This window comes from Bacteroidota bacterium, assembly GCA_016715425.1.
Taxonomy (GTDB): Bacteria; Bacteroidota; Bacteroidia; order Chitinophagales; family BACL12; genus JADKAC01.
Genome location: JADKAC010000002.1, coordinates 593,529 through 651,199, shown reverse-complemented (window position 1 = coordinate 651,199; position 57,671 = coordinate 593,529). Strand labels below are relative to the sequence as shown.

Sequence of the window (57,671 nt, the reverse complement as noted above, 5' to 3'; positions counted from 1 at the left end):
TTGCTTTAAATTTTCTTCTAAGTTTCCCGGCAGCCAATATTTTAAAAGTACACGATCAAGTGTTTCATTTATCATTCCTGCAAAACCAATTATTATTAAAGGCAAACCATAACGCATCATTTTTTTCCAGACTTCTGTACTGAAATGTAATTTAAAGAAGGTAGGAATAAATATCAAAAAAGTAACTGCACTTGCAACCAGATTTGCATAAAATACATAACTGATTCCCATGCTCGGATTATAGGTATAACCAAAGTCACTGAACATAGTGTAATTACCTTTTAATGCAGGCCACAGAAAAAAGAAATTGAGGGTGATGTTTATTAATACATTGGTGAGTTTAATAGTAAAATATTTCCAAGGTCTGTTCTCCAAACGCAATTTTGCAAATGGAATATTTACTAAAGAATCAAAACCGATTATTAATGCAAAGTAAAAAATGTATGCACTGTGGTTGGGATACTCCAACATAGCTGCAATAGATTTTGAAGAAAATAATAATATCAATACAAATAAAACGGTAGAAATAAATATCGAAAGCTGAGCTGTTCCAAATATTTTATTTCTTGCTTCATTCGTAAGTTCTTTAGTGGCATAGCGGAAGAAAGAAGTTTCCATTCCATACATAAACAGCACATTCAGAAAAGTAACGTAAGCATACATTTCGGAAATGATACCATAATCCGCCTGATCAGTAAACACCCGTGTATGCAATGGCGCCAATGCATAATTCAACATGCGCACCATGATAGTACTCAATCCATAAATAGCAGTTTGGGAAGCAAGACGTTTCAGCGACACAGGGTAAAATTAAATGGAATTAGTTTCAGTGCAATTAAACATTTCAATATGCATCTCTAAACGAATATTATTACATTTACTATGTGAAAATTTTTAAAACCTTTTTAATCCTGTTTCTGCTAACTGCATTTGGAAAATCATATTGCCAGTTACCCGGTGATTGGCATGTAAAATTTGCTTTTGAAAAAATCGGATTCTCCGTACAGTTCATCAATTTATCAGGTGCAACCGGAGATATACTCTGGGACTTTGAGGATGGCAGTACAAGCAATGAAGATAGTCCTCTCCATACATTTGCAACTGCCGGTGAATATCATGTTGTACTGACAATTGCAACTACTGAAAATTGCAGCGGCACTTTTACTGACACTGTTTTTATTTATCCTTCAGATAATATTGCAGATGATGTATTTGAAAATACTATTGCGGTTTATCCTAATCCATTTACGGATGCATTTCAAATTACTTCCGAAGTATTTATACCAGTTTCCATGCAAGATATACTTGGGAATAAAATCCCAATAACTATTCAACAAATTTCTTCCGATAAATTTTTGCTATCGCCGGCACTTTCAACACATGGATTTTATCTTGTAGAATTGCATGATGGAAATATTGTAAAATATCTTTTAGTATTGAGTATATCTCAGTAATACTATTGTGATGAAGTTGCTTAATTTACAATAAAAATCACTGCACGAATTTTATTATACTTGGCTGATTTATTACATTATTTGTAATTTGGTATCAAACACTTGCTTATGCGAAATATTTACCTGATCTGTATATGTCTTTTTGTTTTTTCAAATAGGTTACACGCACAAACCTTTCAATTATTTTCCGAAGACTTTGATATTGATTATTCGGGTAGTTTTATTCTAAACTCTGCCGGTCCGGGAGATTCTGTTGGAAGTAATCAATGGATAATAAATGATAGTTATACCGGCGGCTTTGGTTATCCGAATACAACCTCAGAAAGTTTAACGGAAAGCGGTACAATCGGTGGCGCACCTTACAGTACTTATATGCACATTTATGATATTGAAGGCGCTCCTTCTATTACCTGTGCGAGTTATGATGCCTCAGATGCCAGTGATTATTTTGCTGAGATGGCTGCAGGTTTTTGTACATTGGGTTTAATAGATATTGAGTTTACTTTTTTCTATTTATGTGAAGGAAGTCCGGGTGCGTATGGTCAGGTTTATTATAGTGCGGATGGTGGTCCATGGACTGCAACCGGAGCAGCATTATATAATGATCAAACGCTTTGGAAATATGAAGTACTTACCGACGATGCTTTTGAAGATGTTACAGATTTGCGATTTGGATTTCGCTGGATAAATGATAATTCCGATGGCGATAATAAAATCTCTTTTGCTATTGATGATATTATTGCTGTGGGTACTTATGATGCAGTTGCAAGTCCTGTAAATATTACTATAGATTTTATTTCTCCCGATCCTGTTTGCGCACTCAGCACTTTAGTTTTAGGATGGAGTATAGATGGATTATTATGCGATGGCACTTATAAAGTTGAATTATCAAATGCCTCTGGAAGTTTTGCATCTGCTGTGGATTTAGGTGTATTTATTATTCCGGCAGGTGATACCACAGGTGCGGTTGCAGTATTAATTCCCGGCTCCACTCCTGAAGGGGATTGTTATAAAATTCGTGTAAATCGTGTTTCACCAATGCCCGCAATTACAGGTGAAGCAAGTGTTTGTTTTGAAGTAGATAATTGTCCGAATACAATTACAACTCTTCCTGCTGCGGTAACTTTCGATTCAAATGCGGTTTGTATAAACAGTGTTATTGATGTGCCGTTTTATTCAACGGGTGTGTTTGGCGGAACAAATGTTTACACCGCACAACTCAGTGATTCCACAGGAAACTTCGATGACTTTTCTGTTATCGGCAACTTTACTTCAAGTGCTACTTATGATCCTGCATTGGGTTCTTCGCCGGGTACTGTTTCAGGAATTGTTCCTACCGTTCCTCCCGGTTGCGATTATTATATACGCATTGTTTCGAGTAGTCCGGCAACAATTGGTTCGGTCTATGGACCGATTTGTATTCAGGAATGTGATATGGAAACAAATGATATTACAGATGTGTATGTGTGCATCAGCGAATATATCGGTGATACAGTTACTATTAATTATGATGTAAATATGTTCACTGATACAGTGGGCTATTGCGATACAAATACTTTTTTGGTGGAAGTGTTAGATGCCATGTTTTTTATTCAGGCAAATCTTGGTGGCTTAGGTTATACAGTGGATACAGAATCGGGAACAATTAATTTAGAAATTCCCGGATATTGGGATCTTGTTGCAATGGGTTTGGATGCAGGTGTTTGGTATTTGCGTGTGATTGCTACTTGCGCTGATCCGTATGAAAATTCGTTGGGAACATTAATTCATCTTAGCATTGGTGCACCCAAAGATGATCCACCGATATTGACACCGAGTGATACTTTATTTTGTGAAGGTGCAATTGAATTTGCAACTGTTTCTCCTTACAATCCGAAATCACAATATCAATTTCAATTCGGAACAGGTACACCATTTATCTGGCCTTATAATCCTATCTATATAAATTTTGCCGGCTCCACAGGTGATGTAACATTGCGTGTGCGTGAAATTAATTTTGGATGTCCCGGACCATGGAGTGACTATCTTACTTTCCATGTAATTGATGTTCCTGTTGTTTCAATTACCGGTCCTGCAAAAGTGTGTACAGGTGATACAATTACGTATTCTGTTCCGTATTTTATAAGTACTTATTATGATTGGGGAATTAGCGGCGGAAGTATTGTTGATACATCCAATAATGAAATAAGTGTTGTTTGGGATGATGCCGGATTTTATACACTCGACATTTTTGCATTAAATGAATGTGGTAGTGGTGATGGGAATAAAACAATTCAGGTAATTGAAACTATTCCTGTAAATGAAAATGCAGATCAAACAGTTTGTACAGGAACATCTGTTGCATTAAGTGCTAACACTCCGGGTATTTCTACTTACACTTGGTATATAGATACATTAATTGTATGGAATGATTTCTATTATGGTTTTACTGCGGATACAACAACAACTTTATTTTTAATTGCAACGGATGATGAAGGTTGTGCAAGCTCAGATACAGTTACAATTTTTGTAGAATATCCAACAACAGAATCTGATACCACAGAATTTTGTATCGGCACACAAACAACATTAGATGCCGGTTATCCGGGTGCTGTTTATAATTGGAATACAGGTGAAAGTTCTCAGCTTATTACTGTAATTAATCCCGGAATTTATTCTGTTGTTATTAATCCAACGGATATGGTTTGTGATATTACGAAAACAATTATTGCAAATCAATTGATAGATGTTTGTGATCCGATAATAAATATTCCAAATGCATTTTCACCAAATGGCGATGGCGTGAATGATCATCTTGTAATATTCGGCGCTGCTATTCAAGAATTGGATATTTATATTTATAATCGTTGGGGCGAATTGGTGTATGCAAGTGATGATCTTTCGCTTTTAAATAATTCTGATATGGGTTGGGATGGAACATTCAACGGCGAACCACAGGAAATGGGAAGCTATGCGTATGTTTTGATTGTGAAAGGTGGCAGCGGAAAATCTATTCAGTTAAATGGCAGTATAACATTGGTGAGATAATTTTTTTGAAGTGCGATGGATAGGTAAAATACTCTTCTTTTTATTTTTTGCTTTTAGCAATATGCAAGTATTGTTTGCGCAAGATATGCAGGTGAAAAAAAATAACTACTCCAACTTTTATTCGCCGCAAAAAAATATTTCATCCGCATTATTATCTCACACTTCCAAAGCAATGCAACAACATCCTGAATTTGGTGTGTTGCCTTATAATACTCCGTGTAAAGACTGTTATGAATTATTGGATAAGCGCACTTTGAATGAACGCTACTTTATAAAACCCGATGGCAGTTTTGTAAATGAAAAAGCATACGGCGCATATAATTATTCTGATGCAAATGGTTTCATCCGTGCAGTAGATCCGCATTTATATCCAACAGAAAATGCAAATGAGTTTATTGCAAATCAACAATTACTTCCAACCATATTAAATACCGCCGAAGGTTTTTCTGCAATCACTTTAAAAGACAATTTTATTTTTCGGTTTAATGATCATCTGCAATTCTATTTTGTAAAAGACAATGTAGAAACTGCAAGAAAAGATTTTTCATTTATGAAAACTTCTGTTGGAAGTGATGGCGCATGGATTACAAATGCATGGCATGGAATTGATGCTGAAATGGTATTTGCCAAAGGACAGATTAAAACCAATTTTATTTTAAAAGATAAAAACATTGTAGATGTAAATTCAGATTATTTAGTGATTGAAGAATTTTTACAATTGCCATCCGATTATATTTTAGAAAAGGATTTGCAAAACGGATATCCTTTAGAAAATAATTTTTGGAAAGGTGATTTGATTTTAAAAAATAATTGGGGATTAAAATTATTAACCATTCACACACCATTAATTATTGATCAGGCAAGAACAAAATTTCATAATCAAGAACAAGTAAATGCAATTGCGTATGACTTAGAAAAAACAGAAGGCGGATATATTTTACGCATTCAAATAAAAACAGATTGGTTATTACAACCCGAAAGAAAGTATCCTGTAATTATTGACCCATTATTAACCGGAGAAGCTACATATACTACAAGTGATATCGGATTTCAATTTGATAATACTTGTTTTGAAGAAACAGAATATTGCGATTACACAATGGATATTCTTGTTCCGGGAAAAACAACATTAACCGCAGCCTATTTTGACGGCACTTATTACTCACAGAATTACGGATGTTTTTTTACAACGGATTGCTTAATGAAAGAAGCCGCATTTCGCATTTTAGGTATTTGCGATGACTCTCCTTCGCCTTCCAGTTTCTGGACTTGCATACCACCTGCCGGAGATACTGCCGGAACTTGTTATGGTGTTGACTTAGATATCTTTAATACTGTTGCCTGTGTTCCCCCGCAATGTGATGATTACGAATTTACTTTCGAAATGCGCACCTTCCATTGTTCATGTACAAAACCACCTTGCGATATCACTTGTCATTATATGCCGGTGGATAGTTGGGTAATTACTATTGAAGGAAGAACAGTTGAAGAAAATGCAATTGTTTCATCCACACATCCCGACTTTACAATTTGTGCAGGAGAAGATATTGATTTATTTGCAACAGGAATTTATGGTGTGCCTGTTTATACTTATGAATGGTTGCCACCGGGAATAACAACGGATACATTAACTGTTTCTCCAACAACAGATACTTGGTACACAAGTATTATTCATGATGCATGCGATATGCAAGATACGGTTACGCAATTAGTAACTGTGTTGCCAGCGCCCACACTTGCTCCCGGACCTTATGAAGGTTGTTATCAAATTACTGCAAATGCAGGTGCAGGATATGTAAGTTATGTGTGGAGTACAGGTGAAACAGGAAGTACAATTACAATTGATTCAGCAGGAATTTATTTTGTAACTGTTACCGATGCAAATGGATGTACCGGAACCTCTGATCCTATTTCTGTAATTATAAATACCTATCCTGAAATTGATGCGCAACCCGATACTGTTTTTGTAAGTGATGGTGAATTTGCACAATTAAATGTGAGTAGCTCAAGTACAGGTGATGTAACATTCAGTTGGTGGCCGGAAGAAAATGTTACTTGTATTATTTGTCCTGATCCTTTGGGAATAATTTATAATGCGCAGGAAATATTTTATGTAACAGGCGAAGAGTTTGGTTGTATTTCTCCACCCGATACTGTTGTTGTAATTAATACAAGCAGTGGATTAATTGTGCCCAATGCATTTACACCAAATGCAGATGGATTGAATGATGTATTTAAACCCTATAGCGAATTAATTTTTCCGAATTATGCAATGCAGATTTATAATCGCTGGGGTGAATTATTATTTAGCACAACAGATATTACAGAAGCATGGGATGGAAATTATTTAGGTAAACCACAAGAAGTAGGAACATACATCTGGGTAATTCAATACGAAAAATTTAATGACAAGTACGGGGAAACTCAATTGAAAGGAACAGTGACGCTTTTGAGATGATGTGCGAATTTGCAAATGTGCAAATGTGTTTAATGTGCAAATGTGAGAATGTGTTGAATTTGCGAATTAAAATGATTAGCTGATGTGAATAATTAGCTGATGAGTTGATTAGCCGATTAGCCGATGAGTGTAATGTGCCCACGATAGCTATCGGGGTGCAAATGTGATTAATGTGCGAATTAATAAGCAGATGGATTAATTAAAAAAAATAATTATGACAAATAAATTTAAAACTGTTTCGCTTGACACAATGATTGATAAACATATTGGTAAGCTTGGTACTAAAAGACGAGATACCTTCGAAAACGAATTACGAATTGACTTATTAGGACAAGCAATTAAGCAAGCAAGACAAGAACGTAACTTGACACAAGAGCAATTAGGCGAGTTAGTGGGTGTGAAGAAAGCGCAAATTTCAAAAATTGAAAACAGCGTTAAGAATGCGAGATTTGAAACCATCCTAAAGGTGTTTAACGCATTAGGAGCCAAAGTAAATTTTAATGTTGAACTCAATAATTAATGATACTCAGTACCCGATACCCTTTAAATCAGTAACCAGAAATGAAATGATTAAACTGACAATATTTTTTTTAACTCGAAACCCGAAACTTGAAACTTTTTTAGTCAATGTAAAAGTCAATGGTCTAAGTTTTTTCGCAAACTGCCAATCGCCAACAGCCAATAATCAACAGTCAAATGTCAAAAGCACTTACCTGCTATCCGATACTTTTCTGTCTCAGCCGAGTCACTTGAAAAGGACTTGGCGTTAGTCTTATATAAATCTCTCACAAGCTTACCTAAAGTTAACTCCATGAGTATTTTTTTTGTCAATGTTCTATGTCAAATTTCAATGTCAAAAGAACAAACATTAACTTTCCATTCAAATGAAAATAATATACTTTCTCCTCCTTGTTTTTTTTGGTGCAAATACAATCTTATTTGCGCAATATAATCTTGTTCCTAACCCAAGTTTTGAAGATTATAATACTTGCCCTTCCAGTATTTCCGGTTTTGCTTATAGCAGCGATCTTACTGTGGATTTGTGGTATTCAGGGAGTGGTGGCTCATCCGATTATTTTAATGCATGTGCTGGTGCAGGTTCATGGGTAGGTGTGCCTGAAAATTTATTTGCAACAGATCAACCTGCGCATACCGGTGATGCTTATGGTGGGTTTTGGACAGACCTTTACGACGATGGCAGCTATGACTATCGTGAATATGTACAGGTACAATTATTAGAGCCGCTTGTTGCAGGTGAATGTTATTATGTGGAATTCTGGAGTGCGCCTGCAACACAATCAGATTTTTTCGGTGTATCACATGCAACTACAGATGCAATAGGTGCTTATTTAGATGCGGATAAAATTGGCTCTGAAGGAATTTCCGGTGTGCTGAGTGAAACACCACAGATTGATAATAATGCCTCAGGAAATTATATTGATCCACCCGGTGAGTGGACAAGAATTTGTGGATTTTTTGAAGCAGAAGGTGGTGAAGAATGGATTTGTATCGGCAACTTTCATGAGGATGATGAAACAGATGTAGTTGCTTATGAAGGTGGTTCATTAGATGCAACACCACTAGTATATTTATTTGTAGATGATGTGCTTGTTACTCCTGCGGATTCGCTTGCCGCCGCCTTTTTAAATGATACTATTGTTTGCGCTCCACTTACATTAAATGCACTCACTTGTGGTGATACATATTTATGGAGTACCGGCGAGACAACACCCAGTATTATTGTATATGAAACAGGTGATTATTGGGTGCAAATAGAAAGTAGTTGCGGTACTTTAAGTGATACTGCTGAAATTATTTTTGTGGTGGATACAGTGAATACAACCAACACGGATATTCATATTTGTTTTACTGAATTGCCTTATACAATTGAAGCATTTGGTGGTTATGATATTTATAATTGGAACACAGGTGAAACTACTTCCGAAATTGAAATTGATGAAGCCGGTACCTATTATCTTTCTGCTTATACTGAGTGTTCGCATTTTATAGATTCTTTTGTTGTGGATGTTACTGAGCCAATTAATATTGGTCTTGACCTCGGGCCTGATACATTAATTTGCGCAGCTACATGGTCGCTTACTTTAACTGCGCCTGCGGGTTATGATAGTTATGATTGGAACACAGGTGAAACCACAAATAGTATTGTTGTTTCTACTCCCGGAAATTATTCTGTTATTGTATATACTGAATGTGAAGTTTTCAATGATGCAATTACAATTACCACAGATCCGAATTTTGGAGAGACATTAAATCTCGGTGAAGATTTAGAATTATGTCCGCCGGCAGGTATCAGTAATTTTATTTTAGTTGCTACCGAAGACTTACCAAATTATAATTGGAATACCGGAGAAACAACACAAACAATTACTGTAAATCAAGCAGGTAATTATACAGTTACAAGTACATTACCATGCAGCATAATTTCAGATGATGTAACAGTTACATTATGCAACGAAATTTATGTACCTAATGCATTCACTCCGAATGGTGATGGCATAAATGATTTGTTTGAAATAATAATTGTTGATCCTTCAAGAATTTTATCCTTTACCATTTATAATCGATGGGGTGAATTAGTATTTGATGGAGGCGCAGGTGCATATCAATGGAATGGAAAGTATAATAATGAAGAAGCGGAAATGGGAATGTATGCTTATATTATTGTGTACTCCGATGCCAATGGTGAGAATGCAATTTTGCAGGGGGATGTAACGCTGGTGAGATAGGGGAATTTAGCTCTATCGGTTTGGTGTCCTCACCAACCGAAAAGAATGATATAATCATTAAAAGATTTTGCAAAAAAAATGCAGCATTAAATATCTTAATAATTTTAGATGATAGCCTAAGAAGATTTCGGTTGGTGAGGACACCAAACCGATAGGGAATTTCTACTTTCTTTTTATATCTTCATTCAATCGAAAAGAAAAAATGCAATAAGAGTTTCAAATAATAATTATTCTTTTTATACTTTTATAATGAATTATATAATTAAGATAAAATATGCGACTAATTAAAAATCACCCCATTATTTTAGGCTTGTTGTTAGTATTAAATCTTACAACAAATGCATTCGCTAATTCTGATTCAATAATTAAGAATTCCAATAATGATTCACAACATTATGAAATAATCATTGCATTAAATTGCAATGAATGTATCAACTGTTATTACGGCTCTCAGGATATATTTTCAGAATTGGATAAAACCACTACACTATTTATTGTATCAGGTTTACCCAAACGTGAAGTGCCTTATTTTTTTGAGGAAAAATTAAATCTGCAAAGCGAGAATTTACATTGGATTAAGAATGATTCCTTATTCAAATATTATTCAGATAAATACAATGGATTATCAGCTATATATTTATTGAAGAATGATGAAATAGTTTTTTCTTCAGATTTAAAGAATATAGACCGAATAAAATTGAATGAAGTTCTGCATTCCGGTTCATCACCAAAACTCATGGAAGCAGAAGAATGGGATATTTCTCATTTTGGTGGGGACGCAAATTCCTCAATTAATTTTCTAAATGCAGATACTCTTTTAATATATAATCCGGTAAGAAATAAAATATATCTGTATTCACTTAGCCTTAAAAAAATGATAAAGGTTTTTGATATTGGTGTGTATCCGGAAAATATAGAAGAATGGTTATTGTTAACCGAGTTGGAAGAGAATGATTTGGATTTTGCAAAGAATGATAAGGAAGCAAGTGAGTATATTAATTCGCTGAATCGCATAATTCCCGGGTCACCTTCTGTTACGGATAATTATGTGTTCATTCCCATCCAGATTCTGGCGTATGATATCATATTGAAAGAAGATAATGATACTATTGTTCAATTAAAATGGTATAGCTTTTTTTTGCAGTACGATAAGGAGTTACAGTTTATTGATCGCTATTCTTTCCCGTATCAATTCCCGGATTATCCGAATCATTTTAATCATTTAGGCAATGGTGATTTTTTAAACGACAGTATTTTATATATGAAAGCAAGTACACGGGTGAAGGATAGTATTATTGCAATTTATAAAATATTGCCTGGCAGCAAACCCGAATTAATTGGATTCCCTCCAATAGGTTACCCCGATCGTTTTCCTATGAAAGTTGGTGCTTATGGCAAAGTGTATTATTCCCAATTTTTTTCTGAAACAGAATATTTTTTTAAGGAGGAACCCATTTTATATAATAGCAATACAGAATCTTCGAAAGAATTTAGTGATTGGAAATATACACATATTGGTGATTCTACCAGAACCGGTTTTTGGGTAGAAAATATTTTTAAAATACATGATTTGTATTATGTGTTTGGTATAGAAAATAAATCTACAGCAATAAAAATTTATGACAGCAATTTCAATCTTATGCATTCTGAAGCCGTGATAGATAAACCCTATTTCTCAATCAGGTTAAATGGAAATACGTTTTACGGATTGGTTAGTGATGATGAATCAATTAGAATAAAGTCTTATACTTTAATTGATGAATGAAATTTGGTAAATAATCCATTTCATTTTATTCTGCATTTGCTAAAAAATACTTTCATCATCAAACCGGATATGTTTTCAGCCTATTATTTTTTCGTATCATAATCATATCTAATCGTATCAAATCGTATCATTTTTTGTTTGCAGGTACAGATGGTAATCGTATTTTTACGTATCAAATCGTATCAAAATGCATAACGAAGTATATAATTTTAAACTGAATATTGACTGGAAACTCATCAATGTAATCAGTGAAATAGACCGTTTTGATGCAAATTGGACAACCATTGAACGCAAAGAAGGTAAAAGCCTGAAGGAGTTAAAAAGTATTGCTACTGTGCGAAGCGTTGGTGCTTCAAACCGAATTGAAGGCAATACAATGAGTGATGAAGAGGTGGATGTGTTGATTAAGAAAATTGATATTACAAATCTTAGCGACAGAGATTCGCAGGAAGTTGTCGGCTACTTTGAAGTATTGGATTTGATATCAGAATCTTACAAAAGCATCAGGGTAACTGAAAGCTATATTAAAAGTTTACATAATAATTTGATGAAATACAGTGCTAAAGATGAATGGCATAAAGGTAATTTCAAGGTGCATAGCAATGCGGTAGAAGCTTCTTTTCCCGACGGTACAAAACAAGTTATTTTTAAAACCACCGAAGCAGGATTTGCTACCGAAGATGCGATAAGTAATTTACTCAATTGGTACAATTCCGAATCAGAAATACATCAGCTAATTAAAGTAGCAACTTTTGTTTATGAATTCTTAAGCATTCACCCTTTTCAAGATGGAAACGGTCGCTTGAGTCGTTTGATTACAACGCTTTTGTTGCTTCAAAACGGATATAAATGGATTCGATACGTGAGTTTTGAACACGAAATTGAAAACCGAAAAACCGAATATTATCAGGTGCTTAGAAGTTGTCAGGCGCAACGCCCTAATGAAGATGTAACCGTATGGGTACAGTTTTTTTTGAATTGCATGGCAAATATCCAAATGCAATTGATGTCGAAATTGGAAAAAAGTGGTATTGAAACACAGTTATCGCCTAAAGAAAAATTAATCTTTACGATTATTCAAAACCGACCATACATTCAGTCGGGGGAAATTGCTGAAAAATTGGCAATACCTGCACCAACCGTTAAACGTATTTTATCGGAGTTGTTCAATAAAGAATTGATTGAAAAACATGGAAGCGGACGCAATGTGAGTTATACAATAAAATAAAGAAAAGAAGATTTCTGTTGGTGGGACACCAACCGATAGGATTAAACACAATTATTTCCTCCCACTCATTTTTTTATACTGCTCCAGCATCACTAAAAAATCTGCACGATAACCATTTCTTTCATTACCGATTGCGCTTTCTGCTAATTGTGTTACCTGCGATAAATCAGCATTACTTTTAAATTTTGAATTTCGAATTATCAATCCAAATTCTGCAACTGCTGCTGACCATTTAAAATTTTCGCTTGCATTTGTATAAGCTTGATTGTTGTAATTTATTGAAGAGATAATTTCTTTATTCACTGATTGCTTTGCTGACTTTGGTTCTTTGTATTTAATATGCAGTTGTAACAATTCTTTATTGTCCGAATTTATTATTTCATCCGCAGGTATTACTTCATACAAAGCAGTAACAGTATGTCCTGCACCAATATCCCCGGCATCAGTTTTATTTTTATCAAATTCTGTATCTGTCAACATGCGATTTTCATAACCAATTAAACGATATGCTTTTGCAAACTGCTTATTAAATGTGGCTTCAATTTTTACATCTTTTGCTATTGAATATAATGTCGCTCCCATTTCTGTCACCAATACTTTTTCAGCATCATTCGCTGAACTTACATACGCATAATTGCCGTTGCCTTTGTCTGCTAAAATTTCCAATTTCCCATCTTGCAAATTATCCATACCATATCCGAGAGCAGTTAAATAAATTCCTGTTTTCTTTTTGCCTTCAATAAAATTTAATAAATCAGCATCCGAAGAAAAGCCCACATTAAAATCTCCATCGGTTGCCATAATCACTCTGTTGTTACCATCTTTAATAAAATATTTTTTTGCAACATCATAAGCCATTTTTAATCCTGCTCCTCCTGCTGTAGTTCCATCTGCTTGCAACTTGCCAATTGCTTTCATAATTGTTACACCATCATCACCCGAAATATTTTCTAACAACACACTTGCAGTATCACGATAAATAACAATAGATACTTTGTCTTTAGGTCTCAATTGTTTTACAAGTGTGCGAAAACTTTGTTTTACCAAAGGCAATTTATCACTGCTGCCCATACTGCCACTTACATCAATTAAAAAAACAAGATTAGAAGGCGGTAAACTTTCATTAATTATTTCTCTGCCTTGCAAACCAATATGCACTAATAAATGATTTGTATTCCAGGGACATTTTGCTGTTTCACTATAAACAGAAAACGCATCATCATTCGTCGGCATCGGATAATCGTAATCAAAATAATTCAGCATTTCTTCAATGCGCACTGCACCGGCAGGTGGTGTAATGCCATGCATAATCATACGACGAACAATTGTATAAAATGCCTGATCTACATCCGCAGAAAAAGTAGAATTTGGTTTATCATTTACCAATACAAAATCCTGTTCAGGAATAAACGGATAATACTGTCCTTTAAATTCTTCCTTTGGTTCATCGCTGTTTTTTGGTACATCAATAATGATTGCATACGCATACGGATTGGTAACAGGATCTGCCCAAATATGAATTGGTTCTGCAATCACTTCACCATCACTGATTGTAATATTTAATTGCGTAATCATGCCGGCTTCTATCTGCACATTTTTAATTTCATTATTCGCCAGACTGCCACCCTTCTTAGAAAACATTACATCGAATGTTGTCGGGTTCATATTATCATACATATACTTGCCACTTGCGTTTGTGCTTTGCACGGTTTTAATATTTCCGTTTTGCATCAGTATCACATTCACGCCACCGATTGCTTCACCCGTGTATGCATCTGTTATTTTTCCTTGTAAAATTCCGGTGGTGGGTTGTGCAAATAAAGTATTGTTTGAAAGAAATGTGCAACAGAAAAAAAGAATGTGTAATGCGGAAATTATTCTTTGAAAATATGGATGTGTTATTTGAATCATAGGTGAGCAGGATGTGATGAATTAATACATTGTGTGTTCCGTAAAACTTTATTATTGCCTGTTTTATTGTTTGAACATCTATTTTAGCAACATGAATTCTAACGCAGAAATATTTGATACAATCGTTCATCGTCGCAGATCCATGCGCATATTTGAAGCAGAAACATTTTTCGATCGTGATGCAGTTTTAAGAAGTATTCAAAGAGCAGTGCTTGCACCCAATAGCAGCAATATGCAAGTGTGGGAATTCTACCGCATCAGCAAACCGGAAATGATTCAACGCATTGCAAAATATGCTATGCATCAGCGGGCTGCATTAACTGCAAGAGAGTTAGTAGTAATTGTTGTGCGCAGAGATAAATGGAAGACTCGTGCAAAATATGTATTGGATCACAACGAAACCTATTATGCTGATAAACCTGAGCTTGCACATCGCATGCATCGCATTCGCAATTATTATGGCAAACTGATGCCGATGTATTATTTCCAGGATTGGTTTGGCTTGTGGGGATATTTAAAAAAATTAATTGTTTTTGTTGCATCTTTTTTTCGTCCGGTTGTGTGGCAGGTAAGTAAAAGTGATTTGAGAGTGGTGTGTCATAAAAGTGCTGCACTCGCTGCGCAAACTTTTATGCTGAGTATGACTGCAGAAGGTTATGATACTTGCCCGATGGAAGGATTTGATTCAGTGAAAGTGAAACGCTATTTAAAATTGCCGCATCATTGTGAAATCAATATGATTATTGGATGTGGTAAAGGCACGCAAAAAGGATTGTATAACGAACGTATTCGAGTACCGGAAAGCGATGTGATTTTTGATTTGTAATTGATTGTTGTACTTTAGAAAATAATTCATGCTCTCCTTCACAGCAATACTCCAAAAATTTGATAAGCAAGGTGAAAAAACCGGCTGGACATATATTGCTATTTCACAATTGGATGCGGAAAAATTATTACCCGGAAATAAAAAAAGTTTTCGTGTGAAAGGAAGTTTAGATAATTATACAATACAATATGTCGCATTACTTCCCATGGGTGACGGCAGTTTTATAATGGCAATAAATACAGAAATGCGAAAAGCAGTTGGCAAAAAGAAAGGTGCATCTATTGAAGTAACATTAGAATTAGACATGGCAGAAAAAAAACTCAGTAAAGATTTAATCACTTGCTTGCAGGAAGAACCAAAAGCATTGAAACAATTTCAATCGTTACAACCTTCACATCAAAAATATTTTTCTAATTGGATTGAATCTGCAAAAACAAATATCACACGAGATAAACGCATTGCAATGTCCGTAAATGCCATGTTAAATAAAATGGATTACGGCACAATGATTAGAGAGGAAAAATCTAAGAAGGATTTGTTGCGTTGATATAATTCTATAAAATAGATTGCAAAAAAAAATCCATCCCAATATTTATCGGGATGGATTTTTTAATTACAAATGAAAAATTAATCAAACACAACTACCATCTCAACACGTCTGTTTTTCTGACGTCCTTCCGGTGTTTTGTTGTCTGCAATTGGTTTTGTTTCTCCAAACCATTCATTGACAAATCTGTCGGCAGGAACTCCTTTATTTTCTAAATATTTAGCAGTTGCTAAAGTTCTGTTTTTAGAAAGCGTCATGTTCGATGCATCATTACCTACATCATCAGTATGTCCTGATATTTTCAACTTCCATGTCGGTCTTCTGATTAATAGATTTGCAAGACTATCTAAAGATTCATAAGAGGATTTGCGAATGATGGATTTACCAGTTTCAAATTCGAGATTGTCGAAAGCGAAATTTAAAATCTCCTGCTCTTCTTCTTTCAATACAGGACAACCATTATTAGAAATCTCACCGGGAGTTAACGGACATTTATCATCTCTGTCAATCACACCATCACCATCAGTATCTGAATATGGGCAACCATTATTTTCAGGAGGACCGGCAACTGTTGGACAAGCATCTGCTTCATCTTTTATTCCATCACCATCCGTATCTAAGAAGGGACATCCACCGTATTCTGCCTTTCCAAATTCATCTGGACAATTGTCTCTTATATCCGGCACGCCATCATTGTCTCTGTCGGGACAACCATTCAATGCAACTAATCCTGGTGTATCCGGACATTCATCCTGACTATCCATTACACCATCATTATCTCTGTCGGGGCAACCTCCTGTTTCAGCAGGGCCTGCAACGTCAGGGCATTTATCATCTATATCTGCAATGCCATCGCCATCTGTATCAGGGCAACCTTTAAATACTGCAGAACCCGCCACATCAGGACACCTGTCTTCTGTATCTGTAATGCCATCATTATCTCTGTCAGGACATCCCATTAAACTCCAAGGTCCGGGTTGATCAATACATTTATCCATATCATCAGAAACACCATCCATATCTCTGTCAGCAGGGGGGCCATCTTGCCATATTGGAAGCTTAATTCCGAAATAAATATTGGTGCCATAAGGATCATTAAATAAACCGGTAAATAAATTATTTACACCTGCATATATAAATGCGGCTCTTACACCTAAGCCCATATTAAAATCCTGAAATTGGTTGTATTGTATTGGCAACATAACGGAAAACCATTGATGCTCATAACGGGGCGTAATGCTATAGTTAGATAAATAATGTGCATTACCGGTTTCAGTGAAACTCTGATGTAAAGCAGTAAAAGTTGTAAGGTTCACATACAAACCCGCAATTACATTTACATCTGCCTGAAAGCTGAATGCCGTTGGTAATTTAATTATGAATTCAGTTTCATTATTTTCTCCTGCCGTCATTCCCTTGTCTGTTTCAATTCTGTTATTGATTGTATCTGCAAGGTTTACATAAGGTGGAAATCCTAAAGCAACATCTTCAATATTCATCCAGAAAGTATTCACCGGATACGTATTATCACCGAGATTAAATCTATCTAAATAATCAGGAGTGAATTCAGAAGTAAAATCGGTGCTATTATATGCTTTCTCATATTTCAATCTGCCTATATCTAAAATAGATGCACCCACACGCAATCTGTATTTGTTTTTATCTGCACGGTCAATATTAGTTTCACCATTCATATCATAGCGATATTTTTCATAGTCTGGCCTCCATTCATAAACCAATCCCAAATCAAGACCAAAGGAAGGCTTCGCAGTGAATTGATAATTCACATCGCTTGGGTATGCACTATTTGGTGCAGTACCCCAATTAAAATTATCAGACACACCCATGAAAGCATAAGGGGTATTCCAACTCATAGAATCCGCTTCTGTAGGATTGTTTCCCGGCGCACTGAAGTAATAATAAAAATCATCTGCCTGCATAGCAGCACCACCTAAACCCTGCACTAATTTCAAGGTAATACCTGTTTTTAAATAATGAGCACCGGTATTCATTATCTCTCTTGCATAGGTTAATCCGTAATCAGCAAAAATGTTATTTACCGCACGTATATCTTCATCATGATACCATGTATTCCAATAATCCGGATTTTTAAAATCATCATAGATGGAAACAGCAAGAGCTTCGCTCACATCATCCACATTTGCCATGTGACGAAATTTAGTTGTAAGACCTATTGCATTTTTAGAATTAATAGTTATCATAACAGATGGGCCTAATATAGTTTGATTGATAATGGCATTTTTATCCGAGCCATCTAATTCATCAATATATACATTGTTGTCAAACCAATTGTCTTCAGTAAATAAAGCAAAGGGATTTGTAATACCACTTGTTTTAAACCGCAACATATCATTATAGATATCGCTGTTAAGTCCAAACAGATTGATATCAATTTTCAAACGGCTGTCCACAATGGCAGCGGGTTGAAGCCCTGCCTGATTAATGCCCATGTAATTGTCATTCAGTGCAGGTAAAAAATCCTGTGCGAATGCGCCACCACTTAATTTCAGTAGAATACAAGTGGTGATATAATAATAGAGTAGAAGTTTTTTCATTGGTTATTGGGTTTAAAAGTGAAAGTTTAAGAAGGAAAGAACAGAATACTAAAGGATATATTGAGATGAATAAATCAAGGGTTACTTAATTATTCTATAAAAGTAATCTCTATATAAACACAAAGCAATAGCTGTCTTTAAAATTTAATATTTCCCATCTCAGCAGAACTCTTCCTTCCATATTAAATATATATTTCCTCCAAAACCTTGTGTACTTATATCTGAAGATTATTAACATGCCTCAGCAAAATATTATTCCACAAGTAATCAAGAAACCTATCCGGCTATTCCATTCCTAAAATATTATATTGCATCACTTACAAAATAGAGGGTAGTCAGCACATTCAAAAAATCATCTTTGCACTCTGGTATCAAGATAATTATAACTATTATTCATATGCCTTTAAAAACTCTGATAATACAGTTTTATTAAGGCAACAACTCATTAATAATTAAAGCCGTCTTATCCTTGCCTTTTATAACAATAAAATAATTTTTACAATAAAAAAAATGATTATGAAAAATTACATTACACTACTTTTTTGCTTAACCAGTCTGTCGCTTTTAGCACAACCTGTTATCACCAATGGTGATAATTTTCCCACAGATGGATTTACTTCACCTGTCAGTTTAGGAGCCCTTCCCGGTGGTGTTGGGGGACCCGGTGAAAACCTTACTTGGGATTTTTCCAGCTTATCACTTACTGAGATGGGTACACAATATTATGTAGATGCCTCAACCACACCTTTTATTGATTCATGGCCGGATGCAAATGCTTGTTTCAAGATTGTAACGCCACTTGGGTCTGCATTTTTTTATTGGGTAAACTCTGCCACTAAATTCGAACAGTTAGCCACTGGAATTACTTCCGGTCCCGGTTCAGGAAGTGATTATTCACCCAATATGACAACCATACTTGTCTTTCCATTTACATACGGGACATCTGTTGCTGATACGTATAAAAAAGTGGGTTATTCGGTAGATAATGTATTGGTTACTTATGATGCGTATGGTACTTTAATAATGCCTTATGCCACTTATGAAAATGTAGTGCGAGTTAAATATGAATATGATGATGGTTCGGATTATGCTTTCTGGTCCGTTAACCCACTGTTGCCTTTAATGACTTACAATTACGAAGAAAATTCCGTAACAGCTTTTGGCGTTGAAATCGTAACAGGAATTAATGAAACTATTACAGATGATGTGGCAGTATATCCCAACCCTGCAAGCGATATATTGAATATTACACTTAATTCCGGAACAGCAATGTTCAGTTTATATAATGCGTCAGGTGCAATGGTTGGCAATCAACAATTAGTGAACGGAGTCAATGCAATAAATACATCAACCTATCCGCAAGGAATTTATTTCTTTAATATACAAGGTGAAAATACATTTAAGTATGGCAGCATAGCAATTGAATAATAAATTTTGAAATGATTTTTAAAACCGCATTGTAAGATGCGGTTTTTTTATTTCTCAGCAGAATTCTTGCATCCATATTAAAAATAAATACCCCTGCGATAATAAATACTATTTTCTATAGAAATAACAAACTTTGAATAATTATAATTATCAGTTTAAGGTATAGATATTTGTAGCCTCCGAAAAATATTGAAAACAAAAATCTGGTTATATATCCTAACTTTCCGCTATGAATAATTCTAAAATGTATTTTCAACAAGCTACCTATGCTTTATTGTTTACGGCTCTGATTCTCGCTTTCCTTATTTTGGCAAAATCAGTGTTGGTACCGTTAATGATTTCCATATTACTTGCGCTGCTCTTTATACCTGTTTGTTCATGGATGGAAAATAAATTGCGATTCCCAAGAGCTACTTCAGCGGCACTTGTCGTTGTTGGTTCTTTGATATTAATAGTATCTATTCTAATGGGTTTTGTAAAACAAATTGTTTCTTTTAAACAAGATATGGAAGATTTTGATAGTAAATTCAGCAAAATGTTGCTACAGTTTAAAACATTTATTCAGGGATTAACCGGTACTGAATCTATGGCAGAAATTTCCAGTATGAGTGATGCTGTTGAAATGGTAATACAACAAAATACAGATCAGTTAGCCAGCAGTGTCTTTACTATTTTGGGTTCTGTTATCTGGTTTATTATTGTTCCCATTTTTATTTTTTTAATGTTGATTTACAGAGGGCACTTCAAACAGTTTTTGGTAATGTCGTTAAGTGTACAGCATCCGGAAGATGAAAAAAAGTTTGATGATGTGATTTCTAAAATTAAAAAGCTCGTGCAGTCTTATATATCAGGAATGTTTATAGTCATGCTGATCTTAGCAATTATTAATACAGGCATATTGTATTTATGCGGAATTGAGCATGCTATATTTTTCGGAATATTTGCTGCTTTATTAAATATAGTTCCTTATATAGGTCCCCAAGTAGGCGCTCTCACTGCGGCATTATATACGTTTATTACAAAAGATAATGCACTTCTTCCTCTCATTGTATATGGTGCATTTCAACTTGTACAGTTAATAGAAAGTAATATTCTAACCCCACGTATTGTTGGTCATAAGGTAAGTATCAATCCATTAATCACCATGCTTGCAATTATTATTGGTGGACTTATTTGGGATGTGGCCGGTATGATTCTTATTATTCCCGTACTCGCTATTCTCAAAGAAGTATTTATGTATATACCCAATATGCAACCATTTGCATTTTTAATTGGTAATGTTTCCACTGGCGACGATCGTGAAATGAAATTCGTAAGTAAGCAGTTTGAAAAGGTTGTCAATAAATTGCCCAAGAAAAACTAGTAATTAAAATACTTCAACAGGAAGTTCAGAGCAATTTTAATACATTAATTGTAGAATAATTACACTGATTGGTGTGTAATTATTTATACTTTAATACACTCATTTATTCTTATAACGATATAATTATTTATTTAAAACCTATTAGTATTTGAATTCATTATGTGTATTTGATTAGATATAATACAATTGGTTGTTTTTAGTGTAGAGATATTCCTTTGGCATGATATCTGAAAAATTGTCCCATCAAACAAATCATTAATTTATGAAAAGAATATTATTACAATTTGCAATTACATTTTTTGCTATTAGTGTTTTTGCGCAGCAAGGAACAACTGAGATCTCAACTAAAAATTCATGGTTAAAAGCAGGTGTATCTGCTGGTATTCCAATTGGAGATTTAAGTGATTACAACAATTTTATTTTGGGTTTAGATTTAAAAGGTCAAGTAATGGAAACACCGCATTTTGGTGTGGGATTAACCACCGGTTATAATCATTATTTTGCGAAAGATCAATTTGAAGATTTTGGTATTATACCTCTCGGACTTTTTATTAGAGTATATCCGAAATCAGAAGGTTTTTTTGCCGGGGCTGATGTAGGTTATAGTGTATTAACCGGAATCGAAAATGGTGAAGGTGGATATTTTGTAAAACCTCAAATTGGATTTCATAATTATTCGTGGAATTTCTTCGGATATTACAATGGAATATATCGCAGTGCAGATGTAGGTGGTAATATCAATAGTGTCGGAATTGGAGCAACCTATAATATCCGATTTAAATAATTGCAATTGTAAAACCAAAAACTTTTATTTTACTTAAAGTGAGGTAAATGATATTTTAAAATATTATTTACCTCACTTTTTTTTACTAAACTGTAATTTAATATTGAATTCAATTCGTCTATTACAGTCAGATTTATCTGACTGCATTAAAAAAAATAATCATCAGTGAATTAAGAAAATTCACTTGCTTGAACATTTTTCCCCATTTAATTATTTATCTCTACAACAATGCAACAGGAATTATTTCAAATGACAGACAAAGGAATTTATATTCCTGATGCTGATATATATATTGATCCATGGAAACCAGTAGAAAAAAGTATTATCACACACGGCCATAGTGATCATGCCCGCTTTGGAAATAATAGTTATCTGTGTCATCATCTTTCTAAACCGGTTTTAAAATATCGCCTTGGTGAAATGATTAATTGCTGTAGTGTAGAATACAATGAATCATTTACAATTAACGGAATAAAATTTTCTTTACATCCTGCCGGTCATATTCCTGGCTCTGCACAAATCAGAATAGAAAAAAACGGGAATGTTCTTGTAGTAAGTGGTGATTATAAACTGGAAAATGATTTTCTGAGCACGCCTTTCGAACCTGTGAAATGCAATACATTTATTACCGAATCCACATTTGGACTTCCAATTTTCAGATGGAAAAAACAAAGCGAAATTTTTAAAGATATAAATGCTTGGTGGCAACAAAATGCTGCACAAAACAGAGCAAGTGTTCTTGTAGCTTATTCACTTGGTAAAGCACAGCGATTGTTGAAAGGATTGGATCTGCACAATGGAAAAATATTTGCGCATGGTGCAGTATTTAATATGAATGAAGTTTTGCGTCAAGCGGGTCTTGATCTTCCCTATATAGAAAGAATTACTGCCGACACCAATAAGTCTGAATTTAAAAATGCAATGATCATTGCGCCGCCAAGTGCGGTGGGAAATCCTTGGTTAAAGAAATTCGATCCCTATTCACTTGCTTTTTGCAGCGGTTGGATGCAGGTGCGTGGAAATAAAAGACGACAAGCAATTGACAGAGGCTTTGTGGTGAGTGATCATGTGGATTGGCCCGCATTAAATGAAGCTGTGAAATTAACAGAGGCTGAAAAAATTTATGTAACACATGGATATACAGCAGTGTTTGTAAAATGGCTTCGTGAAAATAATTTGGATGCTCACGAATTGAAAACAGAATTTACAGGTGAATCTATAATAGCAACGGATGATATTAACGATGAAAAAAATATTGCATGAAATTATTTGCGCAATTATTATCTGATCTTGATGAAACAAATAAAACAAATCAGCGGCTGCATGCCCTTGTAAATTACTTTGAAAAAGCAACGGATAAGGACAAGGTGTGGGTGATTTATATATTAAGTGGAAAAAAAATAAAACGACAAGTTAATCACACACAACTGCGCACATGGGCAATGGAAATTTCCGCAATTCCACAATGGCTGTTTGAAGAAAGTTATCATTCTGTTGGCGATCTTTCTGAACTGATTGCATTGCTGTTACCACCTCCGGAAAATGCATCAGATTTTACCTTACACCAATGGATAAAACAAATTGAAGCGGCAAGTAAAACTGATGAGCAGGAAAGAAGAAAATTTCTTTTAAATGCATGGAATAGTTTACAATCAACGGAGCGTTTTGCATTTAATAAATTAATTACAGGAGGATTTCGAATTGGTGTTTCGCAGAAAATGATAATCAATGCGTTGAGTCAACTCACAGGAATTTCTTCTGCAATAATTGCACATCGCATTTCCGGGAACTGGCATCCGGATGATATAGATTTTCAACAATTAATTTTTGAGGATAGAATACATACAGATATTTCTCAACCCTATCCTTTTTATCTTGCCTATGCAATTGAAGGTGAACCTGCGCAACTCGGTGATGCATCCGATTGGCAGTCAGAATGGAAATGGGATGGTATCCGAGGTCAGCTTATTTTTAGAAACAACGAAATATTTCTATGGAGCCGAGGAGAAGAATTAGTAACCGATAAATTTCCTGAGTATCAAATATTAAAAAATCAATTGAAAGAAGATATCGTTTTGGATGGTGAAATAATTTGTTTTAACGATGGTCATCCACTTCCATTTCAACTTTTGCAAACTCGTATCGGAAGAAAAAATATTAATGCAAAAATTTTAAGAGAAGCACCTGTTGTTTTTATTTGTTATGATGTTTTGGAATTGAATAGAGAAGATATCAGAAAAAAACCATTACAAGAAAGAAGAAAAATATTAGATGATTTGCAACAGCAATTCAGCAATCATTCTGTATTAAAATTTTCACCTGTAATTCAATTCGATAATTGGAATGCACTAACTGAAATAAGAAAATTATCGAGAGAAAATTTCAGTGAAGGTATTATGCTGAAACAAAAAAATTCAGAATATAAAGTAGGCAGAAAAAAAGGGGATTGGTGGAAATGGAAAGTAGATCCTTATAGTGTGGATGCCGTTTTGGTATATGCGCAAAAAGGACATGGCAGAAGAGCTGACCTCTACACCGATTATACATTTGCTGCATGGGATATGGAAAATAAATTAGTTGTATTTGCGAAAGCATATTCAGGACTAACAGATAAAGAAATTCGGGAGGTGGATAATTTTGTAAAGCGCAATACATTGGAAAAATTTGGACCAGTGCGCACTGTTACACCGCAATTAGTTTTTGAAATTGGATTCGAGGGCATTGCTTTATCTGCACGACATAAATCAGGAATTGCATTGCGCTTTCCCAGAATTTTGCGATGGAGAAAAGATAAAAAAATTGAGGAGGCGAATACAATTGAAGATTTAAAAACATTATTACCGAAGTAGAAAATTAATTTTTGGAATCATCCTAAACAGAATTTTCAATCTAAATAAATGTCAGAACTTTTTACTCAAAACGCAAACCATCCTACTCCATTTTCAATGCCCTATCTTTGCAACAAATTAACAGCAGATGAATACAGTCCTTTTGCTTAGTATGCCAAGCGGTATGGAATGGGTTATTATCCTTTTTGCAATACTTCTTTTGTTCGGTGGTCGTAAAATCCCCGAATTAATGAAGGGATTAGGCAAGGGCATTCGTGATTTCAACGATGCCAAAAACAATGTCTCCAAAGAAATTCAGGACGGCATGAAAGAAGAACCCAAAAAAACAGAAGAGAAGTAACTCGCTTCCCTATGCTGCAATATCAGAATCTACAACAAGTGCAAAATGCCTTGCGTGCGGGAGAAACTTCTTGTGTGCAATTGGTGCAGGAATATATTAACCGCTGTGAGAAGAATGTTCATCTCAATGCCTTTCTGGAAGTATTCGAAACTGATGCACTTGCCAAAGCCGGAGAAACAGATGCTAAACTTAAAAGTAAGCAGCCACTCGGAAAATTATTTGGACTTGTAATAGCGGTAAAGGATGTCTTTTGTATAAAAGATAAAAAGGTAACCGCCTCCTCTCATATCCTCGAAAACTTTACCTCACTATACAACGCAACAGTAATAGAACGACTGTTGCAGGAAGATGCAATCCTCATAGGTCGAACTAATTGCGATGAATTTGCTATGGGCTCCAGCAATGAGAATTCCTTCTTCGGACCTGTTAAGAATTTTTTAGATGAATCCAAAGTGCCTGGCGGTTCTTCCGGCGGCTCGGCTGTGGCCGTTCAGGCAGGTATGTGTATGGCTGCTCTCGGTACTGACACCGGTGGTTCCATCCGTCAGCCCGCATCCTTCACCGGAACTGTTGGTTTTAAACCTACTTATGGCAGAGTTTCCCGCTATGGCATGATTGCCTATGCTTCCTCCTTCGATCAATGCGGCACTTTTACTAACAATCCCTATGATGCGGCAGCTATTTTGGAAGTAATAGCCGGGCAGGATGCACATGACAGTACAACATTCGAAGCTGCTGTGCCGGCATATCCCGCCAAATTAGAATGTACTCGTAAACTTAAAATAGCCTATTACCCTCAGGCATTGCAGAACGAAAAAGTGGATGCTGAAATTCGTAAGAATATCCTCTCCCTCATAAAAAAGTTACAAGCCGACGGACACATAGTAGAGCCTGTGGATTTTAATTATCTCAATTATTTAGTGCCTACTTATTATGTACTCACAACGGCAGAAGCCAGTAGTAATCTTTCCCGTTTCAGTGGAATAAATTATGGCTATCGCACTGAAGATGCAGGTACTTTGGAAGAGGTACTGCGCAAATCCAGATCAGAAGGCTTTGGCAAAGAAGTGAAACGAAGAATTATGTTAGGCACATTTATTTTAAGCGCCGGCTATTACGATGCCTACTACACACATGCGCAAAAAGTGAGGCGCAAAATAAAAGATGAAACTGATAAAATCCTTAAAACCTACGATTGTATTTTACTCCCTACCACACCCACAACAGCTTTTGGATTAAACGAAATTGCTGATCCGATTGAAATGTATTTAGCTGATATTTTTACTGTTCAAGCGAATATTACGGGATTGCCTGCCGTGTCTGTACCTTTATTTAGACATAGCAACGGATTGCCTTTTGGTGTCCAAATCATGGGTAAACGCTTTGCTGAAGATACTTTGCTTAGCGTGACCGAAATGTTGATGCACGATTATTAAAATTCCGCTGTTGAAAATGTAAAATTGTACCAGCAGTATAATATTGCTATATATTTATAGTTTTAAAAATTCACACATTATACACATTCACTAATAATTGATTTGCATGCCGATAACAAGAAATTTTTTAGCACTATTGACAATGTGTTGTTCTGTTGTAATTACACAGGCAAATGGCTCAATCACCGACACAACATCTCGGAACACATTTACTCTTAATCCACCGGATGCTGGAGTTAATCAAATGGATAGTTTGATAGAGGCTCTGTTTTCTACCAATCCTGCATGGGAATTTAATGCGGCTGATTATGCAGCAGATAATATGAATCCTTTTGATACGGTTCGGTTTAGTCCTGAGATATATAGAGAGCGCATTGCAAATATTTCTACCAGCATTCCTCTTACCTATAATGACCAGGTGCAGGCATTCATAAATCTTTACACCGTAAAAAAGCGTGGCAAGGTATCTCAAATGCTTACACTTAGTCAGCAATATTTTCCAATGTTCGAAGAAGAACTTGATCGCAATGGTATGCCGATGGAATTGAAGTATGTACCCGTAATTGAATCTGCGTTAAATACACATGCGGTTTCAAAAGCAGGTGCAACAGGTTTATGGCAAATGATGTATGGCACCGGAAAATTGATGGGTTTAAAAATTGATACCTATGTGGATGAGCGTCGTGATCCATTGCTTGCAACAAAAGCCGGAATAGCATATTTAAAATACCTCTATGATATTTACGACGATTGGTTAATTGCAATTGGTGCTTATAACTGTGGACCGGGCAATATGAATAAGGCAATTCGCAAAGCGGGTGGTGGTGATGATCTTACTTTTTGGGATCTGTGGAATTATCTGCCGAAAGAAACAAGGAGCTATGTTCCGATTTTTATTGCAGCCACCTACACTTTCGAATATCATAAAGAGCACAATATTGTTCCTGAATCCTTTGGATATACTTATCAATTAGTGGACACTGTTTTTGTTACAAGAAAAATGACTTTGGATCAATTATCAGTTTTCGTAAATATGAGTGTGGATGAAATTCAATTGTATAATCCTGCCTTAAAAACAAAAACAATCCCTGGTTATCCAATTACTTATCCTGTGCGTTTGCCGATGGATGCAATCGCTATGTTTTATGCAAATGAAACTGAATTGTATGCAAGCTTAGATAAACCTATTGAATATAATATTACAGCTAAGACAAGTACAGAAACTGCAACTGCAATAGCAATTGTAACTGATGAAAATGCAACTGCAGATCCGGTGAGAATTTATTATTCCGTGAAGAAAGGAGATAACCTCGGCTATATTTCCGATTGGTTTGATTGTACTATTTCGAATTTGAAGACATGGAATAATTTAAAGAGCACTCAAATTGTTCCCGGTCAAAAATTAAAAATTGAAGTACCCGGCAATAAGCAAAACTATTATGCTGAAATAAACGGCATGACGATGACAGAAAAACAAAAATTGACCGACGTGCAAATAGTGGGAACCGACAAACCAAAGAGTGAGCCGCAGTTTGTTTTTTATACAGTAAAATCCGGTGATACCTTGTGGGGTATTTCAAAAAAATATCCTGAGAATAGTATTGACAAGATTCGTGAAATGAACGACATCAGTAAAAATGAAACGCTGAAAGTGGGAGATAAAATTAAGCTCGTAAAATAATGCGCCTTACCAAAACAGGTATAACTCTTTTTTTTATTACAGTTTTTTTTATTACCTGTAAACCACCTGAAAATTCCATTTTACCCTATTCCGTTGGAGGTGTAGATGAAATAGTGGTGGTGTTAGAAAAAGTAGATTCTACCTCTGCTCTATTCCTTGCATTAGATGAATCTCTTGGTGCTACATTCGGCGGTACTCCGCAAGGCGAACGCAGATTTAATATTTTATATACTGATTTGGATGGATTGAATAAAACCTTTATTCGTCATCGCAATATTGTTTTTATTGGAACGCTTGCTCAACAAACCAATTTCACAAAATTTATTTCCGATTTAATTGGCGAACAGAACAAAGGAAAAGTATTCAGCTCCAACGCTACATTTTTTTTAACACGAAAAGATGTGTGGAGCAAACCGCAGTATATAGAAACTATTGTAGCTGCAAATGATTCGCTTTTAATTGATGGTATTGGCAATACACTTACTTCATTAATTGATAGAACTTCTGAAAGAGAATTATTAAAAATTCGCAGTAATCAATATTTACCCGGCGAGAATAAAGATGTAGAAGCATTGCTGCTGGATAAGCATCAAATTCAAATGCGCATTCCATCGGATTATAAAATGCTGGGATCTTCCAACAACAATTTTATTTTTCTGCGAAAATCAACAATTGATCAAAGTACGGCAATCATGATTTGGTATGAGCCTTATTACAGTGCAGATCAACTTACTCCGGAATACGCTATTAAAAAACGTGATAGCCTGGGTACTTTATATGAGGGCAGTAATGTGCCCGAATCATTTATGACAAGTGAGCATCGCTTTCCTTTTCGTGTTGATACTATCAATTATAATGGAGACTTTGCAATTGAAACAAGAGGTCTTTGGCGATTGGTAAATGACTTTATGGGAGGATCATTTATTAATTATTGGATCTACGATAAAAAAAATAATCGGATAATTTATATGGATGGATATACCTACGCCCCCGATTTAAAAAAGCGCCCTATTATTCGGGAGCTGCAATCTATTCTCACCACAATGAAGCCGATCTAACATTACTAATAAGGCAATCAATTTAGAATCATTTTAAATTATTGGTAAATATAGTTCTTGTTTAATATTAAAGTTTAACTTAGCCACTGAATTAATTTTGGAACTACTAAATGAGAAACTTTTATAATGTTAAGGTTTCTCCGTGGACTACACACACCGCCTTTTTTTGCAATACGGATTTTTTGATTCCCTCAACTCCGGAGATTAAAGCGAAAGGTAAAATATACTTATGGTGTCAAATTGCGATTTATTCTAAATTTTTTGTCAACCCAAATTTTCAACCTGATACACCCAAAGCCTTTGAGAGAAATTTATTTGTGCAGAGATATAAAGTGCCTAGGAGGGGGATTGAATGAAAAGAGGTTTACTTACAACTATTTTATTTTTTTCATCTTATTTCAGTTTCAGTCAATTAATAATTTCTTCTGATACTGTAATATGTTCCTCTGATGCTATTCCATTGGAAGTATATTCTTCACCAAGCGCAGGTACTTCTGCCTATGAATTTGGCACAATACCTTTTGAAAGTGAAACACATTCGGGAACTACAGTATCGCTTACGGATGATACTTACAAGGGTCCATATGACATTGGTTTTGACTTTTGCTTTTTTGATGAGACATTTACAAAGTTTTATGTCGGCTCAAATGGCTGGATCAGCTTCGGTGGTCCTGGGGCCTTAGCTTCTACTTATGAATCTGCCACTATTCCAAGTACCTCTGCTTCTGTTCCGAAAAATTGTATAATGGGACCTTGGCAAGATTGGCATACTGGATTATGTACAGGCTGTGTAAAATATAAAACGTATGGCACTGCTCCGAATCGCAGATTAGTTATAAGCTGGCAAGATGTACCCATGTTTTCCTGTACTGCTACGGAAGGATCATTTCAGATAGTGATTTACGAAACATCCAATATTATTAAAAACCATCTGATTTACAAACCAAATTGTCCTAGTTGGGCTGGCGGAACAGCTACTGAGGGGGTTCACAATTTAACAGGAAGCATTGCATATACTTATCCTGGAAGAAACAGTACTTCATGGGTTACCTCTGATGAATCAGTGCAGTTTACACCAACGGGTATTGTATGGACAAGCGGCGGAACTATTATAGGGGTTGGCGATTCTATCTCTGTTACACCAACTACTACCACAACTTATACTGCTACATTAACCGATTGCGATGGATTTACCTGGACGGAAGATGTTACGGTTACAGTGAATGAAGACCTTTCCGGTTTTTCTTATGCAAGCTCACCCTTTTGTTTATCTGACCCGGATCCTTCTCCGATTCTTGTACCCGGAGGAATATCAGGAAGCTGGACATCTTCGCCAGCAGGCGTTGTTATTAATTCTTCAACCGGTGTTATTGATTTAAGTGCATCTACTGCCGGTAGTTATACTATTACGAATACAATACCTGCAACAGCCACTTGTCCTTCGGTATTCTCTACATTTCCCATTGAAATTTCCACCGGACCAATTGTAATTATTGATCCCTCAACAAGTGAGATTTGTGCTGGCGGTTCTGTAGTTTTATCCGTAGATGCAAGCCCTTCAAGCGGTGACTGCACTGCAACTACTTTTCAAAATCTTACAGATTATACTATTCATGATGGTGGAGGTCCGATTACATATTCACCTATAACAGTAAGCGGAATTGTGCCCTCTACCTTTTCTCCTGCAATGCTCGATAAAGTTTGTTTGAATATTCTGCATACTTATGATGCTGATTTGGATATTTCATTAATAGCGCCTTCCGGAACATCTATTCAATTAAGTACAGATAATGGAGGAGCTGGTGATAATTATACAAATACATGTTTTGTTGTAACAGGCGTCCCTTCCATTACTTCTGGTACACCACCCTTTACGGGGAGCTTTAAACCTGAACAACCCTTTAGTGTTTTAACAGGCTCGGCTGTAAACGGAGACTGGCAATTAAAAGTGGATGATGATGAAGCAGGACTTTCTGGTACTTTAAAGGATTGGTCAATTTCATTTTTATGTACAAATTCAATTGATAGTTATTCTTGGTCGCCGGCAACAGGACTTTCATCCACAACAGATTCCATTGTTACAGCATCACCTACTTCAACAACAACCTATAGTGTAACAGTAACAGAAACTGCAGGATGTTCTACAACTGAAACTGCCACAGTAACTTTTGTACCCGAAGCATTTGCTACATTTACTTATAGCGGTTCACCATTTTGTGCTGATGAAACAGACCCAACTCCGGTTTTAGCTCCGGGTTCTACTTCCGGTGTTTGGAGTGCAACTCCGTCCGGATTAATAATAAATTCAAGTACGGGAGAAATTGATTTAAGCGCATCTACTCCCGGAACATATACCATTACAAATTTTATTGCAGGTACCGTTTCTTGTCCGGATGTAAGTGATACTTATTCCATTACAATTGTTGAATCCGATGACGCATCCTTTAGCTATGCTTCTTCCACATTTTGCGAAACAGCTACTGATCCTATTCCAACAATAACAGGATTATCAGGGGGAATTTTTGGTGGAGTAGGTGTAGATTTTATTTCTACCGCAACAGGAGAAATAGATTTAAGTACAACAGGAATTGGAACCTACACAATTACCTATACAACATTAGGTGTTTGTCCTCAAATTGATACTCAAACAATTACAATAACAGATGCGCCGTTGGCAGATTTTAGTTATGCTTCTACCACATATTGCAGTTATGAAATTGATCCATTACCCATATTTGCAGCGGGTGCTTCTTCCGGATATTTCATTGCAACACCTGCAGGAATAGTTATTAATTCCGCCTCTGGAAAAATTGATTTAGATGGCAGTACACCGGGTACTTATATTATCACAAATTCTATTGCTGCCTCGGGTGGTTGTGCTTCTGCAACTGCAGATTTTGTAGTAACAATAGATGTAGGTTATAGCATTGCAAACGATGTAGAATTATGTGATGGTGATAATTATTTATTACCAGGCGGTTCTATCGTAAATGCAGCCGGAATTTATACTGATGCATTTTTAACTATCAATGGATGCGATAGTATTATTACTACCACTATCACAATTAATCCGGTGTATTCTGCATTAGTGGATATCGAAATTTGTGATGGCGAAGGATTTATATTACCTGATGCAACAACTGTATTTTCTTCCGGCACTTATCCGATAGTGCTTTCTACAATAAATGGTTGTGATAGTATTATTACAACACTTTTAACCGTGAATCCGGTAAGCACAAATTATGTAAATGCAGAAATTTGCGAAGAAGATTATTATGAATTGCCGGATGGTTCTGCTGTAGATGTTTCGGGGATATATAATACCGTCATTCCTTCCATATCAGGTTGCGATTCAATCATTGAAACTACTTTAATAGTTAATCCTAATTACGATTTATCGGAAGATATTACAATGTGCTATGGTGAAATTTATGTTTTACCTGATGGCACAACTGTTTATGCCAATGGTTCATACACCAGTTTTTTAACTGCCATTACCGGATGTGATAGTGTTGTTGTTAGTAATGTAACTTTCAATCCAAGTTATGCTTCTGCTTTGGATGATACAATTTGTGTGGGAGAAAATTATATATTGCCCGATGGAAGCATTGTTACAACTGCCGGAACTTATTCAGTAACATTATCAACTGATTTAGGATGTGATTCAACCATTATTACTAATCTTTCCGTAAACACTTCTTATGCATCATCAATTGATGCAGAGATTTGCGAAGGCGAAACATATACTTTACCTGATGGATCAACCGAAACAACAAGCGGAATTTATGTAAGCAATTTAATTTCAATCAATGGATGCGATTCTATTATCACTACAAATCTTTTAATAAATCCAATTTACTCAGAAACAGTTGATGCAACAATCTGTGAAGGCGAAACATATTTATTACCTGACGGATCAACCGAAACAACAACTGGAATTTATGTAAGCAATTTAATTTCTATCAATGGCTGTGATTCTACTATCACCACAAATCTTTTAGTACATCCGATTTATTCTGAAACTATTGATGCAGAAATCTGTGAAGGTGAAACTTATTTATTACCTGATGGATCAACCGAATCAACAACTGGAATTTATGTAAGCAATTTAATTTCAATCAATGGTTGCGATTCTACTATCACAACAAATCTTTTAGTAAATCCTGTTTATTCAGAAATAGTTGATGCAACAATCTGCGATGGCGAAACTTATTTATTACCTGATGGAACAACCGAATCAACAACTGGAATTTATATAAGCAATTTAATTTCAATCAATGGTTGCGATTCTATTATCACAACTAATCTTTTAATAAATCCAATTTACTCAGAAACAGTTGATGCAACAATCTGCGATGGCGAAACTTATTTATTACCTGATGGAACAACCGAATCAACAACTGGAATTTATATAAGCAATTTAGTTTCTATCAACGGTTGCGATTCTATTATCACAACTAATCTTTTAGTCCATCCGATTTATTCTGAAACAGTTGATGCAGAGATTTGCGAAGGCGAAACATATACTTTACCTGATGGATCAACCGAAACAACAACTGGAATTTATGTAAGCAATTTAATTTCTATCAATGGTTGCGATTCCATTATCACCACAAATCTTTTAGTACATCCAATTTATTCTGAAACTATTGATGCAGAAATCTGTGAAGGCGAAACATATTTATTACCTGATGGAAGTTCGGAAACAACAAGTGGAATTTATATAAGCAATTTAATTTCTATCAACGGTTGCGATTCTATTATCACAACTAATCTTTTAGTAAATCCGATTTATTCTGAAACAGTTGATGCAGAGATTTGCGATGGCGAAACATATACTTTGCCTGATGGATCAACCGAAACAACAACTGGAATTTATATAAGCAATTTAGTTTCTATCAACGGTTGCGATTCCATTATCACCACAAATCTTTTAGTACATCCAATTTATTCTGAAACAGTTGATGCAGAAATCTGTGAAGGCGAAACATATTTATTACCTGACGGAACAACCGAATCAACAACTGGAATTTATGTAAGCAATTTAATTTCAATCAATGGATGCGATTCAATTATCACTACAAATCTTTTAATAAATCCAATTTTCAAACAATTTAAATTGCGATGGCGAAACATATGTATTACCCGACGGAAGTTCGGAATCAACAACTGGAATATATGTAAGCAATTTAATTTCTATCAACGGTTGTGATTCCATTATCACAACTAATCTTTTAGTACATCCAATTTATTCAGAAACAGTTGATGCAACAATCTGCGATGGCGAAACATATGTATTACCCGACGGAAGTTCGGAATCAACAACTGGAATATATGTAAGCAATTTAATTTCTATCAACGGTTGCGATTCGATCATTACAACCAACTTAATTGTAAATCCAATTTATTCAGAAACAGTTGATGCAGAAATCTGTGAAGGCGAAACTTATTTATTACCTGATGGATCAACCGAATCAACAACTGGAATTTATGTAAGCAATTTAATTTCTATCAATGGCTGTGATTCTACTATCACCACAAATCTTTTAGTACATCCGATTTATTCTGAAACAGTTGATGCAGAAATCTGTGAAGGCGAAACTTATTTATTACCTGATGGATCAACAGAAACAACATCCGGAGTTTATGTAAGCAATTTAATTTCTATCAACGGTTGCGATTCGATTATCACAACTAATCTTTTAATAAATCCAATTTACTCAGAAGCAGTTGATGCAACAATCTGCGATGGCGAAACTTATTTATTACCTGATGGAAGTTCGGAAACAACAAGTGGGATTTATGTTTCAAATCTTGTAAGTATTTCCGGATGCGATTCCATTATCACCTCAAATCTTTTAGTACATCCGATTTATTCTGAAACAGTTGATGCAGAAATGGGGAACATACTTTACCTGAGGACCACAAAGCAACTCCAACTAATTTAAGCAATTTAATTTCTATCAACGGTTGCGATTCCATTATCACAACTAATCTTTTAATAAATCCAATTTACTCAGAAACAGTTGATGCAACAATCTGCGATGGCGAAACTTATTTATTACCTGATGGAACAACCGAATCAACAACTGGAATTTATGTAAGCAATTTAATTTCAATCAATGGATGCGATTCTATTATCACCACAAATCTTTTAGTACATCCAATTTATTCAGAAACAGTTGATGCAACAATCTGCGATGGCGAAACATATTTATTACCCGATGGAAGTTCGGAAACAACAAGCGGAATTTATGTAAGCAATTTAATTTCTATCAACGGTTGCGATTCTATAATCACAACAAATCTTTTAGTAAATCCTGTTTATTCAGAAACAGTTGATGCGGAGATATGCGATGGTGCAGATTATATTTTACCTGATGGAACTTCTGTTTCAACAAGCGGCACTTATTCAACGACATTAACAAGTGCATTTGGATGTGATTCAATCATCACCACCAACTTAAATATTATTTCAAGTTATACCACAACAGTTGATGCGGAAATATGTGATGATGCAGAATATATTTTACCTGATGGATCAACAACATCAATTGCGGGAACATACACTACGACATTGACAAGTGCATTTGGATGTGATTCAATCATCACCACCAACTTAAATATTATTTCAAGTTATACCACAACAGTTGATGCGGAGATTTGTGATGGCGCAGATTATATTTTACCTGATGGAACAACAACATCAACTGCGGGAGTTTATACCACCACATTAACAAGTGCATTCGGATGTGATTCAATTATCACAACTAACTTAAATATTATTTCAAGTTATTCCACAACTATTGATGCGGAAATATGTGATGGTGCAGATTATATTTTACCTGATGGAACAACAACATCAATTGCGGGAACATACACAACAACATTAACAAGTGCATTCGGATGTGATTCAATCATCACAACTAACTTAAATATTATTTCAAGTTATTCTACAACCGTTGATGCAGAAATTTGCGATGGTGCAGAATTTTTTACCGAGGGTACCCCCCCATCAAGTTACACAACAACTATTGATGCAGAAATTTGCGATGGTGCAGAATATATTTTACCTGATGGAAGTTCGGTTTCGACAAGTGGTGTTTATTCAACTACATTAACAAGTGCATTCGGATGTGATTCAATCATCACCACCAACTTAAATATAATTTCAAGTTATACTACAACTATTGATGCGAGATATGTGTAGAATTTTGAATTATTCCGTGGACTCAACAGGATTTATTCTACAACACTCTCTTCAATATTCGGATGTGATTCAATCATCACAACCAACTTAAATATTATTTCAAGTTATACCACGACAGTTGATGCGGAGATTTGTGATGGTGCAGATTATATTTTACCTGACGGAAGTTCTGTTTCAACTTCTGGAATTTACACAACAACTTTATCAAGTGCATTTGGATGTGATTCAATTATAACCACCAACTTAAATATTATTGCAGCATACACAACAACAGTTGATGCAGAAATTTGCGATGGTGCAGATTATATTTTACCGGATGGAAGTTCTGTTTCGACAAGTGGAGTTTACACAACAACACTTACTTCAATTTCCGGATGTGATTCCATTATCACCACTAACTTAAATATCATTTCAAGTTATACCACAACTATTGATGCGGAGATTTGCGATGGTGCAGAATATATTTTGCCTGATGGAAGTTCTGTTTCAACAAGTGGAGTTTACACAACAACACTTACTTCAATTTCCGGATGTGATTCAATTATCACAACTAACTTAAATATCATTTCAAGTTATACCACAACAATTGATGCGGAGATATGCGATGGCGCAGATTATATTTTACCTGATGGAACAACAACATCAATTGCGGGAACATACACTACGACATTAACAAGTGCATTTGGATGTGATTCAATTATCACCACCAACTTAAATATTATTTCAAGTTATTCCACAACCGTTGATGCAGAAATTTGCGATGGTGCAGAATATATTTTACCTGATGGATCAACAACATCAATTGCGGGAACATACACTACGACATTAACAAGTGCATTCGGATGTGATTCAATAATCACCACCAACTTAAATATAATTTCAAGTTACACTACAACCGTTGATGCGGAGATATGTGATGGCGCAGAATATATTTTACCTGATGGAAGTTTGGTTTCTATAAGCGGTACTTATTCAACAACGCTTACTTCAATATCAGGATGTGATTCAATCATCACCACCAACTTAAATATTATTTCAAGTTACACCACAACTGTTGATGCAGAGATTTGCGATGGTGCGGAATATATTTTACCGGATGGAACAACAACATCAATCGCAGGAATTTATTCAACAACATTAATAAGTGTATTCGGATGTGATTCAATCATCACCACCAACTTAAATATTATTTCAAGTTATACCACAACAGTTGATGCGGAAATATGTGATGATGCAGAATATATTTTACCTGATGGATCAACAACATCAATTGCGGGAACATACACTACGACATTGACAAGTGCATTTGGATGTGATTCAATCATCACCACCAACTTAAATATTATTTCAAGTTATTCCACAACAGTTGATGCGGAGATTTGCGATGGTGCAGATTATATTTTACCTGATGGAACAACAACATCAATTGCAGGAATTTATTCAACAACATTAATAAGTGTATTCGGATGTGATTCGATTATCACAACCAACTTAAATATTATTTCAAGTTATACCACAACAGTTGATGCGGAAATATGTGATGGTGCAGATTATATTTTACCTGATGGAACAACAACATCAATTGCAGGAATTTATTCAACAACATTAATAAGTGTATTCGGATGTGATTCAATTATCACCACTAACTTAAATATTATTTCAAGTTATTCCACAACTATTGATGCGGAAATATGTGATGGTGCAGATTATATTTTACCTGATGGAACAACAACATCAATTGCAGGAATTTATTCAACAACATTAATAAGTGTATTCGGATGTGATTCGATTATTACAACCAACTTAAATATTATTTCAAGTTATTCCACAACCGTTGATGCAGAAATTTGCGATGGCCATTAAATGCAGATTATATTTTACCGGATGGATCAACAACATCAATTGCGGGAACATACACTACGACATTAACAAGTGCATTCGGATGTGATTCAATCATCACCACTAACTTAAATATCATTGCAGCATACACAACAACTATTGATGCAGAGATTTGCGATGGTGCAGAATATATTTTACCCGATGGAAGTTCGGTTTCGATAAGTGGAGTTTACACAACAACACTTACTTCAATTTCCGGATGTGATTCAATTATCACCACTAACTTAAATATCATTTCAAGTTATACCACAACAGTTGATGCGGAGATTTGCGATGGCGCAGAATATATTTTGCCAGACGGAAGTTCTGTTTCAACAAGTGGAGTTTATACAACTACTTTAACAAGTGCATTTGGATGTGATTCGATAATCACCACCAACCTAAATATTATTTCAAGTTATACCACAACAGTTGATGCAGAAATTTGCGATGGTGCAGAATATATTTTACCTGATGGAAGTTCTGTTTCAACTTCTGGAATTTACACAACAACTTTATCAAGTGCATTTGGATGTGATTCAATAATCACCACTAACTTAAATATCATTTCAAGTTATACCACAACAGTTGATGCGGAGATTTGCGATGGTGCAGATTATATTTTACCTGATGGAAGTTCTGTTTCAACAAGTGGAATTTATTCAACAACATTAACAAGTGCATTCGGATGTGATTCAATTATCACAACTAACTTAAATATTATTTCAAGTTACACCACAACTATTGATGCGGAAATTTGCGATGGTGCAGATTATATTTTACCTGATGGAAGTTCTGTTTCAACTTCTGGAATTTACACAACGACATTAACAAGTGCATTCGGATGTGATTCAATAATTACGACCAACCTAATTGTAAATACAATTTATGAGTCATTCATTGATACAATAATTTGCGAAGGAGAAGTTTACTTATTACCTGATGGGGCTACTGCAACAATAGCGGGATCATATTTTTCTAATCTTGTAAGTGTAAGTGGTTGCGATTCCATTATCACTACTAATTTGGGTGTGAATTCATCTTTTGCAACAATAGTAGATACAGTTATTTGCGAAGGAGATCTTTATACTTTACCTGATGGAAGTTCTGCAACAATTAGCGGAACATATATAAGCAATTTAATTTCAATGAAAGGTTGCGATTCAATTATCACCACAAATCTTATAGTAAATTCTAATTATTCAACTACCGTTGTTGCAATAATCTGTGAAGGTGATATTTATACTTTGCCGGATGGTGTTATTGTTTCTGATGCCGGTGATTATACATCAACTTTTATTTCAATTTCCGGATGCGATTCCATAATTACGACACATCTGAATTTTAATATAATTCCTACAACCTATGGTTCCGTTTCAATTTGCGAAGGCGATACTTTTATAATGCCGGATGGTAGTGTAGATTCAGTGGCGGGTGTGTATGAATTTACTTTTGAATCAATTGCAGGTTGCGATAGTATAGTAAGTATTACCTTAAACGTAAATCCTTTACCTGCAGTAAATTTTTCAGGGTTGGATGATGAGTATTGTATTAATGATTCTTCTTCAATTTTATTTCCTGTACCATCGGGAGGTACTTTCAGCGGACCCGGTATTACTGATAATATTTTCGATCCTGCATTTGCCGGTGTTGGTGGTCCTTATACAATAGAATATGATTTTGTAAATGGGTCCGGTTGCTCAAATACTATTTATAAAAACACTTTTGTAAATGCGTTGCCATTAGTAGGTTTGAATTCTCCAACACAATTATGTCTTGAAGCTGATCCAATAGAATTGACATTTTCTCCTGCAGGTGGTGTGTTAAGTGGTGAAGGAATTTCAGGTGAATATTTTACACCTTCTGTTGCAGGAACGGGTGGTCCATATACAATTAATTATACCTACACAGATTCGAATGGATGTGTAGCAACAGATAACCAATTTATTGTTGTTACAGAAAATGTGGTAGATGCGGGTGAAGATCAATCATTAATAATTGGTGATAGTGTTTATCTGCAAGCATATCCTGCTGGCAGTGTAATTTGGTCTCCTGCTATTGGAGTTGATTGTGTGGATTGTACAGGTACTTTTGTATTTCCAATTGAAACAACAAATTATTTTGTAACATCAACAGATGATAATGGATGTATTGCAATTGATGATGTTACTGTGTATGTAACATATGATCCTGATGAAACCATATTTGCTCCTTCGGCATTTACTCCAAATGGCGATGGAAAAAATGATCACTTCTTTATTTACGGACCTGATATTTTATATATAGAATCGTTGCAAGTATTTGATCGTTGGGGTAAATTAATTTTCAGTGCAACACATGTTCCTGCGGATGTAATTGATAAAGGTTGGGATGGTACTTTTCAAGGTCAATATTTAAATACTGGAGTGTATGCATGGACCGCTGAAATAATCTTAAAAGGGAATATTCGTATCAACCGAGCGGGCAATGTTACTCTGCTGAAATAATTTTTTCGAAATTTTTTTAACCACATAGGAACATAGGAATAAAAAAGAATAGTATCTATGAATCTAAATATCTATGTGGTTAATTTTTTCTCCTTGATCTCCGTGTTTTTTCTCTTCGTGATCTCCGTGTAATTTTCAATTTGATTTTGATAAGGGTAATTATATAATTTTTTAACCACATAGGAACATAGAAAAAAAATAGAATATTATTTATGTATTTATGTATCTATCTATGTGGTTATTTTTTTTTCTATTTATTTCTCCGGATAGTCACGTTTTTTTTCTAAAATAAAGTTGTAGCACTTCTTTATTGTGTTTTGACCCACCTCTTATCCTCCCTCAAACTGTTTACCCGCCGAAGGAGGGGGAGGACGTTTGTGCAGTTGTTCTATCAAATTCATGTTTATTAAAAATATTTTTTTTCTCAGTGAAGCTCCGTGTTTTTCCTTCGTGATCTCCGTGTAATTTCTATATGATTATGTAGTTATTTATTTTCTCTCTATTCCACAATCAATTTCCCATTTATATAAATCAATTCATTTTGCATTTTATAAAAATATATTCCCGACGGCAATGCAGCAGTTGTTATTTTAAATTGTTTTTCACCGGCAGATAATTCAGAATGATACACCAATTTATTATCAGCAGCAAATAAATTAAAATCAATTGACTTTGTAATTACATCTTCAAATTGAATAATAAAAAATGCATCTGATGGATTTGGATAAATAATATAATTCAATGTAGTTGCATTAAATACAGACTGACAAATTTCAACAGTAACAATAATACTTTCACTTGTCATACATCCATCCGCATTTGTCCCGGTAACCGTAAATTCTGTAGTATTCAGTGGCGTTACTTCCATATAACTACAATCAATACAAGGAATAGCAGTAGTTGGCTCCCATGAATAAATCATCGCACCGGAAGCACTTAACACTATAGTTTCACCAAGGCAAATTGTAGTATCATTATTTGTAATAATATCCGGTAATGGATTTACAACTATACTTACGGTATCAATATCATTACAAACTCCATTGCTTACGGTTACAAAATAATCTGTTGATTCAGTTACAAACACAATAGGGTTTGCAATATAAATATTACTTACTCCGGTTGATGGACTCCATAGAAAATCATCACCACCACTTGCAAAAAATTGAACTTGATTTGCGCCACAAACAGAGGTATCCGGACCGGCAATTGCATCCACTCCCGGAACAACAGTTACAGTAACTTCTGCTGTATCAAAACAACCCGCAGCATTTGTAATAACTACAGTATATGTCGTAGAATTTTCGGCAGTACATATTGGATTTGAAATATCAGTTGCACTTAACCATGTTGCAGGACTCCAATTATAAATTACTCCGCCACTTGCTTCTAATGTTACTGATTCACCCAAACAAATTGTAGTATCATTATTTACGTTTGCAAAATCATTTATAAATATTTCACTGCTGATTAACATCGGCCAATCACTTATTGTTTCACCATAAGATCCATCTGTTGCACCATTGCTATCACCATAACAATCACTTGCTTCAGTTAATGTTGTTCCTGCAATTCCACCGGATAAATCAGAAAAAATTCCTATAGGTAAAGTGCTGCCTGTAAATCTTATTAATCCACCACCGCCACCACCTCCCGGACCTGTACATCCATCGCCTGTTATATCACTTCCATTGCCTCCTTTTAATTCTATCAATACATCAGAGTCTAATGCAGAAATATCTAATAATACTGTTCCGGCTGCGCCACCTCCGCTTCCTCCATCACCAAGTACAGATTCACGACTTGTTCCATTTGATTTTAAAGTATATCCATTTCCATCTAAAGTATTTGCGGATAAAAAAATAATGCCTCCACCATTTCCACCTGCTTTTGAATATCCATTATTTCCATGTCCGGCGCCACCACCACCACCAAGAAATATTCTGTTTTCACTATTGGAATTATCAGGTAAAAAACCACTCTGACCAACACCTGTTCCCGGACAAGAAAATACAGTTGCAACTCTTTCGCCTCCAACACCACCATTACCTCCCATACTTCCGCCACCACCTCCTGCATTATGATCATTACCACCACCGCCGCCATTTGCAAGCTTGCCTCTGCCTGCTCTTTTTTCATCTGTTACTGTTGCAAAACCTTCTCCTTTTACAGCACCATTTCCCGAATCAATTCCTGTTCTGTAACCTGTCCATGCAAAACCAAATGGACAAGAGTCCGGATAATTTTCATACTCACCACCACGAAATCCCTTTTCACTTACATCAATATCTGCTTGTATTGTAAGTGTGCCTTCCACAAAAAATGCAAGTATGCCACCTGTGTTTCCGTCCCAGGATTTACATGTAAGTGTGCTGTCAATAATTGCATCAGCATACACCGGAATTCTCACCACTTGTACAAAACCTGAATAATCATAATCATGCGAGATGATATAGTTTAAATACAAAACACCTGTTTCAGAAAAGGCCACTTCATTTATTTCAAATTTACCTGTAGTTCCATAATCAGTAACGTTTCCAAACGATGAAGAGTTGGTTTCATTAATTGTAGCTCCTTTCATTTGCACAATTAAAATTTTATCTCCTGCGGAAAATGAAGAAGCATCATCAACCAACAAAGCATTTGAACAAGTATAGCCATTTGCAGAAGTGTAATCATTTATAATTCCACGAATTAATTCCTGACCTGAAACTGCGGAATAACAAACGATAAAAAATAAGAATGGTAGATAGCGTCGCATGTATGAAGTATTTAATACTTAAAGTTAAAGCTTGTAGTGAATGCAATTACCAATAATCACAAGTAATTGTAATTGTTTAATTGTAAATGTAAAGAAGAAAATAGGGATTAACTATTTCAATTACTTAATTTCACCACATAAAATTTTAAGATATGTATTCATCAATGCAACAACGATTACAAAAGGAAATAACTGAAATAAAAGATGCAGGACTTTATAAAAATGAACGCATCATCGCCTCACCACAAGGTGCTGATATTGTATTAGCAGATGGCAGCAAAGTGATAAATTTTTGTGCGAATAATTATCTCGGACTTTCCAGTCATCCAAAGGTTATTGAAGCAGCAAAAAAATATATTGACTCACATGGTTTCGGAATGAGTTCCGTGCGATTTATTTGCGGCACTCAGGATATTCATAAAGAATTAGAAAAAAAGATTGCTGATTTTCTGGGAACAGAAGATACCATTTTATATGCTGCTGCTTTCGATGCAAACGGCGGAGCATTCGAACCTTTATTTAATGAAGAAGATGCAATTATCAGCGATGCATTAAATCATGCTTCTATTATTGATGGTGTGCGTTTATGTAAAGCACAACGCTTTCGTTATGCGCATAATGATATGGCTGATTTGGAAAAACAATTAATTGCATCTAAAGATTTGCGCAACAGAATAATTGTTACCGACGGTGCATTCAGTATGGATGGTACTATTGCGCAATTAGATGAAATAGTTATTCTGGCAGAAAAATATGATGCATTAATTATGGTGGATGAATGTCATGCTTCCGGATTTTTAGGAAAGACAGGAAGAGGAACCCATGAGTATAGAAATGTAATGGGAAAAATTGATATCATCACCGGTACATTAGGTAAAGCTTTGGGTGGGGCATCCGGTGGATTTACTTCAGGAAGAAAAGAAATTATTGAAATATTGCGCCAGCGATCAAGACCTTATTTATTTTCAAACACATTAGCTCCAACAATTACAGGAGCATCCATTGCAGTGTTTGATTTATTAAGTCAGACAACAGAATTGCGTGATAAATTAGAAGAGAATACAACATACTTCCGACAAAAAATGACGGATGCAGGATTTGATATAAAACCGGGTGAACATCCTATTGTTCCTATCATGTTATATGATGCAGTGTTGAGTCAAAAAATGGCGGAAGGATTATTAACCGAAGGCATTTATGTAATTGGATTTTATTTTCCGGTAGTGCCCAAAGGTCAAGCCAGAATCCGTGTGCAAATATCTGCTGCACATACTCGTGAACATTTGGATAAAGCAATTGCAGCATTTATTAAAGTGGGAAAGAATTTGAATGTGATTAAATGAGAAATTTATAAGTAAACATAAAAGCAACGGATAATTTGCCGTTGCTTTTTTATTTTTATAATTATGCAAGCACCTTACCGTAGTAAATTGTACGAAGTAATTTTTGGAACTCATACCAAAGCAGGAAAAAACTTTGATTTGATTTTGCTTTGGACTATTATTTTAAGTGTGTTGGTAGTAATGATGGAAAGTATTAAGCCAATACAAATGAAATACGCAGAATTGTTGCGTATACTTGAATGGACTTTTACAATTATTTTCTCACTTGAATATCTCGCAAGAATTTATAGTCATCCAAAACCGCTGAAATATATCTTTAGTTTTTGGGGAATTATTGATTTGTTATCAATAGCACCCACCTTCCTCAGTTTAATTTTTAAAGGCGCACATTTCTTAGTAGTAATACGATTATTAAGAGTGTTGCGTGTATTCCGTATTTTAAAATTAGGACGCTATTTTACTGAGTCGTTAGTGTTGTCGGAAGCATTGAAAGCCAGTTCATATAAAATAATTGTATTCATGCTTAGTGTAATGTTGCTGGTGATTGTTATGGGCTCGGTAATGTATGTTGTAGAAGGCGGTCAAAACGGATTTAGTAGTATTCCTCAAAGTATTTATTGGGCGGTGATTACAATTACCACAGTTGGCTATGGCGATATAGTGCCGGTTACAGTTGTAGGGAAATTTATTGCCTCATTAATGATGTTGATGGGCTATAGTATTATTGCTGTACCTACTGGAATTATCTCCGTTGAAATAGCGAAAGCAAGCAAGAAAAAAATAGCGTGCAAAAATTGCGGTGAAAACCTTGAAGTTGAAAAAGCAAATTATTGCAGCAACTGCGGAAATAAACTCGGATGACTTACTGTAAATACATAGCAACTCTACCAAAGGATGAAACAAACGTTCACAAAATATATCACGATACGCAATATGGATTTCCATTGCATACGGATGATGAATTATTTTGCAGGTTGATATTGGAAATAAATCAGGCAGGATTAAGTTGGACAACGATATTAAATAAGCAAGAAAATTTTCGGAAAGCATATCACAATTTTAATATTAAAAAAGTAGCGGCTTATAAAGAAAAAGATTTTAATCGCCTGATGCAGGATGCAGGAATTATTCGCAATCGATTAAAAATAAATGCAGCTATTGAAAATGCAAAAACGATTCTGCAATTGCAAAAAGAATATGGCTCATTTCAACTTTGGTTACAGCATCATCATCCTGCGGATAAAGAAACATGGACGAAACTTTTCAAAAAAACATTTCGCTTTACCGGTGGTGAAATAGTAAATGAATTTTTAATGAGTACCGGTTATTTAAAAGGGGCACATACAGAAGATTGTCCGGTATATAAAAAAGTATTGAAAGAGAAACCAGTTTGGAGTTTGTAGTTTATTGTGGAACTGTCGAACTGTCAAATCGTTGAATTGTGTAATTGAAAATGTAGAATCGTAGAACTGGAGAATTGTAGAACTGGATTATGCGATAGCAAATGGCGATGGCTAAATAAAAAGTATTGAATCGTGGAATCGTGGAACCGTCGAATCGTTGAATTATAAATGAAAAGCAGCGAAATAAAATTTCACTGCTTTGTCGTTGTGATTTTTATAAAAAAATTTATGAATATTCTTTTGTTTGCATTTAAACAATAAAGATTTTTTTCTAATTTTTAATCCACTTCAGCACAACTCTATCATTGTTATTGGCAATTTGAATCATATATATTCCCTTAGCAATCTGCGGTAGTGAAATAATTTTATTCTCATAATAAATATCTCTATACACTATTCGGCCACTCAAATCGAAAATTGTTACAACTGCATTTGAAGCATCGTTCAGAGCTCCTGAAATATAAAATCCTTCCTCGTTTGATGCTATGAGCTTTAAATTGGAATCTGTGTTTGCTTCCGCTTTTTTAGGGGTATTCACTTTCAGAATATCATAAGAGATATAATTGTTTCCGAAATCGGGATTATTAATGTTCGCACAAGATAAATACAAACCTTCAGGACCTACAAAAGATGTTTGCTCTTCGTAAATGGAAGTGGCCATATATAATTCATCAATAATGTTAAATCCATTATCCAAAATCATAATTACTAATGGTTTGTTTTTATAAGTACAAGTATTACAATCCTCGCCTTCCTTTATTTCAGGTCTGAAAAAGCGATAATAAATATCTCTGTAAGAATCATATTTTAACGAAGTATAAACAGGTGCCTCAATCGTAAACTTCATCAGTAGTGCATTGTCTTTTATGGCAATAGGATCTAATGGAGTTGCATCCATTTTATGATATGCACTTCGCACTATTAAATCTGTTGCTTCATTTGATTCAGGATTCCATATTTTAATTTCAGGCGACATGGTGTAGCTATAGATATGCATATTGTTATTATTCACTTCTCTTTTTGGAAGAAAATAATATCCATAATAAACATTGCGATAATTTTCTGGATATGTAACCGGAACAAATTCAGTTCTCAATTTTTTATCATTTAAAAACAGTCGCACTTCATTATTTCCTTTATAATATTCCGGATCATTTACCATAACATCATATCGTGAACTCATAAGATATACACTGCCATCTTCATTTAGTATCGGTTTAAAATTTATATCCCCAAGTAGTGTATTATTTTTATAAAACGCTTGCTTTTCATCATTGATAACATATTTATTCATCAATTCTGCTTTCAATCCATTCAGTTGAATTACGTATAAATAATCTTCCTGCATTATTAATAATTTATCATTCTGAATATTAAAAGATGAAATGGTTTCATCAAGGTTATAGCCATTCAATGATTTCAAATCTATATTTCCGGCATACTCCCAACTATCCATATTTATATAGTCAATAACCTTTCTGCTTTGATTATAGCAAAGCATATAATTAGTTTCATTGTTATTATATAATAGCACATGAGTATAGAATTTTGGGAGAACATCATTTCTTTCAATTGCAACACTATACATATCGAAATTAGATGTGTTGCTTAAGCTTTTAAATGGTGAGAATTGAATCGGTTGCTGCGCAAAAACAAAAGATTGAATAAAAACAGCAAGAATTAAAATTTTAGTTTTCATAACCAACTTTTTTAGATGAGATAAATTCAAATAGACTTTTATAAAGAATAGCAACTGTAAATAAAAAAAAAAATGAAAAATCCAAATTTAATTTTATCGTGCAGGTTCCCGCAGCCAACAAACAAACGCTAAATGCGGGTAATATGCTCGCACTATAATTTGCCATTGCTATCGTCATTTGCCTTCGCCTTTTTCCAATTCTACAGTTCTACAATTCTACCCTCAAACGATTCGACATAAAAGAAAAAGACATACTCATCGCATGCCTTTTCTATAAAAAATTCTATCCTCCAATTATTCTATCACCACTTGTTTGTTCACTGCTTTACCATCACTAATAATTCCCAATGTATAAATTCCTTTTGCAAGATGTTGTAATTGCAAAGTATATGTTTGAACTCCACTTGTATTTGTATAATTATTTGAATACACAATTTGACCTAATGTATTTGATACTTGAATAGTCAAATCTTTTGTTGCGTTGGTTTCAAATTGCACATTAAAATTTCCATCATTTGGATTTGGATAAATTGCTAATCCTTTTATTCCTGCAACTTCACTTATGCCTGTACATTCTTCCACATTCACAGTAACTTCTGTTCTTGCACTTGTACATGATTTTTCAGCATTATATTCCCAATCGAAAAAATAATAATATCTCGCCTCATAGCTGGACTCTGTTATTGTGGCAAGTCCTCCCACATTATAAGGATAAGTAATTGTTGCACCTGCATCAGTACTTGCTCTTTCCAATCTTGGTCCTTCATATCCAAAAGAAGAAAGATTAGTTGCAGTGTTTGTTCCCAACACATATTCGCTTCCTGGTGCTATATCAAAATTGAGTGTTGCAGTAGATTCACCTGATGGAATATTTACTGTTGCAGATTGTAAAACTGTTCCACCTGCATCACGCAATTCAATAGTGCGATCTCCCGGTGTATCAGTATAAACTTTTACAGAAACCAAAGTAAATTCTGTTGTTACATCAAACACTAAATAACCATTGTAAGAAGCTTCACTGTATGGACTGCCTCCTGTTATTTCATGTGGCTCCGCAGTACCTTCTGCACTAAAAGCAATATCTGTATTTGCAGCAAAGTAGGATGTTGTTTCAAATAAATCAGAAGTAGATAATGTAGCACCACTTCCAATTACACTACCACCTTCTGCCGCATCATACCAAATAATTTCACCGGATGCAGTTGCATTTATTTCAGTAGAAGTACCTGCGCAAACTAACTCCACCGGATCAATTACCGGCGCACTCATTTCGTAATTCGTTACTTCAATTGTGCTTGTAGTTATATCACCACAAGTTCTGCTGATTGTACAATTATAAGAACCTGGTTCAGTAACAGTTATTGAACTAGTTGTTGCACCATTGTTCCATAAATAACTTGTTCCAATTGGTGTAACCGATAGTGTAATTACATCTTCGCCACACTTCTGAATTACATCATCCGAAACAGATGCATCACCAGTAATTGTTATTGGTAATTCAGTAATATCTTCCAGTTGTTCTGTTAATGTTATATCCGCAACCATTACATTATTCTCATCATTTTCTTCTAAGAAATAATTATTCGGATCCACCTGCACCACTATTTTATAATCACCATTACAAATTCCCGGAGGCAAAATAATATTCATTCCATCTAACCAGTAATGATAAATATCCAATTGTCCGCAGGAGATTCCCTGATTGGTGATTCCACATGAAAAATTACCACCACCTAAGCCGCTGTTTGGTGCCGCCGCTGTGGTAACAATATTATTATCCGCATCACGACAGTACCCATAATAGCCAGTGCAAGTACCGTAATCCATTAAACAAAAACCAAGCTTTGAACCCTCGCCAATTATGGGCCACTCCAGTGGATTTTCAACACCTTCCACCGGAATGCGCAAAGAATAAACTCCCCAATCATCCACATGAAAATGGCCATGAGTTGGGTGATAAGTCATAGTACCCGCATTGCGATCCCAATACGTCATTTCAGTTCCGTTTTTATGATAAATGCGCTGATTAATTATCTGATGTGGCGCACTTCCATCCGGGCATTCATCCAAACCACCCGGACTATACACCGTATCGCCGCCGCAAATAAAATAGTCGGTAGGAAACACCCGCAATGGCCCATGACCGAGGTTAGGAGTAGAAACAGAAACTCCTAAAAGGCCGACAGATTCCGGCTGATATTCAGGATCTGCCAGTAAATCATGGCTCGCTAAAATATCTGGTAACAAATCGCAATCATCGCTGCCGTCTAAGCAATCGCAATCGGTGGCGTTGCTTGTGTTGCACTGTGTCCATGCAATGGTAGGTAATGCAAAAAGTAATAAGAGTAATAGGTTTTTCATTCGTAATAGTTTTTGATTTTAGTCTTTCGGATAGGAAAGGTAATGTTTTTTGAAGTTTCTGTTATTGCTGAGGGAGGATGGTGAAAAAAGGATGACTTGAAGGACAAAAAAAAATTAGGAGCTATTTCCCGCTATCCACTTTAAGGCCTGCCACTTGCTCTATTACAAAAATCCCAAAGCACAGTGTCAGGCGCTTTCCGTTGCTATCGGGGCTAAAAATGCAAAAACAAAAACGGCGGGTATCTCTAACGGTTGGTGTCTCACCGACCGAGTTGTGCGATTGGTTTCAGTCGGTAAGGATACCGACCGATAGGGAAAATTCAGTAAATCAATTTACGCAGCGTCACCGCTTACAGCGGTAGACGCTGCTGGGACAAAATATTTTTACAAAATGGTGAATATTAAATAGAATATTTAGATTTACTATCTAAACCTTAAATCTATACTTATGAAAAATCTTACTCTTTTTACAATCTTATCAATTTTTTTTTCCTCTCTATTTTCACAATCGCCAGACATAGCCTGGGAAACTAATATAGGAGGTAATGATTGGGATGAACTTCGAAGCATCAATCAAACCCCAGATGGCGGATATATTCTTGGAGGGTTTTCTATCTCAGGAATTTCAGGAAATAAAACAGCGACACAAATTGGCCTTTATGATTTTTACTTGGTAAAATTAAATGCGTCGGGCAATATTGATTGGCAAAAAACATATGGTGGGAATCAAAGTGATCAATGCTATACTGTAATTCCAACATCAGATGGTGGCTATATTGCCGGCGGTTGGTCTGAATCTGACATTTCCGGAAACCGGACAGAGGCAACCCATGGCGGTAAGGATATTTGGATTACTAAAATTGACGCCTCAGGAAATATTGAATGGGACAATGCTTATGGAGGAATAGGTGAAGAATATCTTTATGAAATTATTGAAACCTCAGATGGTGGATATGCTCTGGGTGGATGGTCTAATTCCGGTATTTCAGAAGATAAAGCAGAAGCAAGCCTCGGAGGTTATGATTTTTGGGTGATTAAAATTAATGCAACCGGTTCAATTCAATGGGAAAATGCAATAGGTGGAACCAGCGACGAGCGAATACATGGAATAAGACAAACTACAGATGGAGGTTATATAGTTGGTGGAACATCCGACTCAGATATCTCAGCAGATAAATCTGAAAATAATTTAGGAGAAGGTGAGGATTACTGGGTAATAAAATTAAACGACGTTGGTGAAATAGTTTGGGAAAATACCATTGGTGGTTCTGCTGAAGATGAATTATTCAGTATAGCGCAAACCTATGATGGAGGATATATTTTGGGAGGCTTTTCAACCTCAGATATTTCAGCCGATAAAACAGAAAGCAATTATGGTATGCAAGACTATTGGGTAGTAAAAATTGACGCAAGTGGTAATATAGAATGGCAAAATAACATTGGTGGAATTTATAGCGATCGCTTAGAATGTATTACACAAACTCATGATGGTGGATATTTTGTAGTTAGCGGCTCGTGGTCTTCAGCTTCGGGCGATAAAATTGAAGATGCAATGGACTGGGATTACTGGGCAGTAAAACTAGATAACCTTGGAAACATAAAATGGCAAACCGTTTTGGGTGGCTCAGAAGTGGATGTAACAAGAGCTATTTTACAGTCGCAAGATGGAGGATATGTTATGGCAGGGCAATCTACTTCAGGGGTATCTGGCATTAAATCAACCCCAAATTATGGAGGATACGATTATTGGGTTATAAAATTGGATTGCGCACCACCAGAAGCCGATATTACTGCATCCGGACCATTATCATTTTGTAAAGGTGAGTCAGTTGTTTTACAAACGATTTCATCTCAAGGTCTTACCTATCAATGGTATAGAAATGATCTATTAATTTCAGGTGCTACAAATTCTTCATTTCTTGCAAAAAAAACAGGTAACTATAAAGTAAATGTTATTGACGGGGAGTGTTCATCTACATCAGAAGCTACAAGTGTTACAGTGTATCCAAAACCAAATACAACTATAACCGCATCCGGATCCTTAGATATTTGTACAACGGGCTCTGTGAATTTACAAGCATTTGAAGGAGGATACCAATATAAATGGTATATGAATAGTACTGCTATTCCGGGGGCAAATTCATCTTCCTATATTGCCACAATTCCCGGTAACTATCGGGTCAAAATATCTAATAATAATTCGTGTATAAAGAGTTCAGAACAGATAACTGTTTATAGTACTTGCCGTTTGGCCTCTCCTGATGAAGTTATTAGCATATATCCAAACCCTGCATCATCACAAATATTTATTCAATTTACAAACAATACAGATCACGCAACAATTAAAATAATTAATGCAGCAGGTCAGGTAGTTAAGACCATTATTGCCAGTGAAAATAATTTAAATGTAGATGTATCAAATTTTGCATCAGGAATTTATTTTATTAAAGTGGAAAGTAATGGCTCTAACCTTTTCGAAAAATTTATTAAGGAATAGCTTTTTATTAGTTAGGTCGGTTCTGCTGGGTGATGAGATATTTCTTAATAACTAAGATATTTCTCCTTGTCCGGCGAATTGCCTTTTGTTTTCATTTTTTTAATTAATAAATCTACTGCCATGAAAAACTTAAATTTATTAATCCGCAATTCAATTAAGATTTGCTTATGTATTCTATGCATTTATTTTTTGATGAAGATATTTCCATTAAATAATAATAGCGCTGCAAATGAATTTCCTACTCATGAAGAATATTTGAATAATACAACTACTGTTGTGAGTTCAAATATTTCTAATGCAGGTTTAAATTATAACATTCAACCATGTGGAAATAAGAATACATTCATCGCCTTCAATGCTACTCAAGAAATGTATTTTAATTTCTATGAAAAAGGTTTTAGAAGCCTTACAAAAGATTGGTTTACTGAACTATCACTTACCAATGTTTTAATTGATAATAAAAGTTTACAAACGGGCAGATTAAAGCCTTACGCAAATAGTAATGAATTAAATTATAAGGGAAATAATTTTGAAATTCAATATCTAAATACCGAAGAAGGTGTTCGTCAGAATTTTTATGTTTTAAAGGCACCAAATAACGCTAAGCAATTAATAATTAATCTGAGTTTAAACACATCCTTGCCAAATGCATTTATACATAATAATGAATTAATTATTAGCAGTGATAAACAAAATATTTTTGGATATAAAGATTTGCATGCATGGGATAATAATCATTCCGTATTACAATCCAAAATGGAGTTGAATAATGATATGCTGGCATTAGTAATAAATATTGAAAATGCGGTATTTCCAGTAACCATTGATCCGTTGTCTGTATCTTACAATTGGAAGCAGGAAGGTGATCAAAAAAAATGTCAATATGGTTTTTCTATTGATGGGGGCGGAGATATTAATGGAGATGGTTATGATGATATAATAGTGGGTGCTCCACTTTATACGAATACCTTTGAATCCGAAGGAGCTGCTTTTATTTATTTCGGCTCTTCCTCAGGCCTAAACCATACAGCGGATTGGATACAATATGGAGGGCAATCAAATGCTCAATTTGGAAAATGTGTATCAATTGCAGGCGATGTAAACGGTGATGGTTTTAATGACATATTAATCGGAGCTCATCAATTCAATACCACCGAAAATCTTGAAGGAAAAGCCTTTTTATATTATGGCGGTTCATCAGGTCCATCTTTAAACCCCGCATGGTCAGTTGTTGGTGAAAAAAAATCAGCAAAACTGGGTGAATCTTTATCTATTGTTGGTGATGTAAATGCGGATGGATATGATGATGTGTGCATTGGCGCTCACGGTTGGGATAATGATGAAGACTTAGGAAGTGCAGGTGGAAGGGCAGGCAAAGCGTCAGTTTATCTTGGTTCAGCAACAGGCTTAAATACCATCCCACAAATGACTGTGAAAGGTAGCCAAACAGATGCGAACATAGGAATTTCAATTGATCGTGCTGGAGATGTAAATGGGGATGGCTATATGGATGTGGCTATAGGTGGTTACATATTTTTAATAGGTGATGGAATGATCTGCGTTTTTAAAGGCGGCCCTGACGGAGTTGATTTAGAAACAGGGTTTATGGCTATTGGAGGTGCTATGGATACTTCATTTTATGCCGTAAACCTTTCTACAGCAGGAGATTTAAATGGCGATGGATATGATGATGTTGTAATAGGTGCACCAAGATTTGACGCAAATGGTATTTACCAATCCGGCAAATTACATGTACATTATGGAGGATCTGAGGGTTTAGATTCTGTAATCGGATGGATTGCAACAGGCACGCAATACGATGAGAAGTTTGCATTTAATGTAAACAATGCAGGTGATATTAATCAGGATGGATATGATGATCTTCTTGTCAGCTCAAGATTTTTTGATAATGGCTCAGATACTGATGCGGGAAAGGCAGAATTATATTTAGGTGGTCCCGCACGGCCGCAATCAACTCCGGTTTGGACATTTACAGGTGAAAAACGTTATGATTGTTTAGGAATTAATCTTTGCCGTGCCGGCGATTTAAATGGTGATGGCTTTGAGGATATTATTGTTTCGAGCGATGTCTATTCCGAAAATTTGAGAGATCAAGGAGTGGTGTATGCATTTTATGGAGAGGCACAATCTTGCGACCCCCCTTCAAAACCTTTCGTAAAGAGCTTAACATCAACATCTGTTTTAATTTCATGGAGGTGGTTATATGGCGCAACACTGTATAAGGTTTATTTATTGGATGTGTCTTCAGGCATAGTAAAAACATTTAATTGCACAGATTCCATAAAAAATATTTCAGGCCTTGAGTCAGGCAGGCAATATAAATTAAGTGTAGCTGCAAAATGCGAAGCTGGGTGGACTGATTTTTCTAAAATGATCACGTTTATTACCCCTTCTTTACGTCTTGCATCGGAGATTATTACAGATGATGTTTTCATTTATCCTATACCTGCTGATGAGGAATTGTTTATTAGCTTACCTAAAGCCGACCATGTAACAATCAGAATCTATAACCTGAGTGGAGAAGAATTATATCAAAAACAATTTGATTTAATTGTAGGAGAAGTAATTTCAATTAATGCAATTGCGGAATTTGAAAATGGTATTTATTTATTAAGCATTGAAAATTATGAGAAAAAAATACTGAAAAAATTTATAAAAATTTAAAAGAGACAAATAAAATATAAATTGTCTGAATCAGGATTTGTATGATTTAGGACGAAAGGATTTTCTATTTAGCAGTGACTTTACGCCTAACGAAGGAATTGTTTAACCACCGCAACGTCCCCAAGCTACGCAAGGGAGACGATGCGGAAACGGAAGAGTTTCTTAATAAATTGGTTTTAGAGAGGCGGGAAACTGTGAGAACAGAAAGAAACTATTAAAAAATCGAAACTCAGCGTTATTGGATATTTTCTGTGTATAGCATTGATAGGCAGTCAACTATATGGATGCTATATGTTAGTGATGAAATGTGAGGTTTCGTATATTTAGGAGTTGTGTGGTCATTCTTTTAAAATATCCTCATATCTATGAAATTCTCCAATTAAAAATCCCAAAAACAATATTCCATACTTTTGTTGCATAAATATGGGTGACAAAGCAAACATAACTCCAAATGTTTTGAAATGGGCTAGAGAATCAGCAAGAATGACTGAGGAAACTGCCGCTGCAAAAGTTTCAGTAGCCGTTGCTAAGCTTTTAGAGTGGGAATCTGGCGGTAGCCAGCCGACGATTAGACAAGCACAGACCTTAGCAAAAGCCTACAAGCGACCTTTTGCTTTATTCTTTCTACCAGACATTCCCAAAGACTTTCAACCACTTCAAGATTTCAGAAAAAAAGGCTCAAAAGAACTAACTACTTCATCAATTTTTATAATTCGTGAAATTCAACAAAAGCAAGCTTGGATAAGTGATGTTTACGCAGAAGAAAATGAAGAAAGGTTAGCTTTTTTTGGACGCTTCTCAATTAAAGATAAACCTGAAGTCGTTGCTCACGATATTTTAAAGACATTGAACATTGTTCCTGCAAATTATAAAACCGAAAATCCAATTAAAGAATGGATTGATGCAGCTGAAACGAATGGCATTTTTGTTTCTCGCACAAGTTTTATTCATTCAAGATTAAAATTAGACTCTGACGAGTTACAAGGCTTTGCTATTGCAGACCCTTATGCTCCATTTGTATTTGTAAATTCGGATGACTGGAATGCCCCTCAATTATTTACCCTAGTTCATGAACTGGCTCACATTTGGATAGCTGAAACGGGAATTTCAAATGACATTGAACCTGACCTAAAGAATAAAAACAAATTCCATCCTGTAGAGATATTTTGCAATGAAGTAGCGGCAAACGCATTAATGCCTAAAGAAATTTTTTTAAGTTTTAATGATTCAATTTATCAAAATGCTCAAGACGTTTTTAAAGCAGCCAAAACATTTGGAGTCAGTTCATTTGCTTTTCTAGTTAGAGCTTTAAATCTCAACCTAATTTCTGTTCAGAAATATCAAAAATTAAAAAAAGAAGCTGAAATTGAATATCAAGCTTTTTTAAAACGAGAAGCTGAAAAAAAAGCTGCTTTAAAACTTAGACAAAAAGAAAAGCCAGGTGGCCCTAACCCCTATTTATTACGTTTAAATAAAAATAGCAGGCTTTTTACGCAAGTTGTTCTTGACGCTCTTAGGAATGGTTATGTTCAACCAACTCAAGCAAGCATTTTACTTGGAACGCCTGCAAATAATTTTCATAAGCTAGAAGCACAAATCTATAGATGAGTGCTAACCTAAATATTTATTGTATAGATGCCAATGTACTGATTCAATCTTGGCAAAAATATTATTCTCCAGACTTATGTCCTGATTATTGGGATATTCTAAATGAACTAGGAAAACAGGGGCGCATTTTTATTCCAGAAGAAGTAAAGAATGAAATTATAGTAGCGGATAATTCAGACAAAACCGAAGACGACTTATCTAAATGGTTAAAACGTAGCTCAATTCCAATTCATAAACCAACTGAAAATGTTATTGCTTGCTG

At 35.2% G+C, this 57,671-nt stretch carries 35 protein-coding genes (2 of these 35 cut by a window edge); 29 read left to right on the top strand and 6 right to left on the bottom strand.

All coding sequences use genetic code 11. The annotated features are described in order from the left end of the window. Positions 1 to 801, bottom strand: the 5' portion of a protein-coding gene (locus IPN31_04525; protein MBK8681168.1) for a polysaccharide biosynthesis C-terminal domain-containing protein. It extends 681 nt beyond the left edge of the window; 801 of the gene's 1,482 nt are visible here — the first part of the coding sequence; the start codon lies at positions 799 to 801; its stop codon lies beyond the left edge, outside the window. Between the two features lie 74 nt (positions 802 to 875). Here IPN31_04525 and IPN31_04520 point away from each other — a divergent pair, with 74 nt between their 5' ends. From IPN31_04520 to IPN31_04490, 7 genes are all read left to right on the top strand, one after another. Then, positions 876 to 1,454, top strand: coding sequence for a PKD domain-containing protein (locus IPN31_04520; protein ID MBK8681167.1), 579 nt, complete (start codon positions 876 to 878; stop codon positions 1,452 to 1,454). A 108-nt stretch (positions 1,455 to 1,562) separates the two neighbouring features. Further along, positions 1,563 to 4,481, top strand: a complete 2,919-nt coding sequence (locus IPN31_04515; GenBank protein ID MBK8681166.1) for a gliding motility-associated C-terminal domain-containing protein — start codon at positions 1,563 to 1,565, stop codon at positions 4,479 to 4,481. A gap of 61 nt (positions 4,482 to 4,542) precedes the next feature. Next, positions 4,543 to 6,939: a gliding motility-associated C-terminal domain-containing protein gene (locus tag IPN31_04510; protein ID MBK8681165.1), complete on the top strand. Its 2,397-nt coding sequence runs from the start codon at positions 4,543 to 4,545 to the stop codon at positions 6,937 to 6,939. Positions 6,940 to 7,153: 214 nt separating this feature from the next. Continuing rightward, complete coding sequence (locus IPN31_04505; protein MBK8681164.1) at positions 7,154 to 7,459, top strand: helix-turn-helix transcriptional regulator; 306 nt, start codon at positions 7,154 to 7,156, stop codon at positions 7,457 to 7,459. A 364-nt stretch (positions 7,460 to 7,823) separates the two neighbouring features. Continuing rightward, a complete protein-coding gene (locus IPN31_04500) occupies positions 7,824 to 9,686 on the top strand; it encodes a gliding motility-associated C-terminal domain-containing protein (GenBank protein ID MBK8681163.1) in 1,863 nt (620 codons plus the stop codon). A 274-nt stretch (positions 9,687 to 9,960) separates the two neighbouring features. Further along, positions 9,961 to 11,451: a hypothetical protein gene (locus IPN31_04495; protein MBK8681162.1), complete on the top strand. Its 1,491-nt coding sequence runs from the start codon at positions 9,961 to 9,963 to the stop codon at positions 11,449 to 11,451. A 187-nt stretch (positions 11,452 to 11,638) separates the two neighbouring features. Then, positions 11,639 to 12,679, top strand: a complete 1,041-nt coding sequence (locus IPN31_04490) for a Fic family protein (GenBank protein ID MBK8681161.1) — start codon at positions 11,639 to 11,641, stop codon at positions 12,677 to 12,679. A 51-nt stretch (positions 12,680 to 12,730) separates the two neighbouring features. Here IPN31_04490 and IPN31_04485 read toward each other — a convergent pair whose 3' ends face one another. Next, the gene (locus IPN31_04485) at positions 12,731 to 14,590 is read right to left on the bottom strand and encodes a von Willebrand factor type A domain-containing protein (GenBank protein ID MBK8681160.1); all 1,860 of its coding nucleotides are present in this window, start codon (positions 14,588 to 14,590) and stop codon (positions 12,731 to 12,733) included. A 91-nt stretch (positions 14,591 to 14,681) separates the two neighbouring features. Between IPN31_04485 and IPN31_04480 the strand changes: the two genes are divergently transcribed. Further along, positions 14,682 to 15,416, top strand: a complete 735-nt coding sequence (locus tag IPN31_04480; protein MBK8681159.1) for a nitroreductase family protein — start codon at positions 14,682 to 14,684, stop codon at positions 15,414 to 15,416. A gap of 28 nt (positions 15,417 to 15,444) precedes the next feature. Beyond that, complete coding sequence (locus IPN31_04475) at positions 15,445 to 15,963, top strand: DUF1905 domain-containing protein (GenBank protein ID MBK8681158.1); 519 nt, start codon at positions 15,445 to 15,447, stop codon at positions 15,961 to 15,963. A gap of 80 nt (positions 15,964 to 16,043) precedes the next feature. On the opposite strand, the gene IPN31_04470 is transcribed toward IPN31_04475, so the two are convergent. Further along, a complete protein-coding gene (locus IPN31_04470; GenBank protein ID MBK8681157.1) occupies positions 16,044 to 18,539 on the bottom strand; it encodes an OmpA family protein in 2,496 nt (831 codons plus the stop codon). A 516-nt stretch (positions 18,540 to 19,055) separates the two neighbouring features. Here IPN31_04470 and IPN31_04465 point away from each other — a divergent pair. From IPN31_04465 to IPN31_04405, 13 genes are all read left to right on the top strand, one after another. Then, positions 19,056 to 19,967 (top strand): T9SS type A sorting domain-containing protein, encoded by a 912-nt coding sequence (locus IPN31_04465; GenBank protein ID MBK8681156.1) that lies wholly within the window; start codon positions 19,056 to 19,058, stop codon positions 19,965 to 19,967. A gap of 229 nt (positions 19,968 to 20,196) precedes the next feature. Next, entirely contained in the window at positions 20,197 to 21,330 is a 1,134-nt protein-coding gene (locus IPN31_04460) for an AI-2E family transporter (protein MBK8681155.1), read from the top strand. Positions 21,331 to 21,592: 262 nt separating this feature from the next. Then, on the top strand, positions 21,593 to 22,114 hold the full coding sequence (locus IPN31_04455; GenBank protein ID MBK8681154.1) for a hypothetical protein: 522 nt from the start codon (positions 21,593 to 21,595) through the stop codon (positions 22,112 to 22,114). Between the two features lie 228 nt (positions 22,115 to 22,342). Beyond that, on the top strand, positions 22,343 to 23,377 hold the full coding sequence (locus IPN31_04450; GenBank protein ID MBK8681153.1) for a ligase-associated DNA damage response exonuclease: 1,035 nt from the start codon (positions 22,343 to 22,345) through the stop codon (positions 23,375 to 23,377). Further along, the gene (locus IPN31_04445; GenBank protein ID MBK8681152.1) at positions 23,374 to 24,963 is read left to right on the top strand and encodes an ATP-dependent DNA ligase; all 1,590 of its coding nucleotides are present in this window, start codon (positions 23,374 to 23,376) and stop codon (positions 24,961 to 24,963) included. Before IPN31_04450 ends, IPN31_04445 begins: the two co-directional genes overlap by 4 nt. 127 nt (positions 24,964 to 25,090) lie before the next feature. Next, positions 25,091 to 25,303 (top strand): twin-arginine translocase TatA/TatE family subunit, encoded by a 213-nt coding sequence (locus IPN31_04440; protein MBK8681151.1) that lies wholly within the window; start codon positions 25,091 to 25,093, stop codon positions 25,301 to 25,303. Positions 25,304 to 25,314: 11 nt separating this feature from the next. Beyond that, entirely contained in the window at positions 25,315 to 26,739 is a 1,425-nt protein-coding gene (gene gatA, locus IPN31_04435) for an Asp-tRNA(Asn)/Glu-tRNA(Gln) amidotransferase subunit GatA (GenBank protein ID MBK8681150.1), read from the top strand. Between the two features lie 106 nt (positions 26,740 to 26,845). Further along, positions 26,846 to 28,420, top strand: coding sequence for a transglycosylase SLT domain-containing protein (locus tag IPN31_04430; protein ID MBK8681149.1), 1,575 nt, complete (start codon positions 26,846 to 26,848; stop codon positions 28,418 to 28,420). Beyond that, positions 28,420 to 29,478 (top strand): DUF4837 family protein, encoded by a 1,059-nt coding sequence (locus IPN31_04425; GenBank protein ID MBK8681148.1) that lies wholly within the window; start codon positions 28,420 to 28,422, stop codon positions 29,476 to 29,478. Before IPN31_04430 ends, IPN31_04425 begins: the two co-directional genes overlap by 1 nt. 352 nt (positions 29,479 to 29,830) lie before the next feature. Next, positions 29,831 to 34,690: a proprotein convertase P-domain-containing protein gene (locus IPN31_04420; GenBank protein MBK8681147.1), complete on the top strand. Its 4,860-nt coding sequence runs from the start codon at positions 29,831 to 29,833 to the stop codon at positions 34,688 to 34,690. 1,365 nt (positions 34,691 to 36,055) lie between these two features. After that, on the top strand, positions 36,056 to 36,688 hold the full coding sequence (locus IPN31_04415; GenBank protein MBK8681146.1) for a hypothetical protein: 633 nt from the start codon (positions 36,056 to 36,058) through the stop codon (positions 36,686 to 36,688). Between the two features lie 465 nt (positions 36,689 to 37,153). Next, positions 37,154 to 38,551, top strand: coding sequence for a hypothetical protein (locus IPN31_04410; protein MBK8681145.1), 1,398 nt, complete (start codon positions 37,154 to 37,156; stop codon positions 38,549 to 38,551). Next, complete coding sequence (locus IPN31_04405; GenBank protein MBK8681144.1) at positions 38,536 to 41,052, top strand: gliding motility-associated C-terminal domain-containing protein; 2,517 nt, start codon at positions 38,536 to 38,538, stop codon at positions 41,050 to 41,052. The genes IPN31_04410 and IPN31_04405 overlap by 16 nt, the downstream gene beginning before the upstream one ends. 499 nt (positions 41,053 to 41,551) lie before the next feature. Here IPN31_04405 and IPN31_04400 read toward each other — a convergent pair whose 3' ends face one another. Continuing rightward, positions 41,552 to 43,813 carry a T9SS type A sorting domain-containing protein gene (locus tag IPN31_04400; protein MBK8681143.1) on the bottom strand — a complete coding sequence of 754 codons (2,262 nt, stop codon included), beginning with the start codon at positions 43,811 to 43,813 and terminating at the stop codon, positions 41,552 to 41,554. A gap of 152 nt (positions 43,814 to 43,965) precedes the next feature. Here IPN31_04400 and kbl point away from each other — a divergent pair, with 152 nt between their 5' ends. From kbl to IPN31_04385, 3 genes are all read left to right on the top strand, one after another. Then, positions 43,966 to 45,156, top strand: a complete 1,191-nt coding sequence (gene kbl, locus IPN31_04395) for a glycine C-acetyltransferase (GenBank protein ID MBK8681142.1) — start codon at positions 43,966 to 43,968, stop codon at positions 45,154 to 45,156. 63 nt (positions 45,157 to 45,219) lie between these two features. Beyond that, positions 45,220 to 46,017, top strand: a complete 798-nt coding sequence (locus IPN31_04390) for an ion transporter (protein MBK8681141.1) — start codon at positions 45,220 to 45,222, stop codon at positions 46,015 to 46,017. Then, positions 46,014 to 46,559 (top strand): DNA-3-methyladenine glycosylase I, encoded by a 546-nt coding sequence (locus tag IPN31_04385; protein MBK8681140.1) that lies wholly within the window; start codon positions 46,014 to 46,016, stop codon positions 46,557 to 46,559. The genes IPN31_04390 and IPN31_04385 overlap by 4 nt, the downstream gene beginning before the upstream one ends. A 271-nt stretch (positions 46,560 to 46,830) precedes the next feature. On the opposite strand, the gene IPN31_04380 is transcribed toward IPN31_04385, so the two are convergent. Beyond that, on the bottom strand, positions 46,831 to 48,258 hold the full coding sequence (locus IPN31_04380) for a DUF4221 family protein (protein ID MBK8681139.1): 1,428 nt from the start codon (positions 48,256 to 48,258) through the stop codon (positions 46,831 to 46,833). 294 nt (positions 48,259 to 48,552) lie between these two features. Beyond that, on the bottom strand, positions 48,553 to 50,619 hold the full coding sequence (locus tag IPN31_04375) for a T9SS type A sorting domain-containing protein (protein MBK8681138.1): 2,067 nt from the start codon (positions 50,617 to 50,619) through the stop codon (positions 48,553 to 48,555). Positions 50,620 to 51,067: 448 nt separating this feature from the next. Between IPN31_04375 and IPN31_04370 the strand changes: the two genes are divergently transcribed. The 4 genes from IPN31_04370 to IPN31_04355 all read left to right on the top strand — a co-directional run. Further along, positions 51,068 to 53,116 (top strand): T9SS type A sorting domain-containing protein, encoded by a 2,049-nt coding sequence (locus tag IPN31_04370; protein ID MBK8681137.1) that lies wholly within the window; start codon positions 51,068 to 51,070, stop codon positions 53,114 to 53,116. Between the two features lie 120 nt (positions 53,117 to 53,236). Further along, on the top strand, positions 53,237 to 55,801 hold the full coding sequence (locus IPN31_04365) for an FG-GAP repeat protein (protein ID MBK8681136.1): 2,565 nt from the start codon (positions 53,237 to 53,239) through the stop codon (positions 55,799 to 55,801). A 423-nt stretch (positions 55,802 to 56,224) separates the two neighbouring features. Then, positions 56,225 to 57,409 (top strand): ImmA/IrrE family metallo-endopeptidase, encoded by a 1,185-nt coding sequence (locus IPN31_04360; GenBank protein MBK8681135.1) that lies wholly within the window; start codon positions 56,225 to 56,227, stop codon positions 57,407 to 57,409. After that, positions 57,406 to 57,671, top strand: the 5' portion of a protein-coding gene (locus IPN31_04355) for a DUF4411 family protein (protein MBK8681134.1). The gene runs 256 nt beyond the window's last position; the window shows 266 of its 522 coding nt (coding positions 1–266); its start codon is at positions 57,406 to 57,408; the stop codon falls past the right edge of the window. The genes IPN31_04360 and IPN31_04355 overlap by 4 nt, the downstream gene beginning before the upstream one ends.

Bases quoted from the DNA above. Each gene is read 5' to 3' on its own strand.
- IPN31_04515 (MBK8681166.1), top strand. From the start codon at position 1,563: ATGCGAAATATTTACCTGATCTGTATATGTCTTTTTGTTTTTTCAAAT.
- IPN31_04510 (MBK8681165.1), top strand. From the start codon at position 4,543: ATGCAAGTATTGTTTGCGCAAGATATGCAGGTGAAAAAAAATAACTAC.
- IPN31_04505 (MBK8681164.1), top strand. From the start codon at position 7,154: ATGACAAATAAATTTAAAACTGTTTCGCTTGACACAATGATTGATAAA.
- IPN31_04500 (MBK8681163.1), top strand. From the start codon at position 7,824: ATGAAAATAATATACTTTCTCCTCCTTGTTTTTTTTGGTGCAAATACA.
- IPN31_04495 (MBK8681162.1), top strand. From the start codon at position 9,961: ATGCGACTAATTAAAAATCACCCCATTATTTTAGGCTTGTTGTTAGTA.
- IPN31_04490 (MBK8681161.1), top strand. From the start codon at position 11,639: ATGCATAACGAAGTATATAATTTTAAACTGAATATTGACTGGAAACTC.
- IPN31_04485 (MBK8681160.1), bottom strand. From the start codon at position 14,590: ATGATTCAAATAACACATCCATATTTTCAAAGAATAATTTCCGCATTA.
- IPN31_04480 (MBK8681159.1), top strand. From the start codon at position 14,682: ATGAATTCTAACGCAGAAATATTTGATACAATCGTTCATCGTCGCAGA.
- IPN31_04475 (MBK8681158.1), top strand. From the start codon at position 15,445: ATGCTCTCCTTCACAGCAATACTCCAAAAATTTGATAAGCAAGGTGAA.
- IPN31_04470 (MBK8681157.1), bottom strand. From the start codon at position 18,539: ATGAAAAAACTTCTACTCTATTATTATATCACCACTTGTATTCTACTG.
- IPN31_04465 (MBK8681156.1), top strand. From the start codon at position 19,056: ATGAAAAATTACATTACACTACTTTTTTGCTTAACCAGTCTGTCGCTT.
- IPN31_04460 (MBK8681155.1), top strand. From the start codon at position 20,197: ATGAATAATTCTAAAATGTATTTTCAACAAGCTACCTATGCTTTATTG.
- IPN31_04455 (MBK8681154.1), top strand. From the start codon at position 21,593: ATGAAAAGAATATTATTACAATTTGCAATTACATTTTTTGCTATTAGT.
- IPN31_04450 (MBK8681153.1), top strand. From the start codon at position 22,343: ATGCAACAGGAATTATTTCAAATGACAGACAAAGGAATTTATATTCCT.
- IPN31_04445 (MBK8681152.1), top strand. From the start codon at position 23,374: ATGAAATTATTTGCGCAATTATTATCTGATCTTGATGAAACAAATAAA.
- IPN31_04440 (MBK8681151.1), top strand. From the start codon at position 25,091: ATGAATACAGTCCTTTTGCTTAGTATGCCAAGCGGTATGGAATGGGTT.
- gatA (MBK8681150.1), top strand. From the start codon at position 25,315: ATGCTGCAATATCAGAATCTACAACAAGTGCAAAATGCCTTGCGTGCG.
- IPN31_04430 (MBK8681149.1), top strand. From the start codon at position 26,846: ATGCCGATAACAAGAAATTTTTTAGCACTATTGACAATGTGTTGTTCT.
- IPN31_04425 (MBK8681148.1), top strand. From the start codon at position 28,420: ATGCGCCTTACCAAAACAGGTATAACTCTTTTTTTTATTACAGTTTTT.
- IPN31_04420 (MBK8681147.1), top strand. From the start codon at position 29,831: ATGAAAAGAGGTTTACTTACAACTATTTTATTTTTTTCATCTTATTTC.
- IPN31_04400 (MBK8681143.1), bottom strand. From the start codon at position 43,813: ATGCGACGCTATCTACCATTCTTATTTTTTATCGTTTGTTATTCCGCA.
- kbl (MBK8681142.1), top strand. From the start codon at position 43,966: ATGTATTCATCAATGCAACAACGATTACAAAAGGAAATAACTGAAATA.
- IPN31_04390 (MBK8681141.1), top strand. From the start codon at position 45,220: ATGCAAGCACCTTACCGTAGTAAATTGTACGAAGTAATTTTTGGAACT.
- IPN31_04385 (MBK8681140.1), top strand. From the start codon at position 46,014: ATGACTTACTGTAAATACATAGCAACTCTACCAAAGGATGAAACAAAC.
- IPN31_04380 (MBK8681139.1), bottom strand. From the start codon at position 48,258: ATGAAAACTAAAATTTTAATTCTTGCTGTTTTTATTCAATCTTTTGTT.
- IPN31_04375 (MBK8681138.1), bottom strand. From the start codon at position 50,619: ATGAAAAACCTATTACTCTTATTACTTTTTGCATTACCTACCATTGCA.
- IPN31_04370 (MBK8681137.1), top strand. From the start codon at position 51,068: ATGAAAAATCTTACTCTTTTTACAATCTTATCAATTTTTTTTTCCTCT.
- IPN31_04365 (MBK8681136.1), top strand. From the start codon at position 53,237: ATGAAAAACTTAAATTTATTAATCCGCAATTCAATTAAGATTTGCTTA.
- IPN31_04360 (MBK8681135.1), top strand. From the start codon at position 56,225: ATGGGTGACAAAGCAAACATAACTCCAAATGTTTTGAAATGGGCTAGA.